The organism is Streptomyces sp. NPDC031365, from assembly GCF_055569765.1.
Map to the genome: position 1 here is coordinate 17,687 of NZ_JBVIIM010000018.1, position 55,020 is coordinate 72,706.

The window sequence follows — 55,020 nt, forward strand, 5'->3', positions numbered from 1 at the left end:
TATACCGAGGCGAGCACAAGCCCCACCACTTGGTGTTGGGGGGGCAGGTAACAGGGAAAGAGTGGGGTGTCGAGGGGGATCTCGCCCGTCGGGCCCCCCCCCCCCCCCCCCCCCCGCGCCGGTTCAGCGGTCGTGCCGCCCGGTCGCCGTGCGCCGCCGCGCGGAGGCGAACAGCGCCGCCGAGCCGAGCGCCAGCGCCGCCGCGCCGCCGATCATCAGGTACGGGGTGCCGGCGTCACCGCCGGTCTCCGCGAGGTTCTCCGAGGCCCCGGCCGCCTTGGGCCGGTTGGGGGCGCCCGTGTCGTCGGAGGTGTCCGGAGCGGTGTCGTCGCCCGCGGCCGCCGGCTCGGCCGATGTGCTGGGGTCGTCGTCACCGTGCCCGTGGTTCTCGACGGTCGACTTGTCGGCACCGTCCTTGATCTGCTCCTCGGACGGAGCGGAGGCGGTCGGCGCCGGGGCGGCCTCCTCCTTCGCGGTGTCGCCCGGGCCGGCGGCCTCACCACCGCCGGCCCCCTCCCCGCCCGCCTGGTCCCCGCCGCCACCGAAGGTGACGTCCGAGCAGGAGTAGAACGCCTCCGGGCTGTCCGACCGCTGCCACACCGCGTACAGCAGTTGCCTGCCGGAGCGCTCGGGGAGGGTGCCGGAGAAGGTGTAGAAGCCGCCCGAGGCCGCCGGGTCGGTGGACGTCGCCACCGGGTTCGCCAGGTCCAGGTCGTCCCAGGCCAGCGGCTGCGACGGGTCGTAACCCGGCTTGGTGATGTACACCTTGAAGGTCCCCTTGTGCGGGGCCGTGACGCGGTACTTGAAGGTGTACGAGCCGCTGTTCACGCCGGTCGCCGGCCAGTCGGCGCGGGCCAGGTCGAGGCCCTTGAACGCCTCGTTGCCCGCGCTGCACAGCTTCCCGTCGGGGATGAGTTCCTGATGACGTCCGCCCGCGTCGCCGATGCGGACGCCGTTCCAGTCGTAGAGCGCCTGGGTGCCGCCGGCCGCCACCGCCGCCTGGCACGCCGCCGACTTGGGGCTCTCCGGACCCTCGGCGTAGCACTGGGCGACCCGGCTGACCGGGTCGCCCATCGAACCGTGTGCGGACGCCGGAGTGGTGGACAGCCCGGTCAGGGCGAGCGGGACGAGACCGACGACGGCGACAGCGGCCTTGCGGCGTGCGGACATGGGGTAGCAACTCCTCGAAACGGCGGTCTCTGGAACCTGTGGGGGAATCCCGTGGGGGGGTGGCTCAGAAGCTAGCCCCAAGAAGCCGCGAAAACGCCTGCCGAGGGCCCTGCGGAGCCATCCTTATGGCCGCGTTAAGGGAGTGCTCAGGCTGGGATCAGGTAGGTACCGTGCGCGGCATGACCGACGGGCGGATCCGCCCGGCCGTCGCCGCCGACCGCGGGTGACGGGCCTCGCCGTGGTCGAGCCGCGCGAGGACCACTCCGGCTGGACGTCATCGCCGTACGCCCCGATGCGCACGGCACCGGGGTGGGCGGCTGCTGCTGGAGTTCGCGGACGCACCCGCGCGTGCGCCCGGACTGCCCGGGGCCGGGCTCCGCACCAACGCCATGATGTGCGAGAACCAGAGGATCTGTCCGAAGTTCGGCCACGAGGTCGTGGGGCGCGGGGTCACTGGGCCGTACGATCGGATGCACTACCGCAGGCGGCCGGGCCGAACCCCGTGCCGCGGGGGTGTTCAGCCGTCGGGCCACCAGGTGCGGGCGATGTCCTTGCGGACCTCGGGTCGTCCCGCGGGGCGCTCGTCGGCCTCGTCGCGGATCTGGCGGGTGGACGTCTTCCTCGGGGGCTTCTGCACGGTGACACGGCGCATGGCTGCCTCCTTCAGGGTCCACCGGGTTCCGCGTTCTCACGGAGGCAGACCTTTCGGGGGAGAGTTCCTCATCGGTCCCGTTCTGTCTGTGGTGGCCGTCACTCATCGATTGTCAGTGGCGGGTGTCACTCTTGGGTCATGACCACCCATGACAGTGACGGGAAGGCCACGGACGGTGTCGACTGGGACGCCTGCGCCGCCGCCTTCGACGCGGAGCCGGACCACGGGCTGCGCGATCCGGAGGTGCGCGCGGCCTGGGCCGAGCGGCTGCGGGCCTGGCTGCCCGAGCGGGCCGGAGATGTCCTCGACCTCGGCTGCGGCACCGGCAGCCTGTCGCTCCTCGCGGCCGAGCAAGGACACCGGGTCACCGGGGTCGACCGGTCCCCGGCGATGGTGGCGCTCGCCCGGGAGAAGCTCGCTGGGCGCGACGCGGTGTTCCTCGTCGGTGACGCGGCGGCACCGCCGGTCGGCGAGGAGCGGCACGACGCCGTCCTCGTCCGGCATGTGCTCTGGACGCTGCCCGAGCCGCGGCGGGCACTGCGGCACTGGCGGGACCTGCTGCGGCCGGGCGGGCGGCTGGTGCTGATCGAGGGCGTGTGGGGGACGGTGAGTCCGGTCGGCATACCGGCGGACCGGCTCACCGCCCTCCTCGCACCCATGGGCGGGCAGGTGCGCGTGGAGCGGCTGTCCGGGGACCGGGCGCTGTGGGGCCGGGACGTGGACGACGAGCGCTACGCGGTGGTCGCGGTCCCGGACTGATCCCCACCCCTCATGCGAGCAGTGTCCCGAACCCGCCCTCGCGGGCCCGCGCGTCCAGCTCGTCGAGGGCGGCCACCGCGGCGGCCGCCGCCTCGGGATCGGTGGTCAGCAGACCGCTCGCCGCGAACTCGTCCTCGTCCAGCCGCCGTACGTCCGTGCCGTCCGCGGAGACCCACAGGTCCAGGTCGAGATCCTCGACGACCAGCCGTCCGCCGGAGAGCTCCGCAGGCCGGGTGATGTCGCAGTAGTGCCCCTTGAGGGCGCCCGCGGCGGTGCGGACCTCCTTCACGGAATACCACCGGTCGCGCCAGTAGTGCTCCGTGAAGACGTCCCCGGGCTCGAAACGGACGAAGCCGAAGTCGCGCACACCGGCCCCCGCCCAGGGGGCGCGCACGCTGACGCGGATACCGTCGTCGGTGAGCAGCTCGGCCGGATAGCGGATCTTCATCCGCCCCGCCTTGACGAGGACGACTTCCACCCGCGCCGGCCTGTCAGCCGAGTTCACGGACATACCGCACCTCCGTCCCGCAGATCTCGTAGCCGAACCACCTGTTGATCGCGATCATCGGCTCGTTCCCGGTGTCGTTGCCCGTGAACGCCTCGGTGTACCCGGCCGCGCGGGCCCGATGCAGTGAGTCGTTCTTGGCGAGCTTGGCCAGGCCCCGGCCGCGGTGGGCCCGGGCGGTGCCGGTCATGCCCGTGGCGTACCGGGTGCCGCCGTCCGTGCGGGCCGCGGAGAAGGCGGCGGGGCGGCCGTCGACCAGTGCCACCGTGGTCAGCTCGGGGCTGAACAGCGGGTGCCGCCAGGTCTCCGCCAGCCAGGCCTCGTAGTCGGTGAACTCGGTGTCCACGTCGCTCGGCTCGTCCGCCGTGGTCTCCGCGTCCAGTTCGAACAGTGGGCGCGGATCGGCGGTGAAGTCCGAGGCAGGGCGCAGCTCCACGCCCGGCGGCGGGTCCTGGAGCGGGGGGAGGGCGCCGTGCACCAGGTCCAGGCGGAGGAAGTGGGCGGAGCGGCTCGCCCGGTAGCCGTGCCGCCCGGCGAAGGCGCGGTTGCCCGGCTCGTCCAGCACCCAGGCCAGCAGCCTGGTCGCCCCGTGCGCGGCGAGGTGCTCCTCGGCGGCGCGCACGAGCAGCGTCCCGGCGCCCCGGCGCGTGTGCTCGGGGTGGACGTACACGTTGAGGTTGCCCTGGCCGGGCTGGGAGCTCTCATGGGTCAGATGCACCTGTGCCGTACCGATCACCTCGCCGTCGGCCACGGCCACCAGGGGCCGGTAGTGGGCGTCGGGGTGCAGCTGGGTCAGGTCGTGCGCCAGGGAGTGAGGGGTGACGAGGATGAACGGCAGCGCGGCCTGCCGGACACGGGTGAAGCCCTCGAGGTCGGCGTGGGCTTCCGAGCGGAGATCGCGGACGGTCACAGTCATGAAGGCGCACGCTACGGCGGGCGCGGCGGGGGTGCCTCCCATTTTCCGGCGGGTGCGGCCTCTCCGGCGGGTGCGGCCTCTCCGGCGGGTGCGGCCTCTCCCGCGGGTGCGGGACAATCGGGCCGTGACCTTGACGATCCATATCGACGACGACGCACCGCCGTACGAGCAGGTGCGGGTGCAGATCTCGGAGCAGGCCCGGTCGGGGGTGCTGCCGGTCGGGTACCGGCTGCCCACGGTGCGAGGGCTGGCCGAGACGCTCGGCCTCGCGGCGAACACGGTGGCCAAGGCGTACCGGGCGCTGGAAGCCGACGGCGTGATCGAGACGCGGGGGCGCAACGGGACGGTGATCGCCGCCGCGGGCTCTGCGGCGGAGCGGGAGCTGGCGTCCGCCGCGCAGGTGTACGCCGCGAGGTCCCGGCGCCTCGGCTCCTCGCCGGAGGAGGCACTGGCTGCCGTGCGGGATGCCCTGCGGGCGGCTTATGGGTGATCACCGTCCTGGCGGGGGCCCGATGCCCGGTGCGGGCTCGTTGTCGCTGATCGCGCAGTTCCCCGCGTCCCTGGGGATGTGTGCGTGAGCGTTGGCTGTGTTGTCGGGCCCTCGTTGTGTCGCGCCAGTTGCGCGAACGTGCGCGCGTCGGCGACGGCTGCCGCGTTCGGGTCGTTGTTGAAGTAGGCGTAGACGTCCTCGCCCGCGGACCAAGTGGTCGCGATGCGGTGGATCCAGCTCCGCAGGCACTGGCGGCCGTAGTGGGGCCAGGGGTGGGCGCGGCCCTGGTGGAAGCGGACATAGCCCCAGTCGGAGGTGCGCCACAGGGGAGTCGCGGGCCGGGACCGTACGTCGGCCCAGCACAGGGCGGCGCCCCGGGACTCCAGTACGGCGCGTACCTCCGGAATCCACCAGGAGGGATGGCGCGGCTCGACCGCCACCCGGGCCGACTCCGGGAACCGGCGCAGACAGGCGTGCAGCAGCGCGGGGTCGGCCTGGAGTGTCGGCGGGAGCTGGAGGAGGACCGGGCCGAGCCGGTCGCCCAGGCCGGTGACCCGGCTCATCAGGCGGTCCACCGGTTCCCCGGGCTCCCGCAGCCGTTTGATGTGCGTCAGGTAGCGGCTGGCCTTCACCGCGACCACGAAGCCCGGCGGGGTGCGCTCACGCCAGGCTTCGAAGGTCTCCCGGGACGGCAGCCGGTAGAAGGCGTTGTTGATCTCGACGGTGGCGAAGTGCGCCGCGTACTCCTCCAGCCAGAGCCGCACCGGGAGCCCGGCCGGGTACAGCGCCCCGCGCCAGTCCTTGTACTGCCACCCCGACGTCCCGACGAACAGGGTCATACGACCATCAAAGCACCTACAGGTACAGGCCCGCGTCCGCGTCCCCGCGCGGCTCCGGCAGCGATGTCGGAGATGTGCCCCGGCGCAGTGCGTACAGCTCGGCCAGGGTCGACCCCTCGCGGCCGATGCCCTCCTCGCCCCCCAGCCAGTTCACCGCCTCCGCACGGGTCAGCCGCCCCACCTCGATCCGGGCGAGGCAGCGGCCGGGGCGCACCACGGCCGGGTGCAGGCGCTCCAGGTCCTCGTTGGTGGTGACCCCGACCAGGACGTTGCGCCCCTGGCCGAGCAGACCGTCCGTCAGGTTCAGCAGCCGGGACAGCGCCTGGCCGGCGGTGTGCTTGGCCTCGCCGCGGATCAGTTCGTCGCAGTCCTCGAGGAGCAGCAGCCGCCAGCGGCCCTTGCCCGCCGCGTCCTCCTCGCCGATCGCGATGTCCATCAGATAGCCCACGTCGGAGAAGAGCCGCTCCGGGTCCAGGACGCAGTCCACCTGGCACCAGTCCCGCCAGGACCGGGCCAGTGTGCGCAGTGCGGAGGTCTTGCCGGTGCCCGGCGGGCCGTGCAGCAGGAGCAGCCGGCCCGAGATGTCCTCCGGGGTGGTCTTCATCAGGCGGTCCATCGCGTCGGCGACCGGCGCGGTGTAGTTGGGCCGGATCTCCTCCCAGGTGCCCGCCGAGATCTGACGGGTCGTGCGGTGCGGACCGCGGCGCGGGGAGACATACCAGAAGCCCATGGCGACGTTCTCCGGCTGCGGTTCGGGCTCGTCCGCCGCGCCGTCGGTGGCCTCGTTCAGGATTTTCGCCGCGAGGTCGGCGCTGGTCGCGGTGACCGTGACGTCGGCGCCCCGGTTCCAGCGGGAGACCAGCAGCGTCCAGCCGTCCCCCTCGGCCAGGGTGGCGCTGCGGTCGTCGTCCTTGGCGAGCCGCAGCACCCGCGCGCTCGCGGGCAGCAGGCTCGCGCCGGAGCGCACGCGGTCGATGTTCACGGCGTGCGAGTACGGTTGCTCACCCGTCGCGAAGCGGCCGAGGAAGAGCGCGTCGACGACGTCGGACGGGGAGTCGCTGTCGTCGACGTTGAGCCGGATCGGCAGTGCGTCGTGCGGTTGTGCGGACATGCCGCCATGATCGGTCACCGGTGCGTCGCGTGCACCCGGTTTCCGAGGCGCACGCGGATTGTCACCGTTCCTGGGGACCGGGCGGGGTCGAGCCCGTTCAGCCGCACGCCCCGGACGGTGCCGGCGCTCCTCCTTGCCTTGACGGCGTGGGAGGTGCCCCGGTCCGGTGCGGCCCCGGCCTGCTCGATCCCGAGCCCGTGACCCGAGCCCGTGACCCGAGCCCTGGGCGGAGCCGCCCGGAGGCCGGTTCCCGGCACGCCGACGCCGTACCGGCACCGCCGATCGCGCGCTACACGCCGGCCCCGTCGGCCGCGCCTGCCGCAAGCCGTTGAGCACACGACCACACGACCACACGACCACACGACCACAAGCACAACCACACGATCCAGCCGGTTCGAGGTCAGCCCGGCGGGCGGTGGATCAGCCGCCCCGCCCGCCGGGTGCGGCGCACCATCGCGTACCCCTTCGTCAGGGCGCGGTCCCGGGCGAAGGTGCGGGTGACGGCCCGTCCTTCCACCAGGCGTTCGAACTCGGCGGCCGACGTGGACCTGCGCACCGTCACGCGCCGCAGGGCGTACGGCCCCTGGGCGCGCCGGGCGAGGCCGTTGCCGACGACGAGGGCCTGCGCGTACCCGGTCTCCCGCACCGCCTCGCGCACCCGGCGGCTGGAGTAGCCGTAGGGATACGCGAACGAGGCGGGAACGGAGCCCAGTTGGTCCGAGACGATCTCCTTGCACAGGATCAGCTCCGACCGCAGCCCACCCTCGTCGAGCTGGTCGAGCTGCGGATGGCTGTGGCTGTGTCCGCCGATCTCCACGCCGCCGCGGGCCAGTTCGCGCACCTGGTCCCAGTCGAGCATGGTGTCCGGGCCGCCGCCGGTGTCGTACGGGCCCCGGAGCCAGCCGGTGGAGACGAACAGCGTGGCCGGGAAGCCGTGCTCGGCCAGGACGGGCAGGGCGTGGCGGTGCACGCCCTCGTAGCCGTCGTCGAAGGTGACCAGGACCGGCCGCGCGGGCAGCGGGCGGCCCGAGCGCCAGCGGGCGGCGAGGTCCGCGGTGGTGACGGGGGTGAGGCCCCGGTCCGCGATCACCGCCATCTGCTCGGCGAACGCCTCCGGGGACACGGACAGCGCGCGGGTCGCCTTGCCGGGGCGGGGCGCGACCGCGTGGTACATGAGGATCGGGACGCGCACGTCAGTCACGGCCACCGCCCTCCCCGACGGTCGCCACGCAGAAGGTGACCCCGTCCCGCCGGGCCCGCACGCTGCCCACCAGATAGCCGCCCGCCGCCGTGAGCACCCCGGCGACGATCGCGCCCGCGCGGCCCGCGCCGCCCGGGCGGGCCAGCAGGGCGTCGCGCAGTCCCCGCACCACCCCGGCCGGCAGCACACGCGTGGTGTACCGGCGTTCGGATTCCAGCCCCTTCTGCGCGCCCACACTGCGGGCCACCAGCGCCTTGGACAGGCCCTCGGCGTAGGTCCGGGTACGGAAGTAGCGGAACCGCTCGCGGGCCTCGGGCACCCGGTGGTGGATCACCGCGCGGTCGTCGATCAGCAGGATCGTGCCGGGCCGGGCGCGGCTGAGGCGGATGCACAGCTCCGTCTCCTCGCCTCCCAGCGGACGTTTGTCGCCGCCGCGCCCGATGCCGGTGGCGAAGCCGCCCACCGCGGCGACGGCCTCGCGCCGGAAGGAGGCGTTGCCGCCGAGGACGTTGCGCACCTCTGCCCGCCCGCGCGGCAGGCCCCGGTACGTGCAGCCCACCACCCAGTCGAACTCCTCGGGGAACCAGTCGGGCCGGCGGCCGGACGCCCAGACCGGCTCGGTGCGCCCGCCGACCGCCATGACGCGCGGATCGGCGTACCCCTCGGCGAAGTGCTTCAGCCAGCCGTGTTCGGCCACGGCGTCGTCGTCGAGGAAGGCGACGATCTCACCGCGCGAGGCGGCGATTCCGGTGTTGCGGCCGGCGGACAGGCCGCGGGGGCCCGCGTTGGCGAGCACCCGCACGTCCCCGGTCTCCTTGTACTCCTTGCCCAGACGGTCCAGGAGAGCCTGGTTGTGGTCGACGACCAGCAGGATCTCCAGGGCCGGCCGTGACTGCGCCCGCACGGAGGCGACGGCCGCGAGGACGTCCTCCCAGCGGTCCTCGGTGTAGGCGCAGATCACGACCGAGATGCCCGGGGTGCGGGGATCGTTCAAGACACCTTCCCCCGGCCCGTGTCCAGCAGCGGGGAGTGGTGCGGGCGGCGGCGCAGCGCACGCCGGTTGGAGCGCTCCCCGAGGATCACTCTCAGCACCCGGAAACCGTCGCGCACGGCCCGCAGATTGCTGGTGCCGTGGATGCGCAGGTATTCGTGGCTGGGGATCTCCTGCACCTTCAGGCCGGCCTTGACGATCCGGATGTTCATCAGGGTCTCGACCTCGAAGCCGGTGCAGTCGAGGTCGATCTTGTCCAGGCAGTGCCGCCAGAAGGCGTTGTAGCCATAACAGAGGTCGGTGTACCGCGCGCCGAACCTGCGGTTGACGACGGCGCACAGCACCCGGTTGCCGAGCTTGCGGATGAAGGTCATGTCGTCGGTGCCGCCGCCGTTGGCGAAGCGGGACCCCTTGGCGAAGTCCGCGCCGGATACCAGCGCGGAGACGTAGCTGACGATCTCGTTGCCGTCCGCCGAGCCGTCCGCGTCCACCATCACGATGATGTCGCCGGTGCAGGCCTCGAACCCGGCGCGCAGTGCGTCCCCCTTGCCCTTGCCGCGCTGCCCGACGACCTTCACGTCCGACCACAGTGCGCGGGCCACGTCCACGGTGTTGTCGGTGGAGTTGCCGTCGACCAGGACCACTTCGTGGATCCAGTCGGGAAGCGTCTTGAAGACGTACGGCAGGTTCTCCGCCTCGTTCATGGCCGGTATCACCACGCTCACCGGTGACGCGATGGCCAGGTGCGAGGAGACGGGCCGGTACTTCCGGGCGGCCGGCGGATCCTGATCCGCGGCCGCCGGCTGCAGTACGGAGCTCATGAGTCTGGTCCCTCTCGTCCGGCGGACCGCCCGCCCCTCGGGCGGCCCGGCTGTTCGTCCGGTTCGAAAGGGGGGTTGTTCTCACCTCACGACACGACGGATGGAGCTGACGTGCACGCCGGGTGAGCTGGCAAATCTGGCCGGCCGCCACAACGGCGGCCGCCCGCGCGGCACGGCCCGGTCACCGTTGCGGTCACCGAGCACGGCACCCCCCTACCGCGCCCCGCGCCGGTTCGTCGTGCTCCTGAGCCCTCCCCTGGAGCCGCGTACTGACGGACCGATGCGGGTGAGATGTGTGACGTTATTGACGATTGAACCCGTATGGCAAGACCCGGAACGGCGTCTCACCTTTTCGCTGGTTTGGCCGTTACGGGTGTCTCTTGCCTGGACGTATGTGTCTGCATGGCCGACTTTGCCCACTGAAGCGTCGGATGCCGGGATTCAATGTGGCGTACCCCGTAGGGGCAGTCAAGGGCTGAAAGTCCCTGCGGCCGGTTTTCGTCCAGGATTGAATCGGTAACAGTTTTGGCATGGACACTTCCAGTCAACACGCGTAGTTGGTAGGACAGTTGCGGCAGAGATCCTGCTCAAGGGAGGTTCCATGAGACGTTCCCGACTCGCTTTCTTCCTCGGCACGCTCCTCCTCGCCGTCACCACGGCCCTCACCGGGGCCACGACGGCTCAGGCGTCCCAACAGGCCGCGGCCGACGGCTATGTGGCGCTCGGCGACTCCTACTCCTCGGGTGTCGGAGCCGGCAGCTACATCTCCTCCAGCGGCGACTGCAAGCGCAGCACCAAGGCATACCCCTACCTCTGGGCGGCCGCCCACTCACCCTCGTCCTTCGACTTCACCGCTTGCTCGGGCGCCCGAACGGGTGATGTTCTCTCCGGGCAGCTGGGCCCGCTCTCCACCGCCACCGGCCTGGTCTCGATCAGCGTCGGCGGCAACGACGCCGGTTTCGCCGACGTCATGATGACCTGTGTGCTCCAGTCCGACAGCTCCTGCCTCAACCGGATCGCCACCGCGCGGGCGTACGTCGACTCGACGCTGCCCGGCAGGCTCGACAGTGTCTACTCGACGATCCGCGACCGGGCGCCGAACGCCGAGGTCGTGGTGCTCGGCTACCCCCGCTTCTACCAGCTGGGCACCTCCTGCATCGGTCTCTCCGAGACCAAGCGGAAGGCGATCAACGAGGCCGCCGACCTCCTCGACAGCACCATCGCCCAGCGCGCCCGGGCGTACGGCTTCACCTTCGGCGACGTCCGCACCACCTTCACCGGCCACGAGATCTGCTCCGGCAACTCCTGGCTGCACAGCGTGGACTGGTTCAACATCGGCAACTCGTACCACCCGAAGGCGGCCGGCCAGTCGGGCGGCTACCTGCCGGTGTTCGACGCCGCGGCCTGATCCGTCAGTACCCGTCGTCGTCCGAACCGGAAGGAGAGGCGGAGGCCCCGCCCGTCGGGGTCTCCGCCTCGCACGTCACCGAGAACGGCACCGTCTCCGAGGTGGTGTGCACCGGCTCCCGCACCTCCACGCCGATCTCGCTCTCGAACCTCCCGCTCCCCGAGTACGTCGTCACGGTCACCGTGTCCTGCTTCGAACGCCCGCCCCCTTCCGGGAGCGACAGCTTCCGCCAGCCCGGATCGGCCACCGAGCCGTTCTCGGTCACCCAGCGGTAGGACACCTCGGCCGGCAACCGCCCCACGGTGAACGTCGCCGTGAACGCGGGTGCCCGCTCGCCCGGCGGGGGAGCGCTCCCGGAGTACTCCGTGCGTGCGCCGGTCACCGTCACCGACACGGTCTGCGGCGGGGGCCTGCTCTCCTCGCCGTCCTCGTCACTCGTGGTGGGGGAGGGCGTCGGATCCTGCGTCCGCGGCGTCGTGCCGCCGTCCTCGTCCTCGTCGCCGCCGGTGCGCGTGGGTGAACTCGCGTCACCGCCGGTGTTCCTGCCCTCCGGCCCACCGTCGCCGCGGTTCAGCAGCGCGTACGTCAGCCCGGCCAGCGCCAGGGCCAGCATGACCACACCCACGACCAGGACGGCGGTACCGCGCCGACCGCGGTCCGGCCGGGTGGCCGTGGTGGCCGCGGTGACGGCCGCCGGCGCTCCCGTGACCGGCACCGGGGGAGTGGGCGAGGGCGTCTCCGGGTGCGGGTGCGCAAGCGCCGCCACCGTGGGGGCGTACGGTCCGGAACGCGCCGTGTCCCCGCGTGGCGCGGCACCCGTTGCGATGGCCCGCAGATCCTCCCGCGCCCGCTCCACGGGAAGCCGCTCGCCGGGCTCCTTGCGCAACAGCCCTTCGATGACCGGGGCGAGCGGCCCCGCCCGGCGCGGTGGCGGCAGCTCCTCGTCCACGATCGCCCGCAACGTGCTCAGCGGGGTGTCGTGCCGGAAGGGCGAGGTGCCTTCCACCGCCGCGTACAGCAGCACGCCGAGCGACCACAGATCCGACTCGGGCCCCGGGGTACGGCCCAGCGCACGCTCCGGGGCGAGGAACTCGGGCGATCCGACGACCTCCCCCGTCATGGTCAGCGCGGAGCTGCCCTCGACCAGAGCGATCCCGAAGTCGGTGAGCACCACTCGCCCGTCGTTCGCGATCAGGACGTTCGCGGGTTTCACATCCCGGTGCAGCACCCCGGCCCCGTGCGCGGCCCGCAGCGCGGTGAGCACCTCCGCACCGATGTGCGCGGCGCGCGGAGGCGTCAGCGGACCCTCCGCCTCCAGTACCTCGGCGAGCGAGAGGCCGCGGACCAGCTCCATGACGATCCACGGGCGCCCGTCCTCGATCGCCACGTCGTACACCGTCACCACCGTGCGGTCGGCGATACGGGCGGCCGCCCACGCCTCCCGCTCCAGACGGGCGTACATCCGCTCGACGTCGGACGCCGGCAGCCCGGCCGGCGTGCGCACCTCCTTGACGGCGACCTCGCGGTGCAGCAGCTCGTCGCGAGCCCGCCACACCGTCCCCATCCCGCCCTCGCCCAGCGGCGACAGCAGCCGGTAGCGGCCCGCGATCACCCGCTGACTGCCCGGTTCTTCGGACACGGCACCCCCTTCGCCTCCGGGCGAATTCTCCCTTTCCTTGTGAAAGTAGCTCAGCCGAGTGCGGATGCCGCCCCCCGGAACACCAATCCGGCTCCCAGGGCCACGACGACGAACGCCGATCCGAGGGGCGCGCTCCGGCGCACGAGTGCCGTCCAGGGGGCCGCCGTCCAGCGCGGGCGCCGGTCCAGCAGGCGGGTCATGCCGCTGCCCGCCTTGACGACCGCGTACCCGGCCGCGGTGAGGGTGACGGCCAGTCCGACCCCGTACGCGACGACGAGCAGCAGCCCGAACCAGGCCTGGCCGAGCGCCGCGGCGCCGACCAGCACCACGACGGCTGACGGGCTGGGCACCAGCCCGCCGGCGAAGCCGAGCAGGATCGTGCCGCGCACGGTGAGGGCGGCGGGGTGGATGTGGGTGCGGCCGCCGTGGGCGTGCTCGATGTGGTGGTGCGGGGGTGGATGCCCATGACCGTGCGGGTGTTGGCTGTCCGGGTGTTCGTGGCTGTGGCGGCGGTCATGTGCGTGCCCGTGCTCGTGCTCGTGCCCGTGCCCGTGCCCGTGCTCGCGTTCGTGGTGATGCGTGTGCGTGTGCGTGTGCGTGTGGTTCCGGTTGCGCAGGGCGCGGCGTACGAGGCTCGCGCCGGCCAGGGTGACCAGGATGCCGCTCGCGATACCCAGCCAGGCGATCACCGAGGGTGCGGCGGCCGAACCGGCCGTGACCAGCAGGCCCAGGGCGATCACCCCGAGGGTGTGGGTGACCGTGACGGAGGCGGCCATGGGCAGGACGTCCCGGAGCCGGGCCCTGCCCCCGCGCGCCGCCGCCGTCGCGGCCATCAGGGTCTTGCCGTGGCCCGGCGCGAGCGCGTGCATCGCGCCGAGGGCGACGGCGATCAGCAGGGCGAGCGCGGCGAAACCGACGGTGAGGTCGCGCCGGGCGACGAGCTCGTCGAGTGCGCGGGTCCAGCGGTCGGCGCCGCGCGGCAGCACCGCGGAGGCGGGCGCGTCGGCCGTCTGCTCGGCCAGGGCCGGGCCGCCGGGGCGGACGCGCAGGGTCGCGGTCCTGGTATCGGCCGGGGACGAGAGCAACTTCTCCGGATACCGGGTCAGTTCGCGGGACACGGAGGCCGTGGGTACATCCGACGCGGTGAGCGTCGTACGGTCGCTCCGCGCGGTGATCTCCCGCCAGCCCGGCCCGGACGACGCGCCCGCCCCCCGGAAACGGAGGTCCACGGTTTCCCGCTCCGGGAGGGGAGCGGTCAGCCCGCACTCCACGCGGAGGGTGTCGAGCCCCGCCTGACCGGGCCGCACGCGTACGTGTGCGTCCCGCACGGCCAGCGTGACCGTACGGCCGTCGACCCGCACCTCGCTGTCCCGCGCGGCGGTGGCACAACGCTCCCGGGCCCACCCGTCCCGGCCCAACCGGTCGATGTCCGGCCCGGCCTGCGTGGCCGGGATCTCGGCGAGGTCCTCGACATGGTGGACACGGAGTTCGCCGGGCGCGGCCACCAGCCCGTCATAACGGTTCACGGTGAAGTTGCCGAGCGGGTGCGCGCTCGCCGTCGCCGCCGGGACCAGCGTGAGCGCGCAGGCGGCGGTGAGAACGGCGGCACCGGTGGCGACGCGACGACGGAGGATCAACGCGCCCCCTCCAGGTCCTTGAGCGCCGCACGGGCCGCGCGGGCGCCCAGCGGCGAGAACCCGGGGTTCAGCTCGAGCGCGGCGGTGAGGGAATCGCGGGCGGGGCCGTCGTGCCCGGCGGCCTTCTCGATCATGCCCCGGTGGTAGAGGAAGACCGCGTTGCGGTAGCCGGTGGCCGTGGCACGGCGAGCGTACCGAAGGGCCTCCTCGTCCCGTCCGCTGACATGCAGCGCCCAGGCGAGGGCGTCCGCGGTGTGCACACTGTGCCGCCGGTCCCACTCCGCGCGGGCCGCACGCAGTGCTACGCCTGCGTCCCCGTGGTCGGCGGCGGCGAGTGCGGTGTCCAGACCGACGTCGACCCCGCCGGCGCGGGCCAGCGCGCTCCAGGCGTCGACGAGGGCGTACTGGTCCTGTGCCTTCGCGGGATCGCCGTCGGCGCCGCGCGCCTCGTACAGCTCGCCGAGGGCGACGAGCGGCCCGGGCAGCGGGAAGCGGGCGACGACCTGCTCCAGCGTCTTGACGGCACCCGCGTGGTCGCCGCTCGCGGCCTGTGCGCGCGCCCGGCCCTCGAGCGCGGGGAGATGGTCGTCGTCGGCGGCGAGCGCCCGCGCGTAGTGGCCCAGCGCCGTCTCGTACTCGCCCTGATTCCATGCGAGTTGTCCGAGCGCGGTCGCTACGTACGCCACGTCGGCGGGAGAGGCCGCGCTGTCCAGGGCCCGTCGCAGTACCTCCCGCGCGGTGGGCACGTCACCCCGCAGCTCCCGTACGTAGGCGTACCGCGTGAACACGGGCACCCCCGGCCGCCTGCGGTCGGCGGTGGCCGCGGCCTCGGCGGCCTCCTCGTACCGGCCGAGTTCCACCAGGGCGTCGATACGGGAGCACAGGGCGCGTTCGCCGTACGGGTTCTGTTCCAGGGCCCGGTCGGCGTATTTCAGGGCACCGGTGAAGTCGTGCCGGGCGGCGGCGAGGGCGGCCTGTCCGGCGAGGGCCGGCTCGTTGTCCGGTTCGAGGGAGAGGGAACGCTCGAGCGCCCGCTCGGCCTGCGGGTAGCGTGAAGGGTCTCCCTGGGTGCGCGCCTGCTCGACGTACGCGGTCCCCAGGGTGGCCCAGCCACCGAAGTCCCTGGGCTGCGCGCGCAGGTGGGCCTGCAACGACCGGATCCCTGCCCCGAGATCACCCCCGGCGAGCACACCGGCCGCGACCGCCCCGCCCGCCGCGGTGGCGTCCCGCCCGGTGTCCCGGTCCCCTCCCACCGTGACGCTCCCGGCGGTCATCGCGACGGCCAGCAGGACGGCACACGAGGCGGCATGCAACCCGGGCCCCCGCCGCGCCGCAGCGGAGAACCGCCGCAGGGCCGCGACACGCCCTCTCGCCACGCCCCCACCGGGGACGGCCACCTGCTTGCGCCCACCACCCTCCGCCTCCGTACGCCGACCGCTCGGCGGTCCGTCTCCCGCCTCCACATGGTGGACGGTGTCCGTCCCGCACCCGGTTTCCGGGCCGTGCTCCGCCCGCGCGGGGTGGTCGCCTTCCGGCTTGTCCTCCGCCCGCCCCTGGCCGTGGGCGGCGGCCCCGCCCCGGTTCGCCGTGTGCGGGGCGGCGTTCGGCCGGCGGTGTGCCGTCACGTGGTGGCCGGTGCTCGGCTCCCGCCCGGGGTCCGTGCCGTGGGGGGCCGCGGCCCCGCGCCGGTTCGCCGTGTCAGGGACGGCTTCCGGATGGTGGTGAGCTTCCCGTTGGCGGGTGGTTCGGGGCTGGTGCTCCGCGTCCGGGCGGCGGGTGGTCCTCGGTCCGGGTTCAAGGGCCGTGGTGGCGGCGCCGTCATGAGCGGCCTTCGGCTCGCGACCGGCGTCCACGGCGCCGGTGGTGGCCGGACCGCGCCCGTCCCCCCGGCTGTGCCCCTCCTCCGGCGCCCCCGTCGGCTCCCCGCCCTCTGCGGGCGGTCGTGGGGGAGCCGGCGTTTCCTCGTGGCCGGGGGCCGGCGCCACGACCGCCCGCTGGTTCTCGCCGGTGCTGTCGTTCGTGCGGGGAGCCATGGCCTCTGCCTCTCCTCGGTGTTCGGCGGCGCGGCCCGTGCCGTGGGGGACGGGGGACGGGCCGCGCCAGTGAGTGGGGTGGGCCGGAGTACCGACCGCCGGGGTCAGTACGCCCGGCCGCGCATCCGGCGCCACCACATCAGCGCCACGCCGATCAGCAGCAGCCCACCCGCGCCCGCACCCGCGGACGCGGCGACGAGGGTCGTGTTGTCCGCGCCCTCCGCACCCGCCGGCCGCAGCGCGTCACCGAGCTGGTTGCGTACGTCGTTGCCGCCGTCCACGCCCTTGGCGAGCGGGCCGCGCGACCCCTCCGTCGGGTTCGCCAGATACGGGAAGGCCCCTTTGAACTCCTGGTCGTTGGCGTCGACCGCGTCACCCAGGTCGTTCTTCGCGCCGACCAGTTCGCCCTCGACGACCTGGAGCGCCGCGTCGATCACGTCGTCCGTCAGCCGCCGTCCGTTGGGGAAGCCGGCGTTGTCCCCGTCCAGGACGCCCAGCCGCTTCGGCTTGGCGGCCGGCTCGATCGAGGTGTTGAGGCGGAGCATCTCCGAGGGCGTCACATGCGGCGGCTGGTTGAGTCCCTCGACACCCTTCAGGAACACATCGACGAGGTCGTTGCGCGGCTCGTCCGGAGCGGGGATCTTGTAGATCGCCTCGACGAGCTTCGGCAGCTCCGGCTCGGTGACGTTCTTCAGGAACTGGGCGTCGTCCCACGGCCCCGACGCGTTGAACGTGTCCTTGTCCTTCAGCGGGTTGACGACCTCGTTCACCAGCGGGTTGCCCAGCCGCGACACCTGGACGAAGTGCCCCTCGGCGTTCTTGCGCTGCGTCGTCGACCAGATGCCGACGACCGGCTGGCCCGCCGACTCGGTGATCATGTCGGTCGGGACCTGGAGTGCCAGGGAATTGACGTTGTACCCCTTGAGCGTGTCGTTGCCGACCTCGGAGAGGTTGCCGCCGTACAGCAGGTCGAATACCCGCAGGTCGAGGAAGAACGGGTCGTCGGCCTGACCGGCGAACGTCGTCGCCCCGCCCGCCAGTTCGTGCACGGCCTGCCCCCGCAGCGTGTCGTAGTCCGGCATGGACGCCTTGCCGACGTTCGACGGCGCGACCGGGACGTCGTCCGCGATCTTCGTGCGGGACACCGCCCGCTGGTCCTTCAGCTTCAGCAACTCGATGTCGTAGGTCTGCGTGATGTTGAGATCCTGGTCGTCCAGGCTGGTGACCGGACCGGTGTTGTAGAGGAACGTCTTGTCGTTCTTCGTGTGCGTCCTGAAGGTGTAGCGGAAGAGCAGCTCGCCCTGTGCGTCACCGTTGTTGTCGACGTGGATGTCGTACTGGGCGTCCTCGGCGAACGTGAAGAAGTTGGGTCCGCCGGCCGGTTCCTCGAAGGGGATCCAGTTCGCGATGATCGTCGTCGTGTCCGGCTTGTCGGGGCTGACGAACGCGTACAGGTCCGTGTTGTCGTACTGCGGGGTGCCCGATATCAGCGGGGCCTCCCGGTGCGAGGAGGCGGAGGCCGCCTCGGGTTCCAGCGAGGTCACGCCGGCGGCTGCGAGCCCCCCGGCCGCCAGCGCACCACAGATCAGGGTCGCGAGACTCACGCGCCCCGCACCGGTCCTGGAATTAGGTGTCATGCCGTCCGTCCTCAGTGCCAACTTGCCTGACGCACTGGGATTCGGAACACGCGGCGGGCCGGATTGGTCGACTTCCGAAGTCGTTCCCGGCCCCCTGTGGCGAAGCCGCTCCGCCCGTAGCATTTCTCCCCGCCGACCCGCGTTTTCGGTCCGGTGATCCGTACTTCCCATCCGGAGGCGCGCTCGCTGCGCATGCCTCGTGTGACCGGGCGGCCCCGAGGGGCCTGGAAGAGGGGACGCGCGTTGGAGGCGGACGAGCTGCTGATGCTTGTGGCCGCGGGTGACCAGAAGGCTTTCGAGGACCTGTACGGGCTGGTGTCGGGACCTGTGTACGGGCTGGTGCGGCGCGTGGTGCGCGATCCCGCCCAGTCCGAGGAGGTGGCTCAGGAGGTGCTGCTCGAACTCTGGCGCTCCGCGGCCCGGTTCGACCCCGGCCGGGGCAGCGCGCTGTCCTGGGTGCTCACCCTCGCCCACCGCCGCGCCGTCGACCGGGTGCGCAGCGCCCGCGCGGCCGGCGAGCGCGAGCAGCGCGAGGCACGGCGGGGCCACGGACCCGCCTTCGACCAGGTCGCCGAGGAGGTCGAGGCCGGGCTCGAACGCGAGTGGGTACGCCGCTGCCTGGACCGTCTCACCACGCTCCAGCGCCAGTCGGTCACCCTCGCCTACTACGACGGCTACACCTACCGGGAGGTGGCCGAGCGGCTGTCGCTGCCGCTCGGCACGGTCAAGACACGTATGCGCGACGGTCTCACCCGCCTGCGCGACTGCCTGGGAGGCGCGGCATGAGCCTGTTCGGCCGACTGGGGTCCCGTGGCAGTCCGCACTCGCTGGCCGCCCCCTACGCCCTCGACGCACTGGAGCCCGCCGAGCGCGTGCGCTTCGAGAGGCATCTGACGTCCTGCGGCCGCTGCACCGCGGAGGTGCGCGACCTCGCCGAGGACGCCGTCCGCCTGGCCTGGTCCACGGCCGCCCCCGCGCCGCCCGCGATGCGGGACCGGGTGCTGACCGCCGTACGGACCACCGCGCAGGAGCCCGCGCCCCAGGACCTCCCGCGCGCGCGGGCGCGGCAGTTGCCGCCCCATGTCTGGGGCGCCGTGCCGCCGCCGCGCACCCGGGAGCGGCGCCGGTCACCGCTGTTCGTGCCGTTCGCGACGGCCACCGCCGCCGCGGCGCTCGTCGTCGCCTCGCTCTTCGCCGTCCAGGCGGACCGCACCCAGGACCAGCTGAACGCCGAACGCGACCGGTCACGTGAGATCGCCCACGTTCTCGCCGCCCCGGACGCCCGCGCGAGTAGCGGCCGGGACGTCCGCGGCCGCACGATCGGAGTGATCGCCTCCGCATCGACGCGCAGCGCGGTCGTCACTCTGGGCGGATACGACGACCCTCCGAACGGACGTGTGCGCCAGCTCTGGCTCATGGGCCCGGGGGAGCGGCCGCGTTCCCTGGGGCTTTTCGCGGGCGACACGCCTCTGGTCGCGTCCGGCCTCGACACCGCCGCAACGTCACTCGCGGTGACCGTCGAGCCGGACGGCGGGTCACCGCAACCCACCGGCCAGCCTGTCGCCCAACTCGCCCTGAAAACGGTCGGATTCGGAGAGTAATCATCGCACGTTCGTCAACACCCTTGTGGGGAAGGTGAATCCTGTGACCTCGATACACGGGTGCCCGGCCGGGGCGATAGGGTTACCCTGCCCGGGCCGGGTGGACTCGTACGGGTGGGGAGTGACATGGAACAGATAACAGTGCGCAGCAGGGCCAGGGTCCCTGCGATCACGTGCGGCAGCAGTGCGAGCAGTTCGCGCCTCGACCGCCATCTCTCGGTCCTCGCGGGGCCCGCCGTCCCGCAGCGGGAGACGGCCGAGGCGACCTCGCTGATGCTCGAGCTGACCGCGCGTGACACCCCGCACGGTCGCGGCACCAGGGGCTCGCGGGCCCGGACGAGCCGCGTGTCGCTCTTCGCCCCGCTGCGTCGACTGCGCCGCTCCCTGTTCGGCAGCCGGTAGCGCCCGCGCCGGACGGTCCCACCGTCCCGGCGCAGCGCCCCACCCCGTACGTCATCCCCGCGGCACAACCAGGACGCCGGGCGCACCAAGGCGCCCTCCCCGTCCCCCTGCCGGCGCCCCCGGACCCACCCGGCACCGATCCCGGGGGCCCGCCGGCCTTCTCCTCCCGCGCCTCACCGCCTGCCGTGCGCGTACTTCCGCACGGCGAGCGGCACGAACACCGCGAGCAGCACCGCACACCAGGCCAGTGACCCCGCGACGGGATGCGCCACCGGCCAGGCCGCCCCTTCCGGCACGGGCGCGTTGCCGAACAGATCCCGCAGCGCCGTCGCCACCGCGCTGATCGGATTCCACTCCGCCACCGTGCGCAGCCACCCCGGCAGCCCCTCGGTGGGGATGTACGCGCTGGACAGCAGCGGCAGCAGGAAGGTCGCCCCGCCCAGCTGACCGGCCGCCTCCTCGTTCCGGGTGAGCAGGCCGAGGAAGATGCCGATCCACACGCACGCGAACCGGAACAGCAGCAGCAGCGCGAGGGCGCCCACCGCGCCCCGTGCGCTCCCCTCCACCCGCCAGCCGACCGCGAGCCCCACCAGCAGGAACGGCACCGTCCCGGCCGCCGTCACCAGCGCATCCGCCACGGCCTGGCCCACCGGCACCGCCGCCCGGCTCACCGGCAGTGTGCGGAACCGGTCCGTCACCCCCCGGTGCACGTCCTGGGCCGACTGGAACATGCCGGTCATCACACCGCCCGCCGCCGTAGCCACCAGCAGCCCCGGAACCAGGAAGGCCCGGTACTCGGCGCCGGGCACGGCGAGCGCGCTGCCGAAGACATAGCCGAAGAACAGCAGCATGCTGACCGGCATCGTCTGGGTGAGGATCAGCAGTCCCGGGTTGTTCCGCATCCGCCGCAGCTGCCGGCCGAGCAACGCGGTGCCGTCGTACGCCAGCGTGCTCATGCCGCACGCTCCTTGTCATCGGTGGGACGGCCGGTGAAGGCGCCGGACCCCTCGGTCAGCCGCAGGAACACATCGTCGAGGGTCGGGGGCCTGAGGCTCGCGTCCAGCAGCGGCACGCCCGCCGCGTCCAGCGTGCGCACCAGGTGCGGAAGGGTGAGCGTCGCGTCCCTGGTGACCACGCCGACCGCTTTGCGTTCCAGGTCCAGGGACGGCTCCGAGCCGGTGAGCCGGTCCAGCACCCCGGCCGCCGCCGTCAGTGCGTCCGCGTCCGCGACGACCACCTCGGCGTGCGTCCCGACCAGCGCCTTGAGTTCGGCCGGTGATCCGGTGTGCGCGACGCGCCCCCGGTCCACCAGGGCGATGTCGTCGGCGAGACGGTCGGCCTCCTCGAGGTACTGGGTGGTGAGCAGGACGGTCGTGCCCTCGCCGGTCAGCTCGCGCACCGCTGTCCAGATCAGCGCCCGGCTCGCCGGGTCGAGGCCGGTGGTCGGTTCGTCCAGGAACAGCACCTCGGGGCGCCGGAGCAGGCTCACCGCCAGATCCAGCCGGCGCCGCATACCGCCCGACCAGCCGGATGCCGGCCGGTCGGCCGCCTCCGTCAGCCCGAACCGGTCGAGCAGCTCGGCGGCCCGCGCGGCCGCCCCGTTCACCCGGAGCAGCCGGGCGAACAGCCGCAGGTTCTCGCGCCCGGTGAGGTCTCCGTCCACCGAGGTGTCCTGTCCGGTGACACCGATGCTGCGCCGTACGGCGGCGGCCTCCCGCAGCAGGTCGTGTCCCGCGACCCGGGCGGATCCCGCGTCGGGCCGCAGCAGCGTGGTCAGCAGCCGGACCGCCGTCGTCTTGCCCGCGCCGTTGGGCCCGAGCACCCCGCACACGGTGCCCTCGGCCACCGCCAGATCCAGCCCGCGCAGGGCATGGACCTCCCCGAAACGCTTCTCCAGACCCTCACTAAGTACAGCGTACGTAGTAGTCATGGGGTGACCTTACCGCATTACGTACGGTGTACGTAACTACGATGGTGGTGAGGTGATGACCGATGGCGGGCCGAGCGGCCGTACCCGAAGTGATCTGGGCGCGCCGCGAGCGCGCCGGCCGTGGCCCGAGACCGGCGTACACGCGCGCCGACATCGCGGCGGCGGCGGTGCGGATCGCCGACGCCGAGGGCCTGGACGCGGTCTCCATGCGCCGTGTCGCGGCGGAACTGGGCTGCGGCACCATGTCGCTGTACAACTACGTCCCCCGCAAGGAGGACCTCTACGAGCTCATGGTGGACGCGGTCGGCGGTGAGCACGAGTTGTGGGAGCCCGGCGGCGACTGGCGCGCCGACATGCTGCGGGTGGCGCACCAGACCCGCACGCTGATGCACCGCCACCCGTGGCTGCCGCGGCTGATGTCACCCGTCCACGGCTTCAGCCCCAATGCCCTGCGCTACCTCGAACACTGCCTGGCCTGCCTGGACCCGCTCCCCGAGCCCTACGGCACGAAGCTGGAGCTGATCGCGATGCTGAACGGCATCGTGACGACGTACGTCACCAACGAGCTGGCCACCGACGAGCGCACCCGCTCGCTGCCCTGGTCGCAGGAGCAGGAGAACGCGATGCGGATCGCCTATCTGGGCGGCCGGATCGCGACCGGTGAGTACCCGAGGATGGCGGCGGCCTTCGCGGAGGACGCGGGGCCGATCGATCTGGAGGCGGTGTTCGAGCGGGCGCTCGGCCGGATGCTGGACGGCTTCGACCCGCGCCGCTGATTCCGTGCCGGCGGCCGTCAGATCAGGGCGAGCTGGCCCTCCGGGCCCTCCTCGTGTGCGTCCAGCACCGAGGCGGGGCGGCGAGTGGAGGGTGGTACCGGGAGCACGCCGGCCTCGCGCAGCTCCGCCGGTGTGATCGGGTCCGGGACCGCCGGGTCCGTCAACGCCGCCTGCCGCGGACGCAGTTCGGCCAGCAGGGCGAGGACCGTGATGAGTTCCAGGAGTTCCGAGGTCCAGGTCTGGGGCCAAGTGGCCGGACGGATGGCCGCCAGCGTGCCCGGCTCGCCCGGCTCCATGCGGGCCCCCAGCCACTGCTCCAGCACCCGGACCCCGCCCGCCACGAAGTCCCAGGCCTCCGGCGGCACCGGGGCGATGCGGCCCCCGTCGAGGTGCAGGGCCTCCTCGTCGCGGTCGTAGCGCACGCTCAGCGGCCGGGACGGCAGCGGGGCGCGGACGTAGGGGCGGCGCCCGCCCGGGAGCCTGGGGTGCTCGCCGTCGCGCCGCATCAGCCACAGCAGCCGGCGGCCCACGGCCACGCCCCGCTCCCATGCGGCCGTGTCCCCGGTGAGCGGCACCACGAGGCCCGTGGGCGCGGGTCGCGCCACGGCCGTCGTCCAGGCGAGGACGTCCACGGGGGAGGTGTCGTGGCCGAGCCGGGAGGCGAGGTGGTCCGTCAGGCCCGGTGCCAGGTTGGGCTCGGCGGCGCCCGGCCGGCGGTACAGCGGGCGGACGCGCCCCGCGCGGAGCACGGGCAGCAGGGAGGTGGCGAGCAGGGGCGGACCCCAGGAGTCGTCGACAGCGGCACCGCTCCGCCCGCTGCCCGTCTCCACGACGAAGACCTGCCGCTCGTCCGCCACCCGCCACAACTCCGGACGTGCCGCATCGATCAGCCGCTGGTCGGCGATCAGCCACTGTTCGTCGAACGGGGCGTACAGGAACCGCACCGGCTCGGGGCACGGGCCCGAGGCGCGGGCCAGCTTCCCGGTACCGCCGCCCTGCCCCGGCAGCTGACCGACCGCCGAGTGCGGGGTCCGGGAGCGGGTCGACTGGAACAGGGCCTCGCGGTCCGGCCCCGCGGCTTTCACCAGGGCATCCCAACGGGCCCTCAGGGACGCAGTGTCGGGGGCCGCCGGCCACCCCCGGCCGAGCCGCGGCGGTGCGACGGACCACGGCATGAGGTCCGCCAGCAGCGGAGCGTCGTCATGCGTCACGCTGGGCATCGTACGACCTGGGGCCTGCCGTCGGACTCCCGCCCGCCTCACGACGCCGCCCCGCTGCCCCACACCCGGCTGCGTTCGGGCGGGGACCCCGCGAGTGTGAGGTGCCCGACCCGAGTGCGTCCGGCACGGGGTTCAGGACCCGGCACTCACCCGGCCTCCGGCCGGGGCCCTCGGAGCACGCGCCTGACGCCGCGAGACCCGCCCTTCCGGCGGACGGCGGGGGCTCGGTGACAGAACCCGGGGAGGCGCCGCTCACGTGGCGTCCAGCGTCACGGTGAAGGAGAAGCGGTCGCCCCGGTAGTTGATGACGGCCGCGTCCAGCACCCGGCCGTCGGTGTCGTAGGTGATGCCCGTGTAGTGCAGGATCGGGCTGAGCAGCGGGACCCGGAGCAGACGGGCCGTCTCGGGGTCCGCGAGCCTCGCCTCCACCGTGTCCGTGATCCGGCTGATGTCCGCTCCGACGACGTCCCGCAGCACCTTGGTCATCGGCCACCGCACCAGGTCGTCCAGATCGATGCGGGCGGCCAGTTCGGGACGGACGTAGTTGCGGGCGTGGTTGGTCGGCTCACCCGTCTTCTCGTCGCTGCGCAGCCGGTGGTACGCCGCCGCCTCGGACAGGTCCGGGAAGTACTCGGCGATCTCCGCCGGCACCGGCGCCGGTCCGTGCTCCAGCAGTTCGGTCGTCATCCCGGACTGCTGGGCCACGATCGCGTCCACCGAGCCCAGCAGCCGGACCGGGGCGCCCCGCCGGGCGTCGGGCTCGATGAACGTGCCGCGCCGGCGATGGCGGGTGATCAGCCCTTCGTCCTCCAGTTCCTTCAGCGCCTGCCGCATGGTCAGCACGCTCACCCCGTAGTGGCCGGCCAGCTGTTCCTCGGTGGGCAGGCGCAGGGGGTCCTTCGGCGAGCGGCCGAGGATCGAGGCGCGCAGCGACTGCGACACCTGGTACCACAACGGCAACTTGCGGTTCAGGACGATCGAATCCGGAGCGAAGGAGGTCACGGGCTATCCGTACCGGTCGGGAACGGTTCAGTGCAACGGGCGGAAGATGCGCTCGATGCCGTGCCATACGTCGTCGTACCCCTGTTGCAGGTGCTCGGCCCGTGCCGCTTGGGGGGTCAGGGAAACCGGCCAGCGGGTCTCGAACATGAAGGCGAGACCGTCGTCGATCTTCTGCGGGCGCAGCTCCGCGGCGCTCGCCTTCTCGAACGTCTCCCGGTCCGGGCCGTGCGCCGACATCATGTTGTGCAGCGAGCCGCCGCCCGGCACGAAACCCTCCGCCTTCGCGTCGTACGCGCCCTCGATCAGGCCCATGTACTCGCTCATCACGTTCCGGTGGAAGTACGGCGGGCGGAACGTGTCCTCGCCGACCAGCCAGCGCGGAGCGAAGACCACGAAGTCCACCCCGGCGAGACCGGGTGTGTCGCTCGGCGATGTCAGCACCGTGAAGATCGACGGGTCCGGGTGATCGTAGGAGATGGTGCCCATCACGTTGAAGCGACGCAGATCGTAGGCGTACGGCACATGGTTGCCGTGCCAGGCCACGACATCCAGCGGGGAGTGGTCATAGGTGGCCGACCAGAGGTTGCCGCAGAACTTGTTCACCACCTCCACCGGGCGCTCGACGTCCTCGAACGCCGCGACGGGCGCCCGGAAGTCCCGGGTGTTGGCCAGCCCGTTGGCGCCGATCGGGCCGAGGTCGGGGAGCCGGAACGGTGCCCCGTAGTTCTCGCACACATAGCCGCGGGCAGACTCCTCGAGAAGGTCCACACGGAACCGCACCCCACGAGGGATCAGCGCGATGTGTCCCGGCTCCACATGCAGCAGCCCGAACTCCGTGCGCAGCAGCAGCCCGCCGCGCTCGGGGACGATCAGCAGCTCACCGTCGGCATCGCTGAACACGCGGTCCATCGAGGCGGTGGCGTGGTACAGGTGCACGGCCATACCGGTGCGCTGGGTGACGTCGCCGTTGCCTCCCAGGGTCCACAGGCCGGCCAGGAAGTCGGTGCCCTCGGCAGGCTCCGGCACCGGGTTCCAGCGCAGCCGGTTGGGGTCGGGAACCGTCTGGGTGAAGGGCGCGGTGCGCAGCGCGCCGTTGCCCGTGCGGGTGAACGCGGGGTGGGCGGCCGACGGACGGATCCGGTACAGCCAGGAACGGCGGTTCTCCGCCCGCGGTTCGGTGAAGGCCGAGCCGCTCAGCTGCTCCGCGTACAGCCCGAGCGGCGCGCGCTGCGGCGAGTTGCGGCCCTCGGGCAGGGCGCCCGGGATCGCCTCGGAGCTGTGCTCGTTGCCGAAACCGGAGAGATACTCCAGTCCTTCGGCGGCCTTGCGCGGGTCACCGCTCATGTTCGCTGCTCCCTCGGGATCCGATTCCTCTGGGATACCATAGGAATGCGGTTTCTCCGGCGCAAGACGGCGCGCGATCCCGGCTCCGTCCGTCCCTCCTCCTCTTGACGGAGGACACGGATACCCGACTTCAGGGGGATACGCGGGCTCGTACCGGTGTTCTACGCTCCCCGGCATGACGTGGACGCGGAGCCCGATCACCGCGCTCGCGGTCTGTGTCGTACTGCTGGCCGGATCCGCGGGCTGTGTTTCCCGTGCCGCCCAGGGGGAGGGCGAGGCGTCCGCCTCGCCCATCGGCCGGCTCCTCGACGAGCGGGACGGGGAGGGACGCCCCTACCGCGAGGTGGACGAGGAGTACGCGCCCGAGGTCGGTGTCGAGGTCGCGCCCGACTCCGAAGGCGGCTGGGACGTACGGCTGCGGGTGCGCAACTTCCGCTTCTCCCCGCACGGAACGGGCCGGTGGGCGGTGGCCGGACGCGGTCTGGCGCACCTGGAGGTGAACGGCCGCCGCATCGCCCGGCTGCGCACCCCCGAGTACCACCTTTCCGGCGGCTTCGTCCCGCGCGGCACGCACAAGGTCACCGCGCGTCTGTACGCCGACGACGGCTCGGTGTGGGCCGTGGACGGAGAGCCGGTGGAGAGCACGGCCGACATCACGGTGTCGCGGGACGGGCCGAGCGCCGACCCGACCGTGGAGCCGATCGACGGTGCCGCCGTGTCCGGTGGGGCGGACGGCCGGAGGCGTGGCGGACGGCGCGGTTCGCCGGACCGTGCCGGGCAGGCATGATGAAGCCCGTGCCCCACGCGACACCGCTCCGCAGAGCGCCCGTGCAGCGGCGCAGCGCCGAGCGCCTGGCCCGGATCCTCGACGCCTGCGCCGCACTCCTCGACGAGGCCGGTTACGACGACCTCAGCACCCGCGCCGTCGCGGAACGGGCCGGTGTGCCCATCGGCTCCGTCTACCGCTTCTTCGGCAACAAGCGCCAGATGGCCGACGCCCTGGCCCAGCGCAATCTGGAGCGTTTCTCGGAGCGGGTCACCGAACGGATCGGGGCCACCGGTGACCGGGGCTGGAGGCACGCCATGGACGTCGTGCTCGACGCGTACCTGGAGATGAAGCGCACCGCTCCCGGCTTCTCCCTGGTCGACTTCGGCAACCAGATCCCCGTCGGCACCCGTGCCGAACCCAACCGCCGGGTCGCCGACCGCCTCACCGAACTGCTCTCCGCCCATCTGGACCGCGAGGCCGACGAGGATCTGCGCCGCACCTTCCTCGTCGCCGTCGAGACCGCCGACGCCCTCGTCCACCTGGCGTTCCGGATGGCACCCGAAGGGGACGAGAAGGTCATCGGGGAGCTGCGCGAGATGCTGCGTGCCTATCTGGCCCGGGTGCTGGACTGAGAGGCAGTCCCGCGGCACCCCTCCCCAGCATGCGTACCGGTCGGTATGCTCGGTCCGTCCGTGCGTCACCACCGCCGTACCGGGAGGCCCCGTGTCCCGCACCGCCCTGCGTATCTGCCCCCTGTGCGAGGCCACCTGCGGCCTGACCCTCACCCTCGACGACGGCCACGTCACCGGTGCCCGCGGCGACCGTGACGACGTGTTCAGCAAGGGCTTCATCTGTCCGAAGGGCGCGGCCTTCGGCGCCGTGGACTCCGACCCCGACCGGCTGCGCACCCCGCTCGTCCGCGTCGGCGGCGAACTGCGCGAGGCCACCTGGGAGGAGGCGTTCGACGCCGTGGCCGCCGGGATGCGGCCCGTCGTCGAGCGCCACGGCCCGCACGCCGTCGGCGTCGTCCTGGGCAACCCCAACGTCCACACCATGGCCGGTGCCCTCTACCCGCCCCTCCTGATCGCCGGGCTCGGCACGCGCAGCCTGTTCACCGCCTCCACTGTCGACCAGATGCCCAAGCACGTCGCCTGCGGACTGCTCTACGGAGACGCGAACCTCATCCCCGTACCCGATCTGGACCACACCGACCACCTGCTGCTGATCGGCGCCAATCCGCTGGAATCCAACGGCAGTCTGTGCACCGCCCCCGACTTCGCCGGCCGGCTCCGGGCGCTCAGGGCCCGCGGCGGCACCCTCACCGTCATCGACCCGCGCCGCACCCGCACCGCCCGGCTCGCCGACCGCCACCTCGCCGTCCGCCCCGGCACCGACGCACTGCTCCTCGCCGCGATGGCCCACACCCTGTTCGACGAGGGCCTCGTCGACCTCGGCGAGCGGGCGCCGCACATTCAGGGGATCGACGAACTCGCGGCCGCGCTGAAGGACTTCACGCCCGACGCCGTCTGCGGCGCCTGCGGCGTCGACGCGGAGACCGTCCGCACCCTCGCCCGCGAACTCGCCGCCGCCCCCACCGCCGCCGTCTACGGCCGCATCGGCAGCTGTACCGTCCCGCACGGCACCCTGGCCAGCTGGCTCGTCGACGTCCTCAACGTCCTCACCGGCAATCTCGACCGTCCCGGCGGCGCCCTCTTCCCCCAGGCCGCCACGGACAGGACCCCGCGCCCCGCCGGACCCGGCCGCGGCTTCGCCCTCGGACGCTGGCACTCCCGGGTGAGCCGGCACCCCGAGGCCAAGGGCGAACTCCCCCTGTCCGCCCTCGCCGAGGAGATCGACACCCCCACCGACGGGGGCGAGCCGGTCCGCGCCCTCGTCGCCGTCGCCGCCAACCCGGTGCTCTCCGCCCCGGACGGCGACCGCCTCGACAAGGCGCTCGGCTCCCTCGAGTTCATGGTGAGCGTCGACCCGTACCTCAACGAGACCTCGCGGCACGCGGACGTCGTCCTGCCGCCGCCCCCGCCCGCGCAGAGCCCGCACCACGACTTCGCCTTCAACACCCTCGCCGTGCGCAACCAGGTCCGGTACACCCGCCCCGCCGTCCCCCTGGAGCCCGGCCGCATGGCCGAGACCGAGATCCTCGCCCGGCTCGTCCTCGCCGCGACCGGCATGCACGGAGCCGATCCCGCCGCCGTGGACGCCATGGTGATCGACCAGACCCTCGGCAAGGCGGTCCTGGACCCGCACTCCCCGGTGCGCGGACGCGACCCGAAGGAACTGGCCGCCCTGCTCACCGGCGACAGCGGTCCGGAGCGCCGCCTCGACATGATGCTGCGCCTCGGCCCTTACGGCGACGGCTTCGGCGCCGATCCGGACGGGCTCACCCTGGACCGGCTGCTCGCGCACCCGCACGGCATCGACCTCGGCCCCCTGCGCCCGCGGCTGCCCCAGCCGCTGAAGACCCGCAGCGGCAAGGTCGAACTGCTGCCGGAACCGATCGCCGCAGACCTTCCGCGCCTGCGCGCCGCCCTGGACGAACGCCCTGGCGGGCTCGTCCTCGTGGGCCGCCGCCATCTGCGCTCCAACAACAGCTGGATGCACAACGTGCCTGCCCTCACCGGTGGTTCCAACCGCTGCACCCTGCACCTCCACCCCGAGGACGCCGAACGCCTCGGCGTACGGGACGGACAGCCGGTCCGCGTCAAGGGGGCAGGGGGAGAGGTGACGGTTCCGGCCGAGGTCACCGACGCCGTACGTCCTGGTGTGGTGAGCATGCCGCACGGCTGGGGGCACGACCGGCCCGGCACCCGTATGGGACACGCGGCCGTCAATCCCGGGGCCAACGTCAACCAGCTCCTCGACGGCAGCCTCCTCGATCCGCTGTCGGGCAACGCCGTCCTCAACGGAGTGCCCGTCGAGGTGGCGCCGTCGGCCGCCGCCGAGAACCAAACGTTCGGTGCTCTGACCTGAGCAAAGCCGTGACCTGGGGTTTTGCGCTTATTGCTCGCGGGTCAACGTCTTGCTGACACGGCTTGGCCGTACCTAACGTCGTCGCACCGCCGGCCCTGGTGGGATGTTCAAGGGCGAACGTTGGGTATCCACTCATGCTGACCATCCTCGGCTTCGCCATGATCGCGACCTTCCTGGTCCTGATCATGATGAAGAAGATGTCGCCGATCGCGGCGCTCGTGCTGATCCCCGCGCTGTTCTGTGTGTTCGTCGGCAAGGGCGCACGCCTCGGTGACTACGTCATCGACGGAGTCTCCAGCCTCGCCCCCACCGCGGCGATGCTCATGTTCGCGATCGTCGCGCGGCATCCTGCGGTCCCGGGGCGTCCCCGCGGGCATCCTCATCAGCATGGCCGTGCTGTCCGCGACCGACATCCTCACCGCCTACCTCCCGGTGGTCGGCGAACACCGGGGTATCGACCCGACCGTCATCGGCCTGCTGCTCAGCCTCCGCGCGGCGGCCACCATCGCCTGCCGGCTGGTGCTCGCGCCCCTGCTGCGGCTGTTCGGCCGCACGGCGCTGCTGACCGTGACCTGCCTGCCGGCGGGCCTGCTGTGCGCTGGTGTGGCGCTGCCGGTGCCGCTCTGGGCGCTGGCGGTGATCCTGGCCGTGCTCGGCTTCTGTCTGGGCGTCGGCCAGCCGCTGTCCATGACCACGGTCGTCCGGGCCGCACCCGCAGAGGCCCGCTCCACCGCCCTCGCCCTGCGTCTGACCGGCAACCGGCTCGGCCAGGTCGCCGCACCCGCGGCGGCGGGCCTGATCGCCGGGACCGCGGGGGTGGCGGCGCCGTTCGTGCTGCTGGGCGCCCTTCTGCTCCTGTCCTCGGGCGTCGCCCTGCGTATCCCGTCAGGCCCCGTGCAGGACCGGCCCTCCGGCCGGAACGGCAGCGGCGACCGCCCTCGGTGCCGTACGACCAGCTGAGCGGTGCCGGGGCCGCGTCCGTACTGAAAGGATGGCGGGATCACGCGCAAGTACGGGCCCCACAGTGGAGATCGGGCACCGTGCGCCTACGAGAGGGACCCCATGCTTCTGATCGTCCTGTCCGGTGTTCTCGTCGCCGTCATCGGCGGATGCGCCTGCGTCGTCTGGGCGTCGCGGGGCGGCCCGCGCTGGGCGCGCGGCGTGGCGACGGCGACCCTGGCGGCCGGTGAACTGGCCCGAAAGGTCCGGCTGCGCAGCAACGGCAGCAACGGCAGCAACGGCACGGGCAATTCCGGCGTCACCGGGGACAGCTGACGCGGAAGGACCGTGCCGGCCGGGCGCGGCAGGTGCTTGCGGCTGGTGGCTCCCAACTATGGTTGTCCTGCGGTGAGTTGCCGGATGGCCTGTCGCCGGCGCCGTGGTGGCCCGGGGAGCATCCATGGAATTGGTTCCGGAAGACGACGTGTTCGCGTTTCGGCTGTGGCGGCGCGCGCCGGACTCGGCGGAGTGGCTTGTGGCGTCACGGCTGCTGGTGTGTGTGGGCGACGGCGGTGGCGGGGTGCCGGCGCACCTGTCCTGGGTCACGGAGGACGGCGCGCAGTCCTCGGTGGCCTTCTCGTCGGACAGGGCGAGCTGTTACGGCCGTCAGCGCACAGCCGGCGGTGATGTGGTGGAGGTGCGCGGTGAACTCGACGGCCGGGGGGAGTCCCCAAAGGCGGCTGACGGTGCCCGCGGGTATGAGTTCGACACGGAGGTCGAGGACGCCGGCGGTCATCCGGCGTCACGGCTGAGGGTGCTGATCGACGATGGCAGCGAGGCGCCCGTTGAAGCCGTCCGCTTCCTGGCCCACGGCAGCGGTGGCTTCGTCGGCTACCGCCGGCCTGCGGGGCGTGCCCCGGTCGCCTACCGGAGCGTACGCCTCGCGCGGGCCGAGCCGGAGGGGTGGCGGGCAGGAGGCCCCTGGCTGCCGTTGGGCGGCACGCTGTCGATGGAGTCCCTGACGTCGCCGTCGGGACGCTTCACGGTGCTGCACTCGGTGTACGACCCGTCGTTGGCGGTACGGGACAACGTCACGCGGGAACGGGTCTGGACCAGCGAGTCGCCGCAATCAAGTCTGGTGTGCCTCGGGCCCGACGGGGACCTCGTCGCCCGGGACCACCACGGCGACCGGGTGTGGAGCACGGGCACGGGGTGGCTGGGGGTGCGGCGGCTGGAGATGCGGGACAACGGCGAGCTGGCCCTGACCGGTGCGGACGGTGGTGTGGTGTGGAGTACGGGGATCCCTCGGGTGCCCGCCGCGGGGTCCTGCCTCCGGAAGGTGGCCCGGGGGGCGACGATGCGCCGGGGTGAAAGTCTGTACGGACAGTCGCTGACCAGCGGTGACGGGTCGACCCTGCTGTTCCACGACGGACGCGTGGTGTGGGTCGCCCAGCACGGAACGACCTCGCACTGGGACAGGTTCTACGATCAGGAGAACGTCCTGGTGCTCGACGAGGACGGGTTCCTGCGTGCGCGGTCTCTGGACGGTGCGGTGCTGGAGCAGATCGCCGGGCCGGGTGCCGAGCTCGTCGTCGGGCCCGGCGCCGCGGAACTCCGTGACGACGCGGGGGCGGTGGTATGGACGTCCGACGGCGGCCGGCACCGGCGGGCTCCGGCGCGTGAGCCGGCCATGCCGCGGAACCACGTCCTGGCCGCCTGGTTCGGCGCCCTGGCGGGGGAGGGCCGCGGCTACTGCGTCGCGGTGGTGAAGGACAGTACCCCGCAGGAGGTACTCCGGCGCACCGGTCTCGCGCCGGACTCGATGACACGGGGCACATGGGGCCGCTTCCAGCAGGACCGGGACGCCGCACATCCCGATGGGGGAAACGTGGTGGCGGCGCTGGCCGTGGGGCCGGACGTGGTCCTCGTCAGTGACGACCACGACCTGCCGGTGACAGCACTGGCGCCCTCGACTTCGGTGGCCGCCCTGCACCAGCCGTCCGGAGGAGACGGTTTCGGGGGGACGTTCAGCCTCCAGCACGGCGACAGGCTCGTGGCCGAACTGCGGGACGCCCCGCGCCGCCGCAAGGGGACGAAGGTGGCGGAGGTGGCCGCCGCACTCGACGACATCGCGCACGAACTGCACCGCCACGAGCTGGTGTTCCGCACGTCCGGGGTGGTTCCGGGCGCCGCCGGGCTCGGCGGCCCCCTGCTCGGCGGTGTCCTCACACCGACGCCGTCCCCCTCCGCGACACCCCCGGCCGGGCCGCCCCGGGCGATCGAGGGGTACGACGGCGTGGACGCGCTGGTGGTCCGTACCGACTTCACCGACGAGGACACCTGGCACCGGGTCGTCGAAGGACTGCGGAAGCCGTGGCCCGACGACAGCGATCCCGTGACCCCCTACCTGATCTCCGACCCCGGGTACGCCGGCGCCTCCACCGAACAGGTGCTCGAATGTGTTTGTGCGGCCCTGGCCGGCGCGGACCTGCCGGAGGTGGTCTTCATCGCCGACGCCACCACCATGTCCGGGGCGGGTCACCCCCTGCTGGCCGTGTCGACCGCATGGGACGGCGAACCCTTCGAGGAGGACGAGGAGGAGTTCGTCACCCAGTACCGCGTCCTGCCCGACGCGGCGGTGGAAGTCAGCGCGAATGTCAATTCCGGCAGCATGGACTTCGACGACTTCGCCGGTGGTATGCCGCACGAACGCTGGGTGTGAGGTGCCGCCGGGCCCGCCGCCCCGCGCGCTGAACACGGACGTCCGCTGTCCCGCGGATCGGAGGAAGTGCCGAGATCCCGTCCCACGTCTTCCCTCGGCCGCCTACTTTCCGTTAGCTTCCGTGACTCACGCGCCCCGTACGACCCGCACGAGGCGTTCGACCGCGGAGCGCCAGCGCCCTGATGAGCCCCCGGGGGCACCCTCATGACACGCGCCATCACCCTGCACGACGTGAGCAAGTCATACACACGGGGAGCCCGCGTGGTGGACCGGCTGTCGCTGGACATCGCGCCCGGCGAGTTCCTCGTCCTCCTCGGCCCTTCGGGCTGCGGCAAGTCCACGGTGCTCAGGATGATCGCCGGGCTGGAGGACATCGACGAGGGCCGGCTCTTCCTCGACGGCGAGTACGGCAACGATCTGCCCCCGTCCGAACGGGACATGGCGATGGTGTTCCAGAACTTCGCCCTCTACCCGAGCATGACCAGCCGCGACAACATCGGCTTCCCGCTGCGCATCGAGGCGCCCGGCGCCGACCCGGCCCCGCGCGTCGACGCCACCGCCCGGATGCTCGGCATCGAGGACCTCCTCGACCGTTTCCCCGCCCAGCTCTCCGGCGGCGAACGTCAGCGGGTCGCCATGGGCCGGGCCATCGCCCGCCATCCCTCCGCCTTCCTGATGGACGAGCCGCTGTCCAACCTCGACGCCAAGCTCCGTAACCATCTGCGCGCCGAAATCGCCCAGCTCACCCGCGAACTGGGCGTCACCACCGTCTACGTCACCCACGACCAGTCCGAGGCGATGTCGCTCGGGGACCGGGTCGCCGTACTACGAGGCGGCGTCCTGCAGCAGGTCGGCAGCCCACGCGCGGTGTACTCGCTGCCGGACAACGTCTTCGTCGCCGCGTTCATCGGCACCCCTCGGATCAATCTGCTCCGCGGGCTGGTGCGCGCCCCGCTGGACGGGGCGATGACCATCAGCCTGGGCAAACAGTTCCTGCGCCTGCCCGAACCGCTCTCCCTGGACCACCAGTTGCTGCGGGTGCAGCAGGGCCGGGAGGTGATCGTGGGCCTGCGCTCGGAGGCCGTACGGATCGCCAAACCGGCCGCCGCCCGGCCCGGCGAGGTGGCCCTCACCGGCCTGGTGGAGCATCTGGAGTTCCAGGGTCACGAAGTGCTCGTCCACTTCGACACCGGCTCCAGCCCCGCCCTGGTGCCCGAACTGGAGGCCCCGCGTCCGGCTCCCGACCGACCGGACCGGCGGCGCCGCCGCGAGGGTGGCACGGTCCTCGAGCGCCTGCGGGAACGGGCGGGGGCGCTGCGTGCGGGCTCCGCGGTGGCACTGGAAGAGCCCGGACGGCCGGACCCGGCTTCCGCCTCCCTCGAACCGCGCGTACCCGGGGACCTCATCGTCCGCACCACCCCCGACATCCGGCTCCGGCACGGCATGCAGGTGCCGCTCCTGGTCGATCTCGACCATCTGTTCGTCTTCGACCAGTACGGCCGGCGGATCTGCCCGAACCCGGACCGGGTGCCCGACCTGGAGGAGTGACACGGCCGCGCGGGCCTCCCTCTGGCGCCGGAAAACTATCATCGCTAGTTTAGGTGTCCGACGGCTCGAGCAGTCGTACAGCGACGCCCGCCCCCGGAGGAAGTGCGATGAAGGCATACGACGGCATGTACATCGACGGCACGTGGCGCCCCGCCGCGGGGCCGGGCGTGATCGAGGTCGTGAACCCGGCCGACGAGCAGGTGATCGCCACCGTGCCCGCGGGCACCCCGGAGGACGTCGACGCCGCCGTCCGCGCGGCCCGCGCCGCCCTCCCGGCCTGGGCGGCCACCCCGCCCGCCGAGCGTGCCGCGCGCCTCGCCGCCCTCCGCGACGCGCTCGTCGCCCGCCAGGACGAGATCGCCGGGACGGTGACCGCCGAGCTCGGCTCGCCCCTGAAGCTCTCGGGGGCCGTCCACGCCGGCGTACCGGTCGCGGTCACGGGCTCGTACGCCGAGCTGGCGGCGACGTACGCCTTCGAGGAGCGGGTGGGCAACTCGACGGTCTTCCACGAGCCCGTCGGCGTGGTCGGCGCGATCACCCCCTGGAACTACCCCCTCCACCAGATCGTCGCCAAGGCCGCCCCCGCCCTCGCGGCCGGTTGCACCCTCGTGGTCAAGCCCGCCGAGGACACCCCGCTGGTCGCCCGGCTCTTCGCCGAGGCCGTGCACGAGGCAGGGATTCCGGCCGGTGTGTTCAACCTCGTCACCGGCCTCGGCCCGGTGGCCGGCCAGGCCCTCGCCGAGCACCCGGACGTCGACCTGGTCTCCTTCACCGGTTCCACCGCCGTCGGCCGCCGTATCGGCGCGATCGCCACCGGCATGGTGAAGAAGGTCGCCCTCGAACTCGGCGGCAAGTCCGCCAACGTCATCCTGCCGAGCGCCGACCTGGCCCGCGCGGTCAACGTCGGCGTTGCTAACGTGATGACCAACTCCGGCCAGACCTGCAGCGCCTGGACCCGCATGCTCGTCCACCGCGAGCAGTACGACGAGGCCGTGGAACTCGCCGCGGCCGCCGCCGCCAAGTACGGCGACCGCATCGGCCCCGTCGTCAACGCCAGGCAGCGGGACCGGGTGCGCGGCTACATCGAGAAGGGCGTCGCCGAGGGAGCCCGGATCGTCGCGGGCGGCCCCGAGGCCCCGCGGGAGAGGGGCTACTACGTCAGCCCCACGGTCTTCGCCGATGTCACCCCCGACATGACCATCGCCCAGGAGGAGATCTTCGGCCCCGTCCTGTCCGTCCTGGGCTACGACGACGAGGACGACGCCCTGCGCATCGCCAACGGCACCGTCTACGGCCTCGCCGGCGCCGTCTGGGCCGGTGACGAGGCGGAGGCGGTGGCCTTCGCCCGCCGCATGGACACCGGCCAGGTCGACATCAACGGCGGCCGCTTCAACCCGCTCGCGCCCTTCGGCGGTTACAAGCAGTCCGGAGTGGGCCGTGAACTCGGCGTGCACGGCCTGACCGAGTACCTCCAGACCAAGTCCCTCCAGTTCTAGGGGAGTCGTCACCATCATGGCCGTACGTGCCGCCGTTCTGTCCGCCGTCGACGCCCCGTTGGAGATCACCGGGATCGACCTGCCCGAGCCCGGTCCCGGCCGGGTCCGCATCCGGCTCGCCGCTGCCGGCGTCTGCCACTCCGACCTGTCCCTGTCCAACGGCACCATGCGCCTTCCGGTCCCGGCCGTCCTCGGCCACGAGGGTGCCGGTACGGTCGTCGCCGTCGGCGACGGCGTCACCCATGTCTCGCCCGGTGACGGCGTGGTGCTCAACTGGGCGCCGTCCTGCGGCGCCTGTCCCGCCTGCGCACGTGGCGAGGTCTGGCTCTGCGCGAACGCCCTGGCCGGCGCCGCCGAGGTGCACGCCCGCCGCTCCGACGACGGCACCGACCTGTACCCCGGGCTGAACGTCGCCGCGTTCGCCGAGGAGACGGTGGTGCCCGCGTCCTGCGTGCTGCCCGCCCCTGACGGTGTCCCGCTCACCGACGCCGCCCTGCTGGGCTGCGCGGTGCTCACCGGCTACGGCGCCGTCCATCACTCGGCCAAGGTGCGGCCCGGCGAGAGCGTCGCGGTGTTCGGCGTCGGGGGCGTGGGCCTCGCCGCCCTCCAGTCGGCCCGGATCGCGGGCGCGTCCACGATCGTCGCGATCGACGTCTCCCCCGAGAAGGAGGAACTGGCCCGGTCCGCCGGAGCCACCGACTACCTCGTCGCCTCCGACACCACTGCCAGGCGGATCCGCGCCCTCACCGGAAAGGAGGGCGTGGACGTGGCCGTGGAGTGCGTCGGCCGCGCGACCACCATCCGTACGGCCTGGGAATCCACCCGGCGCGGCGGACGCACCACGGTCGTCGGCATCGGCGGCAAGGACCAGCAGGTCACCTTCAACGCCCTGGAGATCTTCCACTGGGGCCGGACCCTCTCCGGCTGCGTCTACGGCAACTCCGACCCGGCCCGCGACCTCCCGGTCCTCGCCGGGCACATCCGCGCAGGCCGCCTCGACCTGGGCGCCCTGGTCACCGAACGCATCGCCCTGGACGGCATTCCGGCCGCCTTCGACAACATGCTGGCGGGCAAGGGCGGACGAGCGCTGGTGGTGTTCCAGCCTCTTCGGTGAGCCTGCCGGGCCGTGCGGCGCCGGCACAGGGGCCCGGAGTGTCCGGGTGACGGCGCCGGTGGGCTCGGGGGAGGCCCGGCGAGTGGCCGGGTAGGGCAGGTCAGGTCGGCCCGGATGTCCGGCCGGTCTGTCCCGTCTCCTGTCGGGAGGGCGGCGCCGTGGCTGTCCGGGTGGTCGGCCTCGTCCGCGACCGCGACACCGCCACGCCCGCGAGACACAGGGCGCCGCCCACCAGGGTGAGCGCGCCCGGTACCTCGCCGAGCGTCAGCCACGACATCAGCACGACCAGGGCGGGCACCGCGTAAGTGGTCGCCCCCATCCGGCCGGCGGTCGTGCGGGACAGGGCGTAGGCCCAGGTGGTGAAGGCGAGGGCGGTCGGGAAGACGCCGAGGTAGACCATGTTGAGCGTGGCGGAGAGGGGCGCGTGGGCGGCCTCCCCCACGAGCTGCCCGGCGAACGGCAGACACGCCACCGCCCCCACCAGACACCCGTACGTCGTCACCTGCAACGGGCTCGCCGCACCCAGCGCGGGCTTCTGGGCGACGACCCCCGCCGCATACGCCACGGCCGCCAGCAGACACAGCACCACCCCCGACACCGATGACCCGCCCTCCCCGGACATCGACAGCCCCACGGTGACCGCGCCGGCGAACGACACGGCCATCCCCGCCAGCAGCCGGGGCGGCACGGAGTCCCCGAGCAGCCGGGCGCCGAGCAGGGCGATGAGGATCGGTCCGATGTTCACCACCAGGGCGGCCGTACCGGCGTCGACCTGCTGCTCACCCCAGTTGAGGGCCACCATGTAGAACCCGAACCAGAGCAGCCCGGATACCAGGATCCCCCGCCACGCCGGCCGGGGCGGGGGCCCTTCCCGCCGCAGCAGGCAGATCGCCCCCAGCGTCAGCGCTCCCGCCAGCAGCCGGCCGAGCGCGAGAGCCCCCGGCGAGTACGCCGTGCCCGCACTGCGGATCGACACGAAGGCGGAGGCCCACAGCACGACGGTGACACCGGCAGCGCAGGCCGCCAGTACCTCGGGGCGGGGAGCGGGACGAGAGGAGACGTTCATCATTTCCCGGAGGCTAGGAGGAGGAGCGAGCGGGCCGCTCGCGGTTTTCGGACGTGCGGGTCACCGGAGGGCCGCCACGTCGATTCCGAGCAGCTCGGACAGCGCACGTGCGCCCTCCTCCGTCACCTTCACCGCCCGCTCGGAGCCGATGCGTACGCACCACCGCGCCTCCAGGGCGTGCCGGCACAGGGCCGCGCCCGCCACCCCGGCGAGGTGGGGGCGGCGTTCCGTCCAGTCCAGGCAGGCGCGGGCCAGCGGGCGGCGGCCGCGGCGGTCGAGACCGATACCGGCCGTGTCGAACCAGCGCAGCCCCGCATCGGTGAGCGCGAACCCGGTGTCCTGGCGCAGCAGCCCCCGTGCGGTGAGGCCGTCGGTGAGGGCGATGCCGAGCCGCCCGGCGAGGTGGTCGTAGCAGGTGCGCCCGCGGGCCATGGCCGACCCGGCGCCCGACTGCCTCAACGTGCGCGGGCGTTCGGCGGCGCTCGGGGCCACCTGGGAGGCCAGGTCTTCCACCAGCTGGGCGACCCGCGCGTCGGCGGGACGTACGTACCGGTGCCGGCCCTGCCGTTCCTCGGCCAGCAGCCCGCCGGCGACCAGCTTGCTGAGATGCTCGCTCAGCGTGGACGCGGCCACCTGGCAGTGCCGGGCCAGCTCGCCCGCCGTCCAGGCCCGCCCGTCCAGCAACGCCAGCAGACACGCGGCCCGGGTCTCGTCGGCGATCAGCGCGGCGAACCGGGCCAGCCCCGCCGCCCGGGGATCCTTCGTGCTCATGCCCCCAGCATGGGACACGGACGCTGCGGTGCTCACCGAAGTGTCCGCGAGGTGCTCAGCCGTCGGCCCGCACCTGCTCGTACTGCAGCGCCAGCCCGTCCAGCAGCGCGGCCAGCCCTGTCTCGAAGGCCCGCTCGTCGATCTTCTCCTGCTGGTCGGCCAGCAGATGGGCCTGCCCGAGATGGGGATAGTCGGCGGGATCGTAGGCGCTCACGTCGTCCACGAAGCCGCCCGCGAAGGAGCCGAGCGCGGAGCCCATGATGAAGTACCGCATCAGCGCGCCGATGGAGGTGGCCTGGGCGGGCGGCCAGCCCGCCTCGACCATCGCGCCGTAGGCCGCGTCGGCCAGCCGCAGCGCCGCCGGGCGGCGGCCGGGACCGCGGGCCAGGACCGGGACGATGTTCGGGTGGTCACGCAGTGCGCTCCGGTAGGAGACCGCCCAGTCGTGCAGCGCGGTCCGCCAGTCCCGGCCGTCCTGGAACATCGACAGATCGACCAGCGCGCTCACCGAGTCGGCCACCGCCTCCAGGATCTCGTCCTTGGTGCGGAAGTGGTTGTAGAGCGAAGGCCCGCTCACCCCCAGCTCCGCGGCGAGCCGACGCGTGGAGACGGCGGTCAGGCCCTCCGCGTCCACGAGCGCACGGGCTGTCTCGACGATCCGTTCGGTGCTGAGCAAGGGCTTGCGCGGTCGGGCCATGGCGCACATAGTAGGACCGCGACAAGAAACTAGCAGTGCTAATTTAAATGTGCACAGTCTGTGGATGTGTACGGCAAGCGGATCTCACATGGGGTGACTCGGTATGAACCTGGAGCTGGGTGACGAGCAGGAGGCCGTCCGCCGGCTTGCCCGGGACTTCGTGGAGCGCGAGGTGGTGCCCCACGCCACCGCCTGGGACCGCGCCGAGGAAGTGGACCGCGGCATCGTCAGGAAACTCGGCGAGGTCGGCTTTCTCGGGCTGACGATCGACGACGAGTACGGCGGTTGCGGCGGCGACCATCTCGCGTACTGCCTGGTCACCGAGGAGCTGGGCCGGGGCGACTCCTCCGTGCGCGGTATCGTCTCCGTCTCTCTCGGCCTGGTCGCCAAGACGATCGCCGCCTGGGGCAGCGAGGAGCAGAGGCGCACCTGGCTGCCGGGACTCACCTCAGGCGACTACGTCGGCTGCTTCGGTCTCACCGAGCCGGGCACGGGCTCCGACGCCGGCAACCTCACCACGCGCGCGGTGCGCCAAGGCGGCCACTACGTCATCAACGGCACCAAGATGTTCATCACCAACGGCACCTGGGCCGACGTCGTCCTGCTCTTCGCGCGTTCCACCGACGCCCCCGGTCACCAGGGCGTCTCCGCCTTCCTCGTCCCCGCCGACACCCCCGGCCTGACCCGCCACGCCGTTCACGGCAAGCTCGGCCTGCGCGGCCAGGCCACCGCCGAACTGGTCCTCCAGGACGTCCGTGTGCCCGCTTCCGCGATGCTGGGGGAGGAGGGCAAGGGTTTCGCGGTCGCCATGTCCGCCCTCGCCAAGGGGCGGATGTCGGTCGCGGCCGGCTGCGTCGGCATAGCCCAGGCGGCCCTCGACGCGGCCGTGCGTTACGCCGGGGAGCGCGAGCAGTTCGGGAAGCCCATCGCCCGTCACCAGCTCGTCCAGGAACTGATCAGCGACATCGCCGTGGACGTCGACGCGGCCCGGCTGCTGACCTGGCGGGTCGCGGACCTGATCGACCGGGGCCGGCCGTTCGCCGTTGAGTCCTCCAAGGCCAAGCTCTTCGCCTCGGAGGCGGCCGTCCGCGCGGCCAACAACGCGCTGCAGGTCTTCGGCGGTTACGGCTACATCGACGAGTACCCGGCGGGCAAACTCCTGCGCGACGCGCGCGTGATGACCCTCTACGAAGGCACCAGTCAGATCCAGAAACTGGTCATCGGCCGCGCCCTGACCGGGGTTTCGGCCTTCTGAGTACGAGCCTGAGTATCCGAGCGGATGTGGCCGCGGCCACATCCGCCGATTCTTGTCCCCATGAGCGACACACCGGTCAAGCAGCAGAGTACGGCCGCCTTCTACGGTCAGGCCGTGGCGTCCTTCGGCGTGGCCATGGGTGCCACCGCGGTTGGCATCTTCAATCTGGAGACCGATGCCTGGGTCCGCGCCTTCCTGGGCATCGCGGTCCTCTACCTCGTCACCTCGGCCTTCACCCTGGCCAAGGTCATCCGCGACCGCCAGGAAGCCGGCGCGATCGTGAACCGGGTCGACCAGGCCCGCCTGGAGAAACTTCTCTCCGAGTACGACCCGCTGCAGAAGCTCTGAGGGAGGCGCGCCGCAGCCTGTCCCGGCAGATCAGGCGCGCGGCGATCCGGAGCTCCGTTGCGGGAGGAGGAGCCGGGCCCGGTGCCCGGCCGCACTGCGGAGGAGGGCGTCGATGCGGCGGGGTTCCCCCGCGCAGGGCGCCTCTCCCGTCCGGGCGGAGCCGCCGGCCGGGGAGCGGCACCCGACGAGCGCCGCCGGGGTACCGTCCACGCCCTGCGGCCGGTGAGGGCTGCCGGACCCTGCTCCGCGATGCCCGACGGGCCGGTGCTAAGCGCTCGCTCACCCTTGCCGGTATGGTGTTACCCCTGCCAGCGAATGAGGTGAGCGATGAGTACGGCGGAGGAGACGGCCGGCGCCGAGGCGCAGCCGTGGGGTGAGGTCACACCCGATGCGGCCCGGCGGCTGCTGCTCGCTGCCGTGGAGGCGTTCGCGGAGCGCGGCTACCACGCCACGACGACCCGCGACATCGCGGGCCGCGCCGGGATGAGCCCGGCCGCGCTCTACATCCACTACAAGACCAAGGAAGAGCTGCTCCACCGCATCAGCAGGATCGGTCACGAGAAGGCCGTGGAGATCCTGCGCACGGCGGCCCGGACCGAGGGCAGCCCGGCCGAACGGCTCGCCGACGCGGTCAGCTCCTTCGTCCGCTGGCACGCGGGCGGCCGTACCACCGCCCGGGTCGTGCAGTACGAACTCGACTCACTCGGACCCGACGCCCGCGCGGAGATCCTTGCCCTGCGGCGCCAGGTCGACGCCGAGGTGCGTGGGATCATCGAGGAGGGCGTGCGCTCCGGTGACTTCGACGTCGCCGACGTCCAGGGCACCACCCTCGCCGTGCTCTCCCTGTGCATCGACGTGGCCCGCTGGTTCAACGTCGACGGACCCCGCACCCCCGAGGAGGTCGGCGCGCTCTACGCCGACCTCGTGCTCAGGATGGTCGGAGCCCGGGGAACCGGCGCCGCTCAGAGGTAGTAGCGGGCCACCGACTCGGCCACGCACACCGGTTTGTCGCCGCCCTCGCGCTCCACGGTGAACGCCGTGGCCACCTGGACCCCGCCCTGCACCTCGTCCACGGCGCTGATCGTCGCGGTGGCGCGCACCCGTGAGCCGACCGGCACCGGTGCGGGGAAGCGGACCTTGTTGGTGCCGTAGTTGACGCCCATCGTCACGCCCTCGACGGAGATCAGCTGCGGGCCGAACAGCGGCAGCAGCGACAGCGTCAGATAGCCGTGCGCGATGGTCGTTTTGAACGGCCCCGCCGCGGCCTTCTCCGGATCGACGTGGATCCACTGGTGGTCCCCGGTGGCCTCGGCGAAGAGATCGATCCGCTTCTGGTCGACCTCCAGCCAGTCGGTGTACCCCAGCTGCTCGCCCACCGCCGCCTTCAGGTCGTCGACGGACGTGAAGATCCTCGGCTCTGCCATGTCCCGGCCTCTCGCGTCACGTAGTCGCAGGCGCATTCCGTGTGCGCATGCCTAAGCAACTGCTTAGCATGGTCGGCCGGGGGGCGCCTGTCAACGGACCCGGGTGTCATGGAGGTCGGTAGGGTTCGAGGCGTGCAACGGATTCCAGAGAAGATCCACGAACTCACGGTCGGCCAGCTCTCCGCCCGCAGCGGCGCCGCCGTCTCCGCCCTGCACTTCTACGAGTCGAAGGGTTTGATCAGCAGCCGCCGCACTCCGGGCAATCAGCGGCGCTACAGCAGGGACACCCTGCGCAGGGTCGCCTTCATCCGCGCTGCCCAGCGCGTCGGTATCCCGCTGGCCACGATCCGGGAGGCGCTCGCCCGGCTGCCCGAGGAACGCACCCCCACCCGGGACGACTGGGCGCGCCTCTCCGAGGCCTGGCGCTCCGAACTGGACGAGCGCATCCGGCAGCTCAACCGCCTGCGCGACCACCTCACGGACTGCATCGGCTGCGGCTGCCTCTCCCTGGACACCTGTGTCCTGTCCAACCCGGACGACGTCACAGGGGAACGCCTGACGGGCTCCCGCCTGATGGCCGAGCAGGCACCACGGGACCACGACCGCTGACCACGGCTCCGGCGTTCGAGCGGCGTTTCCCGGGCCGGCCGTCGGGGTCGCCGGCTCCGGCCGGTGTTGCGGGTCGCCCGCATGGGCCGCCCCTGGGTCTGCCGTCCAGGGCCGGCCGCACGGACTGGCGCCGGCCGGCCGCACGGACCGGCGCCGGCCGCCCGCGGCCCGCGACGCCGGCTCATTCGTATTCGGTGCCGCCCTTGCGGGTCAGATAGGCGGGGCTCACCGCCTTGGCTATCGCGCGGCCGCCCGTCACCGGGCTGTGCCGCTCGACCACCGGCCGGATCACCACACCCTCCCGCAGATGCAGCTCCCGCCCGGACACCGTCTCCCGGCCACTGGCGATCTCCAGCACCCGCGCACTGTCGTACGCGCCGGAGAACAGCCGCGGCACTAGCGGCAGCCGGCCGTCCAGCAGCTGTGCCGGGTCCAGCCAGCGCACCCGGCCGTCGATCTCCGCGGACACGTCGAACACCGCGTACCCGAGGGTGTCGCGCCGCCCGTCCGCGCCGTACGCCAGGTCCTGCACACCCGCGCCGTAGACCTCGCCGAAGACGCCGACCCGCCGCGCCCCCAGCCGGGCGGCGAGCTCCGCCGCGGCCTCGGCGACACCGTGCCCGCGCACCGCACGCCAGTACAGGTTGCGCGGGTCCTCCTTCAGCGCCAGCGACCTGCCGCCGAATCCCTTGGAGGAGACGTACACCCGGTCCCCCTCGGCGGCGTACGTCAGCAGACAGGCCGTGCCGTGCAGCTTCTCGGTGAGCACGACGGGTTCGCCGGGGGTGAAGATTCCCGGATAGCGCTGGATGTTCTCGATGTCGACCCAGGGCAGCAGGTCCGGCGCGGACTCCACCTCGCCGCTCATGGTCGGCGGGACCGGCGGCACCCACTTTGTGATGCCGAGCAGCTCCGCGAAGTCGGTGCCGTCCTCGGCGGCCCGCACCAGGTCGACGTCCGCGAGTGCCTTCGGCCGGCAGACGATGCCCTGCGACAGCTCACCGCGCAGCCGGATCGCCTTGACCCGGTCGTGGCTCCCGCCCGCCAGGCGCCCGGTCAGCCCCAGCTCCTCGATCAGCCCGGCCGGCAGCACGGACTGTTCGGGGATGTAGACGGCCGCATCACCCGTGCGGTAGGCGCCCTTGGCGACAACGGCCCGGTACAGGCCCACCTGGGCCAGTTCGAGGGCGTCGGCGCCCGGGTGTTCGTGGACGGTCAGTACTTCGGCGGTGACGCGCAGCGTCGACATCGGACAGCTCCCAGGGATCTCAGGTGCGTTTCATCGCCACCGACTGTCCACGGAAGAAAGCCCTGGAACGAACGATTTAGCGTTTGCTACGGTCCTCGGAGCCCTCGGGGGTGCGGCATCCCCGGCGCACCCCCTGCCCCCGTTGCTCCCTGCCTGTCAGGCCGGCACCAGCAGCCTCGCCCGGCGGGCGTCCGCCAGGGCTCCAGGGGTGAGCACGGGGCGCGGCACCAGGATTCCGCAGTCCGTGCACACCGGACCCGCCGAGGGCTCGTGATCCAGGCCGTGGCGCCACATGAGCCGTTCCCCCCGGCACACGGGGCAGGCCGTACCCGGCTCGCGCTCCAGGGCGGCAATCAGCCGACGCAGCACCTCGGCCAGCGGCTCCCGCGGATGCACCCGTGGATCGTCGCACCAGGCGACACCGAAACCGCCCCAGGTCAGCCGGTGCCAGTCGTCCACACTGCCCGGGCTGCGCAGCCCGTCGTGCTTCTCCTTCCTGCGGCGCTCGGCGAACTCCACCTCATAGGCCAGCCAGACCGCCCGGGCCTCCTCCAGCTCGTCCAGTGCGGCCACGAGCCGCGCCGGGTCGACGGAGCGGTCCTCGGGTTCGAACCCGGCCCGCGAGCACAAATGGTCCCAGGTCGCCCTGTGCCCGTAAGGAGCGAACCGCTCAAGGCACTTGCGCAGCGAATAGCGCCGCAGTGCCAGATCGCACCGCGGATCTCGGACCTGTCTCGCCAGACTCCGGAAACCGGCCATCGTCCTGCACCTCCGTCACACCTGCACCTGTAATCCGGTCACTTCGGCGTCGTCGAACGGACGTCACCGAATAGACGTATCGACACGCGAATCGGCTCCATCCTTTTTTCGAGGGCCCCCTTCAGCCGGCCACGGGTCACGCGGGCCAACTCCCTTGATCTGTAGTTCAGTTGTGGTCATCCACGGGGATACCGGCGGTAACTCGATCCAAGCCCTTCCGGCGGGGGAGGAGCTCGTCCTCGACGGTCTGAGAACTCCCCGCGGCTTCCACGGGTTCCTGAACAACCGGCCGATATGCACACCGCTCACGGATCCGCCGGGCCCGACGCGCCGAACCGCGGCGGCCGGGCCCGCGACCCGCAGGTCACAGGCGTGCCGACACTCCCACACGAAACGGCGGCGGGCCGCTGCCCGCGACCCGCCGCCTTCCGCCCCGCCCCGCTCAGCGGTAGAGCAGGTACTCCCGCCGCATCCTCCGGAACCCCGCCAGCTCCTCCTGCCAGCCCGCCACCACCTCGTCGGTGTCCGCGCCCGCATCGATCATGGTGCGCACCAGCGCGGATCCGGTGAGCTTGTCGATCCAGTTGTCCGGGCGCCAGGCGAATCCGCTCCACGACCGCCTCGCCGTGATCAGCAGCCCGATTCCCGTCCGCACCGGATCGAACGCCGCCCGGTCGTGCACATGAAGCTGCACGCCCCCGACGGTCTTCCCCTGGAACTTGGAGAACGTCGGCGCGAAATACGCCTCACGCAGACGCACGCCCGCCAGCCCCAGCCCGTTCGCCTCCTCCGCCCAGCCTCCGTCGATCCCCTCCGCGCCCAGCAGTTCGAACGGCCGGGTGGTGCCACGCCCCTCCGACAGGTTCGTACCCTCGAACAGACATGTTCCCGAGTAGACCAGCGCCGTCTCCGGCGTCGGCATGTTCGGGCTCGGCGGCACCCACGGCAGCCCGGAGGCGTCGTAGAAGTCCGACCGCTTCCAGCCCGACATCCGTACGGTCTCCAGCGGCACCGGCGTCGTCAGGAACTCCCCGTTGAACAGCCGCGCCAGCTCCGCCACCGTCATCCCGTGCGCCTGCGAGATCGGCTGCCGTCCGACGAAGGTCGCGAACTCCTCGTGCAGCACCGGACCCAGTGCGGCCCGCCCGGTCACCGGGTTCGGCCGGTCCAGGACCACGAACCGCTTGCCCGCGAGCCGCGCCGACTCCATGCAGTCGAACAGCGTCCAGATGTAGGTGTAGAACCGCGCTCCGACGTCCTGGATGTCGAAGACCACCGTGTCCACGCCGGACGCGGTGAAGATGTCGGCGAGTGCCTGACCGCTCTTCAGATACGTGTCGTAGACCGGCAGGCCGGTCGCCGGGTCGTCGTAGCGGCCCTCGGACCCGCCCGCCTGCGCGGTGCCCCGGAAGCCGTGCTCGGGGCCGAAGACGGCGATCAGGTCCACCCGGTCGTCGCCGTGCATGACGTCGACGATGTGCCGCACGTCCCGGGTGATGCCGGTCGGATTGGTGACCACGCCCACGCGACGCCCGTCGAGCAGCGCGTAACCGTCGGCGGCGAGCCGTTCGAAACCCGTGCGCATCCTCCGCCCGCCACCGGCACGAGGTGCCGACGGCCCGGAGGCGGCGGCCGCCGGTGCGGCGGAGGCGGCGACCGCGGCCGTGGTGGTGGTGAGCAGGCTCCGTCTGGACAGCTTCATACAGTGACCTCCGTGATCGCGGCAGGTGTCATGCCCACGCACGCTAGCGCGCGTGACCGGCCCGGGGAACGAAACGGACCGACCCCGCGCCCAGGACCTCTTCCACCGGGCATACCGACCGGTTAGTCTGACGGCCGGAAGCCGCTGGGAGCCGCGACGAAGGAGACCGATGGTGCGAGCCGTGCAGGGTGCGAAGGTGGTCGTCACGGGAGCCGGGGGCGGCATCGGAGCGGCACTCGCCCGCCGCTTCGCCGCCCAGGGGGCGCACGTCGTGGTCAACGACCTGGACGCGGACCGCGCGAAGGCCGTCGCCGGGGAGATCGGCGCGGTCGCGGTCCCGGGCGACGCCTCCTCGATCCTCACCGAGGCACTGGACGTGCTCGGCGGGACGGTCGACGTCTACTGCGCCAACGCCGGCGTCGGCCGCGACGGCGGGGAACCGGGCGCACCCCTCGACGAGCAGGGCTGGGCCCTCTCCTGGGACGTCAACGTCATGGCACACGTCCGCGCGGCGCACGCCCTGCTGCCGGGCTGGCTGGAACGCGGCAGCGGCCGCTTCGTCTCCACCGTCTCCGCCGCGGGACTGCTCACCATGATCGGCACCGCCCCCTACAGCGTCACCAAGCACGGCGCCTACGCCTTCGCCGAGTGGCTGTCACTGACGTACCGCCACCGCGGGGTCAAGGTCCACGCGATCTGCCCGCAGGGCGTGCGCACCGCCATGCTCGACGCCAGCGGCAGCGCGGGCGACCTGGTCCTCAAGCCGACCGCGATCGAACCGGACGACGTGGCCGACGCCCTTTTCCGCGGCATCGAGGAGGACCGCTTCCTGATCCTCCCGCATCCGGAGGTCGCGGGGTACTACCAGGCCCGAGCCGCGGACCCCGACCGCTGGCTCACCGGGATGAACCGCGTCCAGCAGCACTGGGAGGCAACCCGGTGACAGGCCCGGCGGCTGCCGGACGTGCCCCGGCTGTACCCGCCGCGCACCGCGGGGAGAGACTGGCCGCCCGCACGGATCCGCGCCGGGCGGACAGCCTGCCGCACGTGCCGGGAACGGACAGTGGGAGGATCCTCCGTCGGGAACCGTGATGTGCGACCCACGACAACCAGCAGCGACACGGAAGGCGGGTGGCGGCAGTGGCCAGGACGACGGACGGTGACGGAACCCCTGTCCCGCAGCGGCTCCTGGCCGCCGCCACCCGGCTCTTCGCCGAACAGGGCTACGACCGCACCTCGGTGCAGGAGATCGTCGAGGCGGCCGGCGTCACCAAGGGGGCGCTGTACCACTACTTCGGGTCCAAGGACGACCTGCTGCACGAGGTGTACGCGCGCGTGCTGCGCCTCCAGCAGGAACGCCTGGACCACTTCGCAGACGCCGACGACCCGATCGAGAAGCGGCTGCGCGGCGCGGCGGCCGACGTCGTCGTCACCACGATCGAGAACCTGGACGACGCGTCGATCTTCTTCCGTTCCATGCACCATCTCAGCCCGGAGAAGAACAAGCAGGTGCGCGCCGAGCGCCGCCGCTACCACGAGCGCTTCCGCGCGCTGATCGAGGAGGGCCAGCGAGAGGGCGTCTTCTCCACGGCGACGCCGGCCGACCTCGTGGTCGACTACCACTTCGGCTCCGTGCACCATCTGTCGACCTGGTACCGCCCCGCCGGCCCGCTCAGCCCCCAGGAGGTCGCCGACCATCTGGCGGACCTCCTGCTGCGGGCGCTGCGCTCCTGAGCGGCTCACGGCGGCCCATGAGGTGATCGGGCAGGGCGCCCGCCGCCGGGTCGCGCGGCCGCACCCCGCGCCGGCCGGCTCCACCGTGCGCCCCGGATCCGGCCGCCGGACCGTGATGCCGATGGCCATGCGTCCGGTGTCCGGCCCGGCCACCGCCTCCCGCGCGGACTGCGCCCCGGCCGGCAGAGCCCGTGCCGGTGGAAGCAGCGCCCGTCCCGCCTCTGTCAGCACCACTCGCCGTCCGGTGCGGTCGAACAGACCGGCGCCCAGCTCCCGCTCGGGACTGCGGACCGAGGTGCTGAGCGTCGGCTGGACGATCGGCCCGGCCCCCGGGCGGCGGCGGTGAAGCCGCTCCGGTGACGACCGCCACGAAGCGGCGGAGCTGACCGATCTCCATCCACCGATCCCAGTGATCGGCTCCAGCGGAACCATCTGTCGGACCGCGGGAACCGGCGGAACCGATGCTGTGGGCGTGGATCTCCTGCCCTCCGGACCACCGCCTGCTTCCCCGACGCCCGCACCGGGCCCCGCCTCCTGCGCCCGCGGGTCTTCCTGCGCGCCGGCGCCGACGGACCACACCCCGTCAGGCGGCTACTGGAGACGGGACCTACCGGTACTTCCTCAGCTCCCGCCGCGCCAGCGACCGCTGGTGCACCTCGTCAGGCCCGTCGGCGATCATCAGCGTACGGGCGCCGGCGTACAGCTCGGCCAGCGGCACGTCCTGGCTGACGCCGCCCGCGCCGTACAGCTGGATCGCCCGGTCGAGGATGCCGACGACCGTGCGCGGGGTGGCGATCTTGATGGCCTGGATCTCGGTGTGGGCGCCCCGGTTGCCGACGGTGTCCATCATCCAGGCCGTCTTCAGCACCAGCAGCCGCAGCTGCTCGACCGCCACGCGCGCGTCGGCGATCCAGTTCTGCACCACGCCCTGCTGCGCCAGCGCCTTGCCGAACGCGTCCCGGGAGACCGCGCGGCGGCACATCAGCTCGATGGCACGTTCGGCCATGCCGATCAGCCGCATGCAGTGGTGGATCCGGCCGGGACCGAGCCGGGCCTGCGCGATGGCGAAGCCGCCGCCCTCCTCGCCGATCAGGTTCGACACCGGCACGCGCGCGTGGTCGAAGACCACTTCGGCGTGTCCGCCGTGGTAGTGGTCCTCGTAGCCGAACACCTGCATGGCGCGCTCGATGGTGACGCCCGGGGTGTCGCGCGGGACGAGGACCATGGACTGCTGACGGCGGATGTCCGCCCCGTCCGGGTCGGTCTTGCCCATCACGATGAAGATCTTGCAGTCCGGATGCATCGCCCCGGAGATGTACCACTTGCGGCCGGTGATGACGTACTCGTCGCCCTCCCGCTCGATGCGCGTGGTGATGTTGGTGGCGTCCGAGGAGGCCACGTCCGGCTCCGTCATCGCGAACGCCGAACGGATCTCACCGGCCAGCAGCGGCTGGAGCCACTGCTTGCGCTGCTGCTCGTCGCCGAACTGCGCCAGCACCTCCATGTTCCCGGTGTCGGGTGCCGCGCAGTTGGTGACCGTCGGGGCGATCTGCGGCGAGCGGCCCATGATCTCGGCGAGCGGGGCGTACTGGAGGTTGGTGAGGCCGGCACCGTACTCGGCGTCGGGAAGGAACAGGTTCCACAGCCCCTGCCTGCGGGCCTCGGCCTTCAACTCCTCCACGACGGGGACGTTCTCCCACGGCGAGTCCAGCTCGGCACGCTGCTGGTGCGCGACCTGCTCGGCCGGGTGGACGTGCTCGTCCATGAAGGCGAGGAGCCTTGCGCGCAGCTCCTCGGTGCGCGCGTCGAACGCGAAGTCCATGACTGGTCAGCCTTCCTGAAGAGTGGTCAGACCGTGCTCGATGAAGACCGGGACCAGATCGCCGATGCGGTCGAAGCCGCGCCCGACCGTCTGGCCCAGCGTGTAGCGGTAGTGGATGCCCTCCAGGATCACGGCGAGCTTGAACCAGGCGAACGCCGTGTACCAGGACACCGAGGAGACATCGCGCCCGGACCGAGCGGCGTACCGCTCGATCAGCTCGGCCGGCGAGGGATGCCCGGGCGCCTCGGCGGTCGTGGAGACGGGGGAGTCGGGCATGCTCAGCGGCATGCTGTACATCACCAGCAGCCCGAGGTCGGTGAGCGGATCACCGAGGGTGGACATCTCCCAGTCGAGGACGGCCTTGATCTCGTCGTCCTCGCCGATGAGCGCGTTGTCGAGGCGGTAGTCGCCGTGCACCACGGTCGGCTCGGGGGAGCCGGGCAGCTCACGCCCGAGGGCCGCGTGCAGTTCGTCGATCCCGGCCAGTTCCCGGTTGCGGGAGGCGTCCAGCTGCTTGCCCCAGCGCCGCAACTGCCGGTCCAGGAAGCCCTCGGGACGGCCGAAGTCCGCGAGCCCCACCTCGCCGGGGTCCACGGCGTGCAGTTCGACGAGGGTGTCCACCAGGTTCAGCACGGCGTCCCGGGTGCGTTCGGGACCGAGCGGAGCGAGCTGGCCGGCCGTACGGTACGGGGTGCCCTCGACGAACTCCATCACGTAGAAGGGGGCCCCGAGCACCTCCTCGTCCTCGCACAGCAGTACGGGACGGGGGACGGGTACGGCCGTGGGGTGCAGCGCGCTGATCACCCGGTGCTCGCGCTTCATGTCGTGCGCGGTGGCCAGGACATGGCCGAGCGGGGGACGTCGTACGACCCACTGCGCGGCGCCGTCGGAGACCGCGTACGTGAGATTCGACCTGCCGCCCTCGATCAGCCGCCCGGTGAGCGGGCCGTTCACCAGGCCGGGCCGCTCCCGGGTCAGCAGGCCGCGCAGCCGGTCGAGATCGAGTCCGGGCGGGTGGTCGGGGCTCATCATCGCTCCTCCGGGCAGGGAAAACCGTACCCGACTTATGATGCCGACCGGTCGGTATGTCGTCCAGAGTGCGAGCGAAACGTGATCGGGCCCACGATAGGCGCTCACCGCGCCCGAAGGGCGTCCCGCCGCCACGCGAATGGCGCATATCGCGCGATCCGGCTTGCACGGCCCGTGCGGACGCCGGAGGGTCGGACCCATGAAGGCGATCAGCTACGCACGGTACGGCGGCCCCGAGGTGCTCGAGCCGGGGGAGGTCGACGATCCCAAGGTCGGTCCCGACTCGGTGCTGGTGAAGGTACGGGCGGCGGGCGTCAACCCGGTCGACTGGAAGTGCCGCGAGGGCTACCTCGACCCCGTCCTTCCGGCCGTCTTCCCGGTGGTCCCCGGCTGGGACGTCTCGGGCGTGGTCGTCCGGCCGGGCCCCGCGGTCCCGGAGTTCGCCGCAGGCGACGAGGTGATCGGCTACGTACGGGAGGACGTCCTTTCCCGGGGCACCTTCGCCGAGTACGTGGCGGCCCCGGTGCGCACGCTCGCGCGCAAGCCGGGCAACCTGTCCTTCGAGGAGGCGGCGGGCCTTCCGCTCGCGGGTCTGACCGCATACCAGGTGCTGCACCGCGTCCTCGGCGTCGAACGGGGCGAGACGGTCCTGGTGCACGCCGCGGCCGGCGGGGTCGGATCCATCGCGGTCCAGCTCGCCGCCCACCTCGGTGCCCGGGTCATCGGCACGGCGAGTGAGCACAACCACGACTTCGTACGCGGACTGGGCGGGGAGCCGGTGAGCTACGGCGAGGGCCTGGCGGAACGGGTGCGGGGGCTGGCCCCCGAGGGCGTGGACGCGGTGTTCGACACGGTGGGCGGAGACGCCCTGGAGGCCTCCGTGAACCTCCTCGGCCCCGACGGCCGCCTGGCATCGATCACCGACCCGGAGGTGGTGGACCACGGCGGCCACTACTGGTTCGTCCGCCCCGACCCCCAGGATCTGTCCCACCTCTCCGACCTGGCCGAACAGGGCGTGCTGACGGTACACGTCTCACAAACCTTCCCCCTGGACCAGGCGGCGGACGCGCACCGTCTGAACCAGGAGGGCCGAACCAGGGGCAAGATCGTGGTCACGCTGCCCCAGTAGCCTGTCCGGCGTTGGCGGACCAGGCCCGCAGGGCCGAAAGGGGGTCCTGGGCGCAGCACCAGGGGCGGGACGGGGCGGCGGGGGCGAAACACCCCCCGGCTAAACACCCCCCGGCTACCCCCGCAGCACCAGCCCCACCCCACCCCCCACCAGGGCCACCACACACATCACCGCCGCGGCCGCGCCCCGAGGGCCCAGCGGCCCCGGCACCCCGCCCCCGGCCAACGCCCGAATCCGCCCACGGGCCACACACAAGAGCGCCACCCACGCCCCGCAGCACACCGCCCCCGCCACCCCCACCACCACCGACCGGCCCTCACCACCCCCCAGCGCCGCCCTCACCGCCAGCACCACCACCACCGTGCTCGACAGCGTCGTACGCCGCCACGCCAGCCGGGTCCGCTCGGGCTGCAGCCCGGGATCCCGCTGCACGCTCCGGCCGGCCGCCGCGCTCACCCCGCCCACCCGAAGAGCACCACGACGACCATCGCCACCGCCACCACCGCCACCACCAGGCCCAGCAGCGCCGGAAACCGCGACACCGGCAGGTCCTCCCCCCGCCGCATCGCCCGCTCGCACCGCACCCAGTGATTGACCGCCCGCAGCGCGCACAACGCCCCGGTGGCGAGCAACGCCAGCGCGAGCCCCACCCGCCACGCCCACCGCAGATCCGGCAGGAACTGGTCCACCGCGAACCCGCCGCCGATCAGCGCGAGCGCGGTGCGCAGCCAGGCCAGGAACGTCCGTTCGTTCGCCAGGGAGAACCGGTAGTCGGGCGTCACGCCCTCCTGCCGCACCTCCGCGGGCGCGAACCACAACCGGACGTTCCGCACACGATCGATCACACCTGCGACCCTACCGGCGCTCGGACGAACCCGACCGCCACGCCTTGAGCCGCTCGTACGCCGCCAGCCCGTCCGGCACCCACTCCCAGCCGCCCTCGCCCAGCCGCCGCTCGAGCTCGGCCTCCGGCAGGAAGTCGTGCCAGGCCACTTCCTCGGCCTGTGGCCGCACGGGCGGCTCGCAGCGCACCTCGTACACCGCCGACCACCAGGCCCGTCCCGCGCCGTCGTCGTACAGGAACGTGAACAGGTGCTCGGGGCGCGGCAGGCCACGTACGCCCAGTTCCTCCTCCGCCTCCCTCAGCGCCGCCTCGTCGTATCCCTCGCCCGCGCCGACGACCCCGCCCACGAACATGTCGTACAGCGAGGGGAAGACCAGTTTGGTCGCCGTGCGGCGGTGGACGAAGACACGCCCCCGCGCGTCCCGGGCCAGGACGAAGGCGCACCGGTGGCGCAGACCCCGCGCGTAGGCCTCACCGCGAGGCGACTGCCCTACCACCCGGTCGTTCTCGTCGACGATGTCGATGATCTCGTCAGCACTCATGCGGCCATCCAAGCAGCGTCCCCGGAACGGCGCGCCACACCGGTTAAGCGATGCCTCCCGCGTCACAAGTTGCCCGTTCGTGACCGCAGTTGACGCGTGTAACACACCGGGTGCCCTTGACGTGATCCGCCGGCTGACGGTTTGCTGTCCGTGATCAGCTCATGGCAATCGGCAGCCGACCACTGCCGCACCGACCGCCCGCCGTGGGCCGAGCCACAAGAAGAGCGCGTGAGGAAGTTCCGCGGTGTCCCCACCCCCGCCTCCCCTCGGCCGTGCCCGCAAACGTGCGGCACAGGCCTTCGACGACGCTCTCGACGACGCCGAACTCGTCGCAGCGCGGGCCGCGCTGGCGCAGGGCCGATGGCAGAACACCCGCTCAC

General features: G+C 72.5%; 53 protein-coding genes and 4 pseudogenes (1 of these 57 running past the window's edge). 26 read left to right on the forward strand and 31 right to left on the reverse strand.

The features are described 5' to 3' along the window. Positions 1 to 123 precede the first annotated feature (123 nt). Entirely contained in the window at positions 124 to 1,170 is a 1,047-nt protein-coding gene (locus tag ACZ5C2_RS24415) for a lytic polysaccharide monooxygenase auxiliary activity family 9 protein (protein WP_468794650.1), read from the reverse strand. 223 nt (positions 1,171 to 1,393) lie between these two features. Between ACZ5C2_RS24415 and ACZ5C2_RS24420 the strand changes: the two are divergent. After that, positions 1,394 to 1,658 (forward strand): annotated as a pseudogene (locus ACZ5C2_RS24420) (GNAT family N-acetyltransferase); the annotation flags it as partial. Between the two features lie 29 nt (positions 1,659 to 1,687). On the opposite strand, the gene ACZ5C2_RS24425 reads toward ACZ5C2_RS24420, so the two are convergent. Continuing rightward, complete coding sequence (locus ACZ5C2_RS24425) at positions 1,688 to 1,822, reverse strand: hypothetical protein (RefSeq protein ID WP_468794653.1); 135 nt, start codon at positions 1,820 to 1,822, stop codon at positions 1,688 to 1,690. A 138-nt stretch (positions 1,823 to 1,960) separates the two neighbouring features. Between ACZ5C2_RS24425 and ACZ5C2_RS24430 the strand changes: the two genes are divergently transcribed. Continuing rightward, positions 1,961 to 2,581 carry a class I SAM-dependent methyltransferase gene (locus ACZ5C2_RS24430; protein ID WP_468794656.1) on the forward strand — a complete coding sequence of 207 codons (621 nt, stop codon included), beginning with the start codon at positions 1,961 to 1,963 and terminating at the stop codon, positions 2,579 to 2,581. A gap of 10 nt (positions 2,582 to 2,591) precedes the next feature. Here ACZ5C2_RS24430 and ACZ5C2_RS24435 read toward each other — a convergent pair whose 3' ends face one another. Beyond that, complete coding sequence (locus ACZ5C2_RS24435; protein WP_468794659.1) at positions 2,592 to 3,092, reverse strand: ribonuclease FAU-1 family protein; 501 nt, start codon at positions 3,090 to 3,092, stop codon at positions 2,592 to 2,594. After that, positions 3,073 to 4,002 carry a GNAT family N-acetyltransferase gene (locus ACZ5C2_RS24440; RefSeq protein WP_468794662.1) on the reverse strand — a complete coding sequence of 310 codons (930 nt, stop codon included), beginning with the start codon at positions 4,000 to 4,002 and terminating at the stop codon, positions 3,073 to 3,075. The genes ACZ5C2_RS24435 and ACZ5C2_RS24440 overlap by 20 nt, the downstream gene beginning before the upstream one ends. Positions 4,003 to 4,126: 124 nt before the next feature. Here ACZ5C2_RS24440 and ACZ5C2_RS24445 point away from each other — a divergent pair, with 124 nt between their 5' ends. Beyond that, positions 4,127 to 4,492 (forward strand): GntR family transcriptional regulator, encoded by a 366-nt coding sequence (locus ACZ5C2_RS24445; protein ID WP_468794665.1) that lies wholly within the window; start codon positions 4,127 to 4,129, stop codon positions 4,490 to 4,492. Here ACZ5C2_RS24445 and ACZ5C2_RS24450 read toward each other — a convergent pair. From ACZ5C2_RS24450 to ACZ5C2_RS24470, 5 genes are all read right to left on the reverse strand, one after another. Next, positions 4,483 to 5,331, reverse strand: coding sequence for a DUF72 domain-containing protein (locus tag ACZ5C2_RS24450; RefSeq protein ID WP_468794668.1), 849 nt, complete (start codon positions 5,329 to 5,331; stop codon positions 4,483 to 4,485). The genes ACZ5C2_RS24445 and ACZ5C2_RS24450 overlap by 10 nt on opposite strands. A gap of 16 nt (positions 5,332 to 5,347) precedes the next feature. Continuing rightward, positions 5,348 to 6,442 carry a DUF5925 domain-containing protein gene (locus ACZ5C2_RS24455; protein WP_468794671.1) on the reverse strand — a complete coding sequence of 365 codons (1,095 nt, stop codon included), beginning with the start codon at positions 6,440 to 6,442 and terminating at the stop codon, positions 5,348 to 5,350. 400 nt (positions 6,443 to 6,842) lie between these two features. Continuing rightward, positions 6,843 to 7,643: a polysaccharide deacetylase family protein gene (locus ACZ5C2_RS24460; protein ID WP_468794674.1), complete on the reverse strand. Its 801-nt coding sequence runs from the start codon at positions 7,641 to 7,643 to the stop codon at positions 6,843 to 6,845. Next, positions 7,636 to 8,637, reverse strand: coding sequence for a glycosyltransferase family 2 protein (locus ACZ5C2_RS24465; RefSeq protein WP_468794677.1), 1,002 nt, complete (start codon positions 8,635 to 8,637; stop codon positions 7,636 to 7,638). Before ACZ5C2_RS24465 ends, ACZ5C2_RS24460 begins: the two co-directional genes overlap by 8 nt. Then, on the reverse strand, positions 8,634 to 9,455 hold the full coding sequence (locus ACZ5C2_RS24470; protein WP_468794680.1) for a glycosyltransferase family 2 protein: 822 nt from the start codon (positions 9,453 to 9,455) through the stop codon (positions 8,634 to 8,636). Before ACZ5C2_RS24470 ends, ACZ5C2_RS24465 begins: the two co-directional genes overlap by 4 nt. 601 nt (positions 9,456 to 10,056) lie before the next feature. Here ACZ5C2_RS24470 and ACZ5C2_RS24475 point away from each other — a divergent pair. Further along, positions 10,057 to 10,863 (forward strand): SGNH/GDSL hydrolase family protein, encoded by an 807-nt coding sequence (locus tag ACZ5C2_RS24475; protein WP_468794683.1) that lies wholly within the window; start codon positions 10,057 to 10,059, stop codon positions 10,861 to 10,863. 4 nt (positions 10,864 to 10,867) lie between these two features. Here ACZ5C2_RS24475 and ACZ5C2_RS24480 read toward each other — a convergent pair whose 3' ends face one another. The 4 genes from ACZ5C2_RS24480 to ACZ5C2_RS24495 form a co-directional block, all read right to left on the reverse strand. Then, entirely contained in the window at positions 10,868 to 12,475 is a 1,608-nt protein-coding gene (locus ACZ5C2_RS24480; RefSeq protein ID WP_468795038.1) for a serine/threonine-protein kinase, read from the reverse strand. A gap of 77 nt (positions 12,476 to 12,552) precedes the next feature. Then, positions 12,553 to 14,139 carry a HoxN/HupN/NixA family nickel/cobalt transporter gene (locus tag ACZ5C2_RS24485; RefSeq protein WP_468794686.1) on the reverse strand — a complete coding sequence of 529 codons (1,587 nt, stop codon included), beginning with the start codon at positions 14,137 to 14,139 and terminating at the stop codon, positions 12,553 to 12,555. Further along, positions 14,136 to 16,172: a tetratricopeptide repeat protein gene (locus tag ACZ5C2_RS24490; protein WP_468794689.1), complete on the reverse strand. Its 2,037-nt coding sequence runs from the start codon at positions 16,170 to 16,172 to the stop codon at positions 14,136 to 14,138. Before ACZ5C2_RS24490 ends, ACZ5C2_RS24485 begins: the two co-directional genes overlap by 4 nt. 104 nt (positions 16,173 to 16,276) lie before the next feature. Beyond that, complete coding sequence (locus tag ACZ5C2_RS24495; protein ID WP_468794692.1) at positions 16,277 to 17,809, reverse strand: DUF4331 domain-containing protein; 1,533 nt, start codon at positions 17,807 to 17,809, stop codon at positions 16,277 to 16,279. A gap of 243 nt (positions 17,810 to 18,052) precedes the next feature. Here ACZ5C2_RS24495 and ACZ5C2_RS24500 point away from each other — a divergent pair, with 243 nt between their 5' ends. From ACZ5C2_RS24500 to ACZ5C2_RS24510, 3 genes are all read left to right on the forward strand, one after another. Beyond that, entirely contained in the window at positions 18,053 to 18,595 is a 543-nt protein-coding gene (locus ACZ5C2_RS24500) for a sigma-70 family RNA polymerase sigma factor (protein WP_468794695.1), read from the forward strand. After that, positions 18,592 to 19,410, forward strand: coding sequence for an anti-sigma factor (locus ACZ5C2_RS24505; RefSeq protein ID WP_468794698.1), 819 nt, complete (start codon positions 18,592 to 18,594; stop codon positions 19,408 to 19,410). Before ACZ5C2_RS24500 ends, ACZ5C2_RS24505 begins: the two co-directional genes overlap by 4 nt. A 126-nt stretch (positions 19,411 to 19,536) precedes the next feature. After that, positions 19,537 to 19,812 (forward strand): hypothetical protein, encoded by a 276-nt coding sequence (locus ACZ5C2_RS24510; protein WP_468794701.1) that lies wholly within the window; start codon positions 19,537 to 19,539, stop codon positions 19,810 to 19,812. A 173-nt stretch (positions 19,813 to 19,985) separates the two neighbouring features. On the opposite strand, the gene ACZ5C2_RS24515 is transcribed toward ACZ5C2_RS24510, so the two are convergent. Further along, entirely contained in the window at positions 19,986 to 20,768 is a 783-nt protein-coding gene (locus ACZ5C2_RS24515; protein ID WP_468794704.1) for an ABC transporter permease, read from the reverse strand. Continuing rightward, entirely contained in the window at positions 20,765 to 21,742 is a 978-nt protein-coding gene (locus ACZ5C2_RS24520) for an ATP-binding cassette domain-containing protein (protein WP_468794707.1), read from the reverse strand. The genes ACZ5C2_RS24515 and ACZ5C2_RS24520 overlap by 4 nt, the downstream gene beginning before the upstream one ends. Before the next feature lie 62 nt (positions 21,743 to 21,804). Between ACZ5C2_RS24520 and ACZ5C2_RS24525 the strand changes: the two genes are divergently transcribed. Then, positions 21,805 to 22,518, forward strand: a complete 714-nt coding sequence (locus ACZ5C2_RS24525) for a TetR/AcrR family transcriptional regulator (RefSeq protein WP_468794710.1) — start codon at positions 21,805 to 21,807, stop codon at positions 22,516 to 22,518. Positions 22,519 to 22,535: 17 nt separating this feature from the next. Here the strand turns inward: ACZ5C2_RS24525 and ACZ5C2_RS24530 are convergent, their stop codons facing one another. From ACZ5C2_RS24530 to hmgA, 3 genes are all read right to left on the reverse strand, one after another. After that, the gene (locus ACZ5C2_RS24530) at positions 22,536 to 23,738 is read right to left on the reverse strand and encodes a type ISP restriction/modification enzyme (protein WP_468794713.1); all 1,203 of its coding nucleotides are present in this window, start codon (positions 23,736 to 23,738) and stop codon (positions 22,536 to 22,538) included. Between the two features lie 252 nt (positions 23,739 to 23,990). Then, positions 23,991 to 24,740, reverse strand: a complete 750-nt coding sequence (locus ACZ5C2_RS24535) for a GntR family transcriptional regulator (protein ID WP_468794716.1) — start codon at positions 24,738 to 24,740, stop codon at positions 23,991 to 23,993. Positions 24,741 to 24,767: 27 nt separating this feature from the next. Further along, positions 24,768 to 26,084, reverse strand: a complete 1,317-nt coding sequence (gene hmgA / locus ACZ5C2_RS24540; protein WP_468794719.1) for a homogentisate 1,2-dioxygenase — start codon at positions 26,082 to 26,084, stop codon at positions 24,768 to 24,770. A gap of 175 nt (positions 26,085 to 26,259) precedes the next feature. Between hmgA and ACZ5C2_RS24545 the strand changes: the two genes are divergently transcribed. The 10 genes and pseudogenes from ACZ5C2_RS24545 to ACZ5C2_RS24590 all read left to right on the forward strand — a co-directional run bounded on the left by ACZ5C2_RS24545 (position 26,260) and on the right by ACZ5C2_RS24590 (position 37,660). Continuing rightward, entirely contained in the window at positions 26,260 to 26,871 is a 612-nt protein-coding gene (locus tag ACZ5C2_RS24545; RefSeq protein ID WP_468794722.1) for a hypothetical protein, read from the forward strand. Continuing rightward, complete coding sequence (locus ACZ5C2_RS24550) at positions 26,871 to 27,485, forward strand: TetR/AcrR family transcriptional regulator (RefSeq protein ID WP_468795041.1); 615 nt, start codon at positions 26,871 to 26,873, stop codon at positions 27,483 to 27,485. Before ACZ5C2_RS24545 ends, ACZ5C2_RS24550 begins: the two co-directional genes overlap by 1 nt. 91 nt (positions 27,486 to 27,576) lie before the next feature. After that, positions 27,577 to 29,841 (forward strand): molybdopterin oxidoreductase family protein, encoded by a 2,265-nt coding sequence (locus tag ACZ5C2_RS24555; protein WP_468794725.1) that lies wholly within the window; start codon positions 27,577 to 27,579, stop codon positions 29,839 to 29,841. Positions 29,842 to 29,975: 134 nt separating this feature from the next. Then, a pseudogene (locus tag ACZ5C2_RS24560) lies at positions 29,976 to 30,179 on the forward strand (citrate:proton symporter); the annotation flags it as partial. A gap of 4 nt (positions 30,180 to 30,183) precedes the next feature. Beyond that, positions 30,184 to 30,801, forward strand: a pseudogene (locus ACZ5C2_RS24565) (MFS transporter); the annotation flags it as partial. A 102-nt stretch (positions 30,802 to 30,903) separates the two neighbouring features. Then, positions 30,904 to 31,116 carry a hypothetical protein gene (locus ACZ5C2_RS24570; protein ID WP_468794728.1) on the forward strand — a complete coding sequence of 71 codons (213 nt, stop codon included), beginning with the start codon at positions 30,904 to 30,906 and terminating at the stop codon, positions 31,114 to 31,116. Between the two features lie 124 nt (positions 31,117 to 31,240). Further along, positions 31,241 to 33,502: a DUF6924 domain-containing protein gene (locus tag ACZ5C2_RS24575; RefSeq protein ID WP_468794731.1), complete on the forward strand. Its 2,262-nt coding sequence runs from the start codon at positions 31,241 to 31,243 to the stop codon at positions 33,500 to 33,502. A gap of 204 nt (positions 33,503 to 33,706) precedes the next feature. Continuing rightward, entirely contained in the window at positions 33,707 to 35,050 is a 1,344-nt protein-coding gene (locus ACZ5C2_RS24580; protein ID WP_468794734.1) for an ABC transporter ATP-binding protein, read from the forward strand. A 107-nt stretch (positions 35,051 to 35,157) separates the two neighbouring features. Next, a complete protein-coding gene (locus tag ACZ5C2_RS24585) occupies positions 35,158 to 36,546 on the forward strand; it encodes an aldehyde dehydrogenase family protein (protein WP_468794737.1) in 1,389 nt (462 codons plus the stop codon). 16 nt (positions 36,547 to 36,562) lie between these two features. Continuing rightward, positions 36,563 to 37,660, forward strand: a complete 1,098-nt coding sequence (locus ACZ5C2_RS24590; RefSeq protein ID WP_468794740.1) for a Zn-dependent alcohol dehydrogenase — start codon at positions 36,563 to 36,565, stop codon at positions 37,658 to 37,660. Positions 37,661 to 37,760: 100 nt separating this feature from the next. Here the strand turns inward: ACZ5C2_RS24590 and ACZ5C2_RS24595 are convergent, their stop codons facing one another. Genes ACZ5C2_RS24595 through ACZ5C2_RS24605 form a run of 3 tightly spaced genes read right to left on the reverse strand, consistent with a single transcriptional unit; the run spans position 37,761 to position 40,194 of the window. Beyond that, a complete protein-coding gene (locus ACZ5C2_RS24595; protein WP_468794743.1) occupies positions 37,761 to 38,729 on the reverse strand; it encodes a DMT family transporter in 969 nt (322 codons plus the stop codon). Positions 38,730 to 38,786: 57 nt separating this feature from the next. Then, positions 38,787 to 39,497: an ArsR/SmtB family transcription factor gene (locus ACZ5C2_RS24600; protein WP_468794747.1), complete on the reverse strand. Its 711-nt coding sequence runs from the start codon at positions 39,495 to 39,497 to the stop codon at positions 38,787 to 38,789. A gap of 55 nt (positions 39,498 to 39,552) precedes the next feature. Beyond that, complete coding sequence (locus ACZ5C2_RS24605) at positions 39,553 to 40,194, reverse strand: TetR/AcrR family transcriptional regulator (protein ID WP_468794750.1); 642 nt, start codon at positions 40,192 to 40,194, stop codon at positions 39,553 to 39,555. Between the two features lie 103 nt (positions 40,195 to 40,297). Between ACZ5C2_RS24605 and ACZ5C2_RS24610 the strand changes: the two genes are divergently transcribed. The 3 genes from ACZ5C2_RS24610 to ACZ5C2_RS24620 all read left to right on the forward strand — a co-directional run bounded on the left by ACZ5C2_RS24610 (position 40,298) and on the right by ACZ5C2_RS24620 (position 42,769). Beyond that, complete coding sequence (locus ACZ5C2_RS24610; protein WP_468794753.1) at positions 40,298 to 41,449, forward strand: acyl-CoA dehydrogenase family protein; 1,152 nt, start codon at positions 40,298 to 40,300, stop codon at positions 41,447 to 41,449. Positions 41,450 to 41,509: 60 nt separating this feature from the next. After that, positions 41,510 to 41,797 (forward strand): YiaA/YiaB family inner membrane protein, encoded by a 288-nt coding sequence (locus ACZ5C2_RS24615; protein WP_468794756.1) that lies wholly within the window; start codon positions 41,510 to 41,512, stop codon positions 41,795 to 41,797. A gap of 327 nt (positions 41,798 to 42,124) precedes the next feature. Beyond that, a complete protein-coding gene (locus tag ACZ5C2_RS24620; RefSeq protein ID WP_468794759.1) occupies positions 42,125 to 42,769 on the forward strand; it encodes a TetR/AcrR family transcriptional regulator in 645 nt (214 codons plus the stop codon). Here the strand turns inward: ACZ5C2_RS24620 and ACZ5C2_RS24625 are convergent. Beyond that, positions 42,760 to 43,221 (reverse strand): MaoC family dehydratase, encoded by a 462-nt coding sequence (locus tag ACZ5C2_RS24625; RefSeq protein ID WP_468794762.1) that lies wholly within the window; start codon positions 43,219 to 43,221, stop codon positions 42,760 to 42,762. The two genes, ACZ5C2_RS24620 and ACZ5C2_RS24625, sit on opposite strands and share 10 nt — an antisense overlap. A gap of 132 nt (positions 43,222 to 43,353) precedes the next feature. Here ACZ5C2_RS24625 and soxR point away from each other — a divergent pair, with 132 nt between their 5' ends. Further along, positions 43,354 to 43,830 (forward strand): redox-sensitive transcriptional activator SoxR, encoded by a 477-nt coding sequence (soxR, locus tag ACZ5C2_RS24630; protein ID WP_468794765.1) that lies wholly within the window; start codon positions 43,354 to 43,356, stop codon positions 43,828 to 43,830. Positions 43,831 to 44,011: 181 nt separating this feature from the next. Here the strand turns inward: soxR and ACZ5C2_RS24635 are convergent, their stop codons facing one another. The 3 genes from ACZ5C2_RS24635 to ACZ5C2_RS24645 form a co-directional block, all read right to left on the reverse strand. Next, entirely contained in the window at positions 44,012 to 45,079 is a 1,068-nt protein-coding gene (locus ACZ5C2_RS24635; protein ID WP_468794768.1) for an RNA ligase (ATP), read from the reverse strand. Positions 45,080 to 45,235: 156 nt separating this feature from the next. Then, entirely contained in the window at positions 45,236 to 45,838 is a 603-nt protein-coding gene (locus ACZ5C2_RS24640; protein ID WP_468794771.1) for a hypothetical protein, read from the reverse strand. Positions 45,839 to 46,280: 442 nt separating this feature from the next. Then, positions 46,281 to 47,540, reverse strand: a complete 1,260-nt coding sequence (locus tag ACZ5C2_RS24645; protein WP_468794774.1) for an exo-beta-N-acetylmuramidase NamZ family protein — start codon at positions 47,538 to 47,540, stop codon at positions 46,281 to 46,283. 169 nt (positions 47,541 to 47,709) lie between these two features. Between ACZ5C2_RS24645 and ACZ5C2_RS24650 the strand changes: the two genes are divergently transcribed. Both ACZ5C2_RS24650 and ACZ5C2_RS24655 read left to right on the forward strand, forming a co-directional pair. After that, entirely contained in the window at positions 47,710 to 48,483 is a 774-nt protein-coding gene (locus ACZ5C2_RS24650) for an SDR family oxidoreductase (RefSeq protein WP_468794777.1), read from the forward strand. Positions 48,484 to 48,680: 197 nt separating this feature from the next. Next, a complete protein-coding gene (locus ACZ5C2_RS24655) occupies positions 48,681 to 49,274 on the forward strand; it encodes a TetR/AcrR family transcriptional regulator (RefSeq protein ID WP_468794780.1) in 594 nt (197 codons plus the stop codon). A gap of 261 nt (positions 49,275 to 49,535) precedes the next feature. Here ACZ5C2_RS24655 and ACZ5C2_RS24660 read toward each other — a convergent pair. The 3 genes and pseudogenes from ACZ5C2_RS24660 to ACZ5C2_RS24670 all read right to left on the reverse strand — a co-directional run. Next, positions 49,536 to 49,706, reverse strand: a pseudogene (locus ACZ5C2_RS24660) (hypothetical protein); the annotation flags it as partial. Between the two features lie 175 nt (positions 49,707 to 49,881). Further along, the gene (locus ACZ5C2_RS24665) at positions 49,882 to 51,096 is read right to left on the reverse strand and encodes an acyl-CoA dehydrogenase family protein (protein ID WP_468794783.1); all 1,215 of its coding nucleotides are present in this window, start codon (positions 51,094 to 51,096) and stop codon (positions 49,882 to 49,884) included. 6 nt (positions 51,097 to 51,102) lie between these two features. Next, positions 51,103 to 52,125 carry a phosphotransferase family protein gene (locus ACZ5C2_RS24670; RefSeq protein ID WP_468794786.1) on the reverse strand — a complete coding sequence of 341 codons (1,023 nt, stop codon included), beginning with the start codon at positions 52,123 to 52,125 and terminating at the stop codon, positions 51,103 to 51,105. A gap of 199 nt (positions 52,126 to 52,324) precedes the next feature. On the opposite strand from ACZ5C2_RS24670, the gene ACZ5C2_RS24675 reads away from it, so the two are divergent. Next, the gene (locus ACZ5C2_RS24675) at positions 52,325 to 53,254 is read left to right on the forward strand and encodes an NADP-dependent oxidoreductase (RefSeq protein WP_468794789.1); all 930 of its coding nucleotides are present in this window, start codon (positions 52,325 to 52,327) and stop codon (positions 53,252 to 53,254) included. Positions 53,255 to 53,368: 114 nt separating this feature from the next. Here the strand turns inward: ACZ5C2_RS24675 and ACZ5C2_RS24680 are convergent, their stop codons facing one another. From ACZ5C2_RS24680 to ACZ5C2_RS24690, 3 genes are read right to left on the reverse strand one after another with little or no spacing between them, the layout of a single operon-like run. Further along, a complete protein-coding gene (locus tag ACZ5C2_RS24680; RefSeq protein ID WP_468794792.1) occupies positions 53,369 to 53,710 on the reverse strand; it encodes a DUF202 domain-containing protein in 342 nt (113 codons plus the stop codon). After that, a complete protein-coding gene (locus tag ACZ5C2_RS24685) occupies positions 53,707 to 54,099 on the reverse strand; it encodes a YidH family protein (protein WP_468794794.1) in 393 nt (130 codons plus the stop codon). Before ACZ5C2_RS24685 ends, ACZ5C2_RS24680 begins: the two co-directional genes overlap by 4 nt. Before the next feature lie 10 nt (positions 54,100 to 54,109). Next, a complete protein-coding gene (locus tag ACZ5C2_RS24690; protein ID WP_468794797.1) occupies positions 54,110 to 54,640 on the reverse strand; it encodes an NUDIX domain-containing protein in 531 nt (176 codons plus the stop codon). A 244-nt stretch (positions 54,641 to 54,884) separates the two neighbouring features. Here ACZ5C2_RS24690 and ACZ5C2_RS24695 point away from each other — a divergent pair, with 244 nt between their 5' ends. Next, a protein-coding gene (locus ACZ5C2_RS24695; RefSeq protein ID WP_468794800.1) for a hypothetical protein crosses the window boundary here: on the forward strand, positions 54,885 to 55,020 show its 5' portion. The gene runs 815 nt beyond the window's last position; the window shows 136 of its 951 coding nt (coding positions 1-136); the start codon lies at positions 54,885 to 54,887; its stop codon lies beyond the right edge, outside the window.

Coding starts and splice junctions, on each gene's coding strand:
- ACZ5C2_RS24415 (WP_468794650.1), bottom strand. CDS start 1,170: ATGTCCGCACGCCGCAAGGCCGCTGTCGCCGTCGTCGGTCTCGTCCCG.
- ACZ5C2_RS24425 (WP_468794653.1), bottom strand. CDS start 1,822: ATGCGCCGTGTCACCGTGCAGAAGCCCCCGAGGAAGACGTCCACCCGC.
- ACZ5C2_RS24430 (WP_468794656.1), top strand. CDS start 1,961: ATGACCACCCATGACAGTGACGGGAAGGCCACGGACGGTGTCGACTGG.
- ACZ5C2_RS24435 (WP_468794659.1), bottom strand. CDS start 3,092: ATGTCCGTGAACTCGGCTGACAGGCCGGCGCGGGTGGAAGTCGTCCTC.
- ACZ5C2_RS24440 (WP_468794662.1), bottom strand. CDS start 4,002: ATGACTGTGACCGTCCGCGATCTCCGCTCGGAAGCCCACGCCGACCTC.
- ACZ5C2_RS24450 (WP_468794668.1), bottom strand. CDS start 5,331: ATGACCCTGTTCGTCGGGACGTCGGGGTGGCAGTACAAGGACTGGCGC.
- ACZ5C2_RS24455 (WP_468794671.1), bottom strand. CDS start 6,442: ATGTCCGCACAACCGCACGACGCACTGCCGATCCGGCTCAACGTCGAC.
- ACZ5C2_RS24470 (WP_468794680.1), bottom strand. CDS start 9,455: ATGAGCTCCGTACTGCAGCCGGCGGCCGCGGATCAGGATCCGCCGGCC.
- ACZ5C2_RS24475 (WP_468794683.1), top strand. CDS start 10,057: ATGAGACGTTCCCGACTCGCTTTCTTCCTCGGCACGCTCCTCCTCGCC.
- ACZ5C2_RS24490 (WP_468794689.1), bottom strand. CDS start 16,172: ATGGCTCCCCGCACGAACGACAGCACCGGCGAGAACCAGCGGGCGGTC.
- ACZ5C2_RS24495 (WP_468794692.1), bottom strand. CDS start 17,809: ATGACACCTAATTCCAGGACCGGTGCGGGGCGCGTGAGTCTCGCGACC.
- ACZ5C2_RS24505 (WP_468794698.1), top strand. CDS start 18,592: ATGAGCCTGTTCGGCCGACTGGGGTCCCGTGGCAGTCCGCACTCGCTG.
- ACZ5C2_RS24510 (WP_468794701.1), top strand. CDS start 19,537: ATGGAACAGATAACAGTGCGCAGCAGGGCCAGGGTCCCTGCGATCACG.
- ACZ5C2_RS24515 (WP_468794704.1), bottom strand. CDS start 20,768: ATGAGCACGCTGGCGTACGACGGCACCGCGTTGCTCGGCCGGCAGCTG.
- ACZ5C2_RS24520 (WP_468794707.1), bottom strand. CDS start 21,742: ATGACTACTACGTACGCTGTACTTAGTGAGGGTCTGGAGAAGCGTTTC.
- ACZ5C2_RS24525 (WP_468794710.1), top strand. CDS start 21,805: ATGGCGGGCCGAGCGGCCGTACCCGAAGTGATCTGGGCGCGCCGCGAG.
- ACZ5C2_RS24530 (WP_468794713.1), bottom strand. CDS start 23,738: ATGCCCAGCGTGACGCATGACGACGCTCCGCTGCTGGCGGACCTCATG.
- hmgA (WP_468794719.1), bottom strand. CDS start 26,084: ATGAGCGGTGACCCGCGCAAGGCCGCCGAAGGACTGGAGTATCTCTCC.
- ACZ5C2_RS24545 (WP_468794722.1), top strand. CDS start 26,260: ATGACGTGGACGCGGAGCCCGATCACCGCGCTCGCGGTCTGTGTCGTA.
- ACZ5C2_RS24550 (WP_468795041.1), top strand. CDS start 26,871: ATGAAGCCCGTGCCCCACGCGACACCGCTCCGCAGAGCGCCCGTGCAG.
- ACZ5C2_RS24570 (WP_468794728.1), top strand. CDS start 30,904: ATGCTTCTGATCGTCCTGTCCGGTGTTCTCGTCGCCGTCATCGGCGGA.
- ACZ5C2_RS24575 (WP_468794731.1), top strand. CDS start 31,241: ATGGAATTGGTTCCGGAAGACGACGTGTTCGCGTTTCGGCTGTGGCGG.
- ACZ5C2_RS24580 (WP_468794734.1), top strand. CDS start 33,707: ATGACACGCGCCATCACCCTGCACGACGTGAGCAAGTCATACACACGG.
- ACZ5C2_RS24585 (WP_468794737.1), top strand. CDS start 35,158: ATGAAGGCATACGACGGCATGTACATCGACGGCACGTGGCGCCCCGCC.
- ACZ5C2_RS24590 (WP_468794740.1), top strand. CDS start 36,563: ATGGCCGTACGTGCCGCCGTTCTGTCCGCCGTCGACGCCCCGTTGGAG.
- ACZ5C2_RS24595 (WP_468794743.1), bottom strand. CDS start 38,729: ATGATGAACGTCTCCTCTCGTCCCGCTCCCCGCCCCGAGGTACTGGCG.
- ACZ5C2_RS24600 (WP_468794747.1), bottom strand. CDS start 39,497: ATGAGCACGAAGGATCCCCGGGCGGCGGGGCTGGCCCGGTTCGCCGCG.
- ACZ5C2_RS24605 (WP_468794750.1), bottom strand. CDS start 40,194: ATGGCCCGACCGCGCAAGCCCTTGCTCAGCACCGAACGGATCGTCGAG.
- ACZ5C2_RS24610 (WP_468794753.1), top strand. CDS start 40,298: ATGAACCTGGAGCTGGGTGACGAGCAGGAGGCCGTCCGCCGGCTTGCC.
- ACZ5C2_RS24615 (WP_468794756.1), top strand. CDS start 41,510: ATGAGCGACACACCGGTCAAGCAGCAGAGTACGGCCGCCTTCTACGGT.
- ACZ5C2_RS24620 (WP_468794759.1), top strand. CDS start 42,125: ATGAGTACGGCGGAGGAGACGGCCGGCGCCGAGGCGCAGCCGTGGGGT.
- ACZ5C2_RS24625 (WP_468794762.1), bottom strand. CDS start 43,221: ATGGCAGAGCCGAGGATCTTCACGTCCGTCGACGACCTGAAGGCGGCG.
- ACZ5C2_RS24635 (WP_468794768.1), bottom strand. CDS start 45,079: ATGTCGACGCTGCGCGTCACCGCCGAAGTACTGACCGTCCACGAACAC.
- ACZ5C2_RS24640 (WP_468794771.1), bottom strand. CDS start 45,838: ATGGCCGGTTTCCGGAGTCTGGCGAGACAGGTCCGAGATCCGCGGTGC.
- ACZ5C2_RS24645 (WP_468794774.1), bottom strand. CDS start 47,540: ATGAAGCTGTCCAGACGGAGCCTGCTCACCACCACCACGGCCGCGGTC.
- ACZ5C2_RS24650 (WP_468794777.1), top strand. CDS start 47,710: ATGGTGCGAGCCGTGCAGGGTGCGAAGGTGGTCGTCACGGGAGCCGGG.
- ACZ5C2_RS24665 (WP_468794783.1), bottom strand. CDS start 51,096: ATGGACTTCGCGTTCGACGCGCGCACCGAGGAGCTGCGCGCAAGGCTC.
- ACZ5C2_RS24670 (WP_468794786.1), bottom strand. CDS start 52,125: ATGAGCCCCGACCACCCGCCCGGACTCGATCTCGACCGGCTGCGCGGC.
- ACZ5C2_RS24675 (WP_468794789.1), top strand. CDS start 52,325: ATGAAGGCGATCAGCTACGCACGGTACGGCGGCCCCGAGGTGCTCGAG.
- ACZ5C2_RS24690 (WP_468794797.1), bottom strand. CDS start 54,640: ATGAGTGCTGACGAGATCATCGACATCGTCGACGAGAACGACCGGGTG.